Origin of the sequence: Duganella sp. HH101 (genome assembly GCF_001758795.1) — a bacterium.
GTDB classification, from domain to species: domain Bacteria; phylum Pseudomonadota; class Gammaproteobacteria; order Burkholderiales; family Burkholderiaceae_D; genus Rugamonas; species Rugamonas rivuli.
Genome location: NZ_LRON01000031.1, coordinates 1 through 52,766 on the forward strand (window position 1 = coordinate 1; position 52,766 = coordinate 52,766).

The window sequence follows — 52,766 nt, forward strand, 5'->3', positions numbered from 1 at the left end:
GTCGCCAGCGCCATGCTCGAAGGGCTGGGGCTGGAAGTGAGCCGCGCCTGCAACGGCGAGGAAGCGCTGCACTCGGTGCAGGCCGGCGAATTCGACCTGATCCTGATGGATTGCCAGATGCCGGTCATGGACGGCTTCGCCGCGACCACGGAAATCCGCCGCCACGAACAACAGCGCGGGCGCGCGCGCAACCTGCCCATCATCGCCATCACCGCCAACGCGCTGCAGGGCGACCGCGAATCCTGCCTGGCCGCCGGCATGGACGACTACCTGAGCAAGCCCTTCACGCAACAGGCATTGGGACAGACCATCGCCCGCTGGATCAGCCTGCCGCGCGTGCCCGCCGCGCAGGAGGCGGCAGTGCAGCAGGCGCCCGCGCCGGCCGCCACCGCCTTCGGCGGCGAGATCAACCGCCAGGCGCTGGACAACATCCGCGCCCTGAGCGCCAGCAACGGCGACGCGCTGCTGGAGCGCGTGCTGCAAGCCTATCTCGACGACACCCCCAGCCACCTGCGCGCGCTGCAACAGGCCATTGCCACCGGCAATACCGTGCAGCTGCGCAAGGCCGCCCACAGCCTCAAATCGAGCAGCGCCAACGTCGGTGCGACCGCGCTGGCGCAGCACAGCAAGGAGATGGAGCAACTGGGACGCAACGACACCACCGCCGGCGCCGCCCTCCTGCTGGCCGAGATGGAACGATCTTTCCAGGCCGTGCGGCAGGCGTTGGGAGCTATCCTGGAAAAGGAAATCTGACATGGCGACGCCCACCTCCCCCAAGCGCGGCCTGGTCCTGGTCGCCGACGACGACCCCGTGATGCGCCTGCTGATGCTGGAAATGCTGGCCCAGGTCGGCCTGGACGCGGTCGAGGCCGAAGACGGCCTGCAAGCCGTGGCCTGCTACCAGCGCCTGGCGCCGGACCTGCTGCTGCTCGACGTCGACATGCCCGGCATGGACGGCTTCGCCGTGTGCCGCGAAATCCGCCGCCTGGAAACCCAGTCCACCGTGCCCATCATCATGGTGACGGGCGGCGACGAGCTCGAATCCGTGACGCTGGCCTACGAGGCCGGCGCCACCGATTTCGTCTCCAAGCCGATCAACTGGCCCATCCTCGGCCACCGCGTGCTGTACGTGCTGCGCGCCAGCGACGCCATCACCCGCCTGCGCATCGCCGACGCCCACCACCGCGCGGTGCTGGCGGCCATCCCCGACACCTTCTTCCGCATGAACAAGGAAGGCTACTACCTCGACTACGAACAGGGCCACGAAGCAAGCAGCGTGTTCGCCAGCGAGCAGTGCGTCGGCCGCCACCTGAACCAGGTGCTGCCGGACGACATCGCCCAGCACATGCTGGAGCAGGTGCAGACCGTGCTCGACACCCAGCACATCCGCTCGCTCGACTACGAACTGCCCATCCCCGGCGCGGCCGCGCGCGTGCGCCAGGGCGAGCATGCGGTGCCGGCGCCGGTGCGGCATTTCGAGGCGCGGCTGGTGGCCACCGGCCCCGACGAAGTGCTGGGCCTGGTGCGCGACATCAGCGAGCGCAAGCGCACCGAGGAGCAGATACGCCGCCTGGCCTACTGCGACAGCCTGACCGGCATCCCCAACCGCCAAGCCTTCCTGGAAACGCTGGAGGCCGAGCTGGTGCGCTCGCGCAAGGGCAACAAGAAGTTCGCCGTGCTGTTCATGGACCTGGACGCCTTCAAGCGCATCAACGACACGCTGGGCCACGACGTCGGCGACCACCTGCTCAAGGCCGTCTCCGAGCGCCTGCGCGAAACCACGCGGCCCAGCGACCTGGTCTCGCGCACCGAGGTCGGCAACAACAACCTGGCGCGCCTGGGCGGCGACGAATTCACCATCCTGATCCCCGACCTGGAGCGGGTGGAGAACGCCCTCAACGTCGCCCACCGCGTCAAGGAGGCGATGCGCCGCCCCTTCCTGCTGGACACGCACGAAATCTTCGTCACCGCCAGCATCGGCATCTCGCTGTATCCCGAGGACGGCGAGGATTGCAACTCCCTGCTCAAGTACGCGGACACGGCGATGTACCACGCCAAGAACTGCGGCAAGAACAACGCCAAGCTGTACAGCTCGTCGCTGACGATGCAGATCATGAGCCACGTCCAGCTCGAAGTCGGCCTGCGCCGGGCCTTGCAGAACGACGAGCTGTACCTGCTGTACCAGCCGCAGATCGACGTCTCCAGCGCGCAGATCGTCGGCGTCGAGGCGCTGGTGCGCTGGCGCCACCCGGAGCGCGGCATCATCTCGCCGACCGAGTTCATCCCGCTGGCCGAGGAAACCGGCCTGATCGTGCCGATCGGCGAATGGGTGCTGCGCACCGCCTGCCGGCAGGCGATGGCGTGGCAGCAGACAGGCCAGCGTCCGGTGCGGGTGGCGGTCAACCTGTCGGCCAAACAATTCAAGGATGAGAACCTGACGCAGATCGTGCTGTCCACGCTGCACGACACCGGCCTGCCGGCCGAGCTGCTGGAACTGGAGCTGACCGAAGGCACGCTGATGGACGACGCCCGCGCCACCATGGTCACGCTGGAGCAGTTGCGCGGCATCGGCGTCTACCTGTCGATCGACGACTTCGGCACCGGCTACTCGTCGATGAACTACCTCAAGCGCTTCGACGTGCGGGCGCTGAAGATAGACCGCAGCTTCATCAGCGGCCTGCCGCAGGATTCGGAAAACGCCGCCATCACGCGCGCCATCATCGCCATGGCGCATGGCTTGAAGATGGCGGTGGTGGCCGAGGGCGTGGAGACCGGCGCCCAGCTGGTGCTGCTGGAGCAGTTCGGCTGCGACATGGCGCAGGGCTACTACCTGGGCCACCCGTCGCCGCCGGAATCGATCGACCTGATGCTGGGCCAGCAGTTCGCGCTGAACGGCGTCATGGGCGGCGACGGCGGCCGCCCGATCAAGTCCGCGCAGATCTGACGCCGGGCTAGAGCGCGCCGTCCGCCTTCATCGCGGCGATGTCGGCGGCGCTGTAGCCTAGCGACCGCAGGATCTCGTCGTTGTGCTCGCCCAGCGCCGGCCCCATCCACTTGGTGTGGCCGGGCGTGGCCGACAGCTTGGGCGAGATCGCCGGCAGCTTGACCGGCGTGCCGTCGGCGAACTGGTGCTGCTCGAACATGCCGCGCGCCAGGAATTGCGGATCGACCATCATGTCGCGCACCGAGTAGATTTTCCCGGCCGGCACGTCGGCCGCCTTCAGCACGGCCAGCGCGCCGTCGATGTCCTGCGTATCGCACCAGGCCTGGATCGCATCGTCGATCTCCTGCGTGCGCTGCACGCGGCCGTCGTTGCGTTCCAGCTGGGGATCGCCGGCCAGGTCGATGCGGCCCATGGCCAGCATCAGCCGCTTGAAGATGGCGTCGCCGTTGCCGGCGATGACGATGTTCTCGCCGTCCCGCGTGGTGTAGGTGTTGGACGGCACGATGCCGGGCAGCGCGCCGCCGGTGCGTTCGCGCACCACGCCCGCGTGGTCGAACTCCGGCACCAGCGACTCCATCAGGTTGAACACGGATTCGTACAAGGCCACGTCGACCATCTGGCCCTCGCCCTTGAGCTTGCCGCCGGTGGCGTCGCGGTGGCGCAGCGCCATCATCGCGCCGATCACGCCGTGCAGCGCCGCCACCGAATCGCCGATCGACACGCCGACCCGCACCGGCGGCCGGTCCGCGTGGCCGGACACGTAGCGCAGCCCGCCCATCGATTCGCCGATGGCGCCGAAGCCGGGCAAGTCCTTCATCGGTCCGGTTTGGCCGAAGCCCGACAGGCGCACCATGATGGTGGCGGGATTGATGGCCTTCAATTGCTCGTAGCCGAGGTCCCACTTCTCCAGCACGCCGGGGCGGTAGTTCTCGATGACGATGTCCGCCTCCAGCGCCAGCTGGCACGCGATGGCGCGGCCGCGCGCGTGCTTCATGTTCAGCGTCAGCGATTTTTTATTGCGCGACTGGACCGACCACCACAGCGAGGTGCCGTCCTTCAGCACCCGCCATTTGCGGATCGGATCGCCGCCGTCGGGCGACTCGATCTTGATCACCTCGGCGCCGAACTCGCCCAGCATGCGCGCACAAAAAGGGCCCGCGATCAGCGTGCCCAGTTCCAGTACCTTGATGCCGGCCAATGGGCCGGCGGTGTTCGTGGTCGTCATGTCGCCCTTCGATCCAGCATGGCGCGGGCGATGGTGCCCGCGTCCACGTACTCCAGTTCGCCGCCCACCGGCACGCCGCGCGCCAGCCGGCTCACGCGCAGGCCGCGCGCCTTCAGCATCTCGCTGATGTAGTGCGCGGTGGCCTCGCCCTCGTTGGTGAAATTGGTGGCCAGCACCACTTCCGTCACCAGGCCGTCGGTGGCGCGCGCCACCAGTTTTTCCAGATGGATGTCCTTGGGACCGATGCCGTCCAGCGGCGACAGCCGTCCCATCAGCACGAAGTACAGGCCCTTGTAGGTCAGGGTCTGCTCGATCATCAGCTGGTCGGCCGGCGTCTCCACCACGCACAGCAGGCGGCGGTCGCGCTGCTCGTCGTTGCAGGTGTCGCAGACGTCTTCCTCGGTGAAGGTATTGCACAGCGCGCAGTGGTGCACGGCGTTGACCGCCTGGTGCAATGCGCGCGACAGCATGTCCGCGCCTTCGCGGTCATGCTGCAGCAAGTGAAACGCCATCCGTTGCGCCGACTTGGGGCCGACGCCGGGCAGACGGCGTAACGCTTCCGTCAGAAATTCCAGCGATTTGGACATGGAGTGCTAAGCGGCGCCTGCCCTTAGAAAGGCATCTTGAAGCCGGCCGGCAGATTCATGCCGGCGGTCAGGCCGCCCAGCTTCTCGGCGGAGGTGGCTTCGGCCTTGCGCACGGCGTCGTTGAAGGCGGCGGCGACCAGGTCTTCCAGCATGTCCTTGTCGTCGGCCAGCAGCGACGGGTCGATCGACACGCGCTTGACGTCGTTCTTGCAGGTCATCACGACCTTGACCAGGCCGGCGCCGGACTGGCCTTCGACTTCGATCAGGGCCAGCGCGTCCTGCGCCTTCTTCATATTGTCCTGCATTGCTTGCGCTTGTTTCATCAAGCCGGCCAGTTGGTTCTTCATCATGATGGAATTCTCCGTGTATTGAAAGTTAAGGATGTGATCAGTTCGCTGCCGCAGCCGCGACGGCGGGCGGCGGCGTGATGGAGCCCGGCACCACCCAGGCGTCGAACTCCCGTATCAGGCTGTTCACAAAGGGATCGTGGGCGACGGTTTCCTCGGCGGCGCGCTGGCAGGCTTCGCGATGCGCCTGGGCTTCGGCGCTGGCGGTGTACCAGACGGCGCCCAGTTCGGTCTCCACGCGCACCGCGCGGCCGAAGCGTTCGGTCAGCGCGACGGTGAGTTTTTCCACGTTGCCCGGCGTGCGCCAGGTTTCGATCGGCACGCGGACCTTGAACACGACCGCGTTGCCGTCGATGCTGCAGTCGATGAGTTCTGCCTGCATGGCCAGCTGCTGGGCCACGCCGCGCAACGGCAGGGCGGCGGCCACGGCCGGCCAGTTGCCGTCCCAGTTCAGTTCCGGTACCGGCGTGATGACGTAGGCGTGCGGCGCTTTGGCAGGCGCCGGCGCGGCGCGGGCCGGCATGACGACGGCTTGCGCCTCGTCGGCGTAGGCCAGCGGTGGAGGCGCCTGGTGGTGCGATGCCTGGCTCGACGGCTGTTGCTGCTGTGCGGCCTGTGGCGCGTGCGAACGCGACGGCGCGTAAGCCGGCGCGGGCGCGGATTGCGCTACCGCGCTGTCATCGGAAAACTCAGTGACCCAGGGCGGTAGGTCATCCTCTTCGTCGGCCTGCCGGGGAGCAGGCTTGGAAGCGGGCGCGGCTTGCGGCGCCACCTGCTGCGGCGCGACCTGGCGCACCGGCGCTTCCAGCACGGCAGCTTGCGTATCGCCGCCCATGGCCATCGTTGGCGGCATGTCTTCCCAAGGCGCAGGGCGCGATGGCGCGACGGCTGCCGGCGCGGCAGGCGGCGTGTACGCAGCATTCGGCGCCTGCGCTTGCGAAGGCGCGCCGGACGCAAAGCCGGCCGGCTGCGAAGCCGGGCCCGCCGCGAAGCCGGATGGCGGCGTCGATGCGCCGGACGCCGCTGGCGCTGAGCCTTGCGGCGCGGATGCGGCCGGATACGATGGCGTGGCGGCAGGCGTCGTCGCCGGAGCTGCAGCGGCTGGCGCAGCGCCGGCCGACGACGAACGCGCACCAGGCTTGGATGCCGCGCGCGCAGCTTCCAGCGCCGCATTGATTGCAGCGCGTGCCGGACTCATCGGCGCAGATGATGTCGCCGGTGCGGGCGCAGCTTCAGCCACCGCCGGTGCCGGAGCCACGTGCGCAGGCATCGCCGACGGCGCAGCGACAGGCGCAGGCGCAGCTGGCGCGGTCATGGCGGACGGCATCGCGCTGGCAGACGGGGTAGCCGCAGCCGGAGCCGCGAACGCCGCCGGAGCAGGAGCAGGAGCAGGAGCCGAAGCAGAAGCAGGCACCTCACTGCGCGCCATCGCGGCCGCCGCACCGGCGACCACCGCAGCCGGCGTCACGCTCGCATGGCTGGCCTGCACATGCGCAGCCGCCCGGGCAGGCGGCGCCGCGGCAGCGCGTGCCGCCGCCACCGCGCCCGAGCGCGACATGGCCGGCGCCGCAGCAGGCTGTCCCTCCGCCCCGCCTACGCCGGGCCGAAAGGCCAGCATGCGCAGCAGCGTCATCGAGAAGCCCGCATATTCATCCGGCGCCAAGCCCAACTCATTCCGTCCATGCACAGCGATCTGATAATACAGCTGCACTTCTTCCGCATCGAAAGCGGCGGCCAGACGCACAATATCCGCATGCTCAGGCAAGTCTTCCGGCAACGCCGCCGGCACCGTCTGCGCCAGCGCTATCCTGTGCAGCAAGGTACCCAGATCCTGCAAAGCGCCGTTGTACGACAGACTGCGCGTCGCCATCTCGTCGGCCACGGCCAGCAGATCCGCGCCATCCTGCGCGGCCAGCGCATCGAGCAGGCGGATCAGATAGGACTGGTCCAGCGCACCCAGCATGCCCTGCACCGCATCCAGCGTCACCGCACCGGCGGCGTAGGCGATCGCCTGGTCGGTCAGCGACAGCGCATCGCGCATCGAACCGTGCGCGCCGGCGGCCAGCAGACGCAAGGCAGGCGCCTCGAAGCTGATGCCCTCCTGCCCCAGGATATTGTCCAGATGGCCGATGATGTGACCCGGCGGCATCTGCTTCAGGTTGAACTGCAGGCAGCGCGACAGCACCGTCACCGGAATCTTCTGCGGATCGGTGGTTGCCAGGATGAACTTGACGTGCTCCGGCGGTTCCTCCAGCGTCTTCAGCATCGAGTTGAAGGCGTGGTTGGTCAGCATGTGCACCTCATCGATCATATAGACCTTGAAGCGCGCATTGCTCGGCGCGTACACCGCCTGCTCCAGCAGCTGCGCCATCTCGTCGACGCCGCGGTTCGACGCCGCATCCATCTCGATGTAATCGACAAAGCGGCCCGCATCGATCGCGGTACACGCTTCGCACACGCCGCACGGCGTCGGCGTGATGCCGCCATTGCCGTCCGGGCCCACGCAGTTGAGCGATTTGGCCAGGATGCGCGACAAGGTGGTCTTGCCGACCCCGCGCGTTCCGGTGAACAGATAGGCGTGGTGCAGGCGACCGCTGTGCAAGGCGTGCGTCAGCGCGCGCACGACGTGCTCCTGGCCGACGAGCGTTTCGAAATTCTTGGGGCGGTATTTACGGGCGAGGACTTGATAGGACATGCTGGGATTTTACCGTAGATAGCGGGTGCAAAGGGCCTATCCTGCTCCGCCTAGCTGCTGCGGCGTCAGGGTCGCCAAAACGGCAATTGTAACAAGGCATGAGCAGATTTGGTAATCAGGCATAAGCGCCTTACAATTTGTTTTCCTTTTAACATGGAAACACATGATGAAACTTGTCCTGCTGCCGTTGCTGTTGCTGTCCCTCGCCGCCCATGCGGACGAACGCGAATGGGTGCCTTATAAGAAGCTGGTTGAAGAACTGCGCCTCGACAAGTATTACGCCATTCCGCCCGCCGAACGCGACAAGATCAAGCTGTTCGTCACCGTCAAACCCAAGAACACCAAGTATCAGCCGGCCGACGTGGTGCTGACCGTGGTGCACGGCAGCGAACGCTCGCTGCTGACGCCGCTGTCTCCCGACTATCGCCTGACCCTGGTGCCGAACGCCAAGTGGATGACGGACGACACCAAGATCATGACCAACCTGCCGAAGGGCGAGAAGTCCGCGATGAACTACGAAGTGACGGCGGTGCTGCCCGAGGGCACGCAGTGGCAATATGCACAGGTGATGGGCGCCGTCGGCCAGACCAACAACGCCATCAAGAAAATGGCTGGCGCCTTCAGCATGTTCGCGCCGAGCGTCAAGTCGGTGCTGTTCAAGTTTGCCAAGCCGGCGGAGCTCAAGCTGGGCGCCAACGTCTATCGCACGGACGCGAAGAACCAGATCAAGCTGACGCCTGAATCCGCATGGCTGAAGGAGAATCCATTGCTGGTGGCGTCCGAGCGGCCGCTGGAGGCGCTGCTGGATGACGAGTAAATGATGAGCAAATAAAAAAAAGCTGCCCTGGGCAGCTTTTTTAATATTTCCCGAAGGAGGCGAGCCTGATCTGCGGCACTTATGGTTAATAGCCGTGGCTGCTTCGTTCCCGACCTGACCAGGTTAGCCATGCCACAATGCGCAGGGGCCCGCCGGGATCAATTATAACCTACAGCCCCAACTCCTGCCAAATCTGATCCACCCGTGCTTTCACCTCGGGCGTCATGCTGATCGTGGTGCCCCATTCGCGCGTGGTTTCGCCCGGCCACTTGTTGGTGGCGTCGATGCCCATCTTGCTGCCCAGGCCGCTCACCGGCGAGGCGAAGTCCAGGTAATCGATGGGCGTGTTGTCGACCAGCGTAGTGTCGCGGGTCGGGTCGACGCGGGTGGTGATCGCCCAGATCACCTCGTTCCAGTCGCGGATGTTCACGTCCTCGTCCACCACCACGATGAACTTGGTGTACATGAACTGGCGCAGGAAGCTCCACACGCCGAACATCACGCGCTTGGCGTGGCCCGCGTACTGCTTCTTGATCTGCACCACCGCCATGCGGTAGCTGCAGCCCTCGGCCGGCAGGTGGAAGTCGGTGATCTCCGAGAACTGCTTCTGCAGCAGCGGCACGAACACCTCGTTCAACGCCAGGCCCAGGATCGCCGGTTCGTCGGGCGGCTTGCCGGTGTAGGTGGAATGGTAGATCGGATCGCGGCGCATCGTGATACGGTCGATGGTGAACACCGGGAACGAGTCCTGCTCGTTGTAATAGCCGGTGTGGTCGCCGTACGGGCCTTCCAGCGCATGCTCGTAGCCGCTCGGATGGTTTTCGTCAGGATAGATATGGCCTTCCAGCACAATCTCGGCCGACGCCGGCACGCGCAGCTCGCTGCCGATGGCCTTGACCAGCTCGGTGCGGCTGCCGCGCAGCAGGCCGGCGAACTGGTATTCGGACAGGCTGTCCGGCACCGGCGTCACCGCGCCTAATATAGTAGCGGGATCGGCGCCCAGCGCGACGCAGATCGGATAAGGCTGGCCCTTGCTCTGTATGGCGTGCTCGCGGAAGTCCAGCGCGCCGCCACGGTGCGCCAGCCAGCGCATGATGACCTTGTTCGGGCCCAGCACCTGCTGGCGGTAGATGCCCAGGTTCTGGCGCTTCTTATTAGGGCCCTTGGTAATCACCAGGCCCCAGGTAATCAAAGGCGCGACGTCACCGGGCCAGCAGTGCTGGATCGGCAGCTTCGACAGATCGACGTCGGCGCCCTCCCACACGATTTCCTGGCACGGCGCACCGCGCAGCTCCTTGGGCGCCATGTCCCACACGGCTTTGACCAGCGAGCCCATGCCCATCAAGTCCTTGAAACCCTTCGGCGGTTCCGGCTCCTTCAGGCGGGCCAGCACATGGCCTATCTTGCGCAGTTCGCCGACGCTGTCCGCCCCCATGCCGAGCGCGACGCGGCGCTCGGTGCCGAACAGATTGCCCAGCACAGGCATGCTGTGTCCGGTCGGATTCTGGAACAGCAAAGCCGGTCCGCCGGCCCGCAAAGTGCGGTCGCAAACCTCGGTCATCTCCAAATATGGTGAAACGGGCACCAAAATGGGCTTAAGTTCGCCCATCCGTTGCAGTTGAGAAATAAAATCTCGCAAATCAGAATATTTCATCGTTTTTTAATTTTTTCTTACAACGCAGCATACTGTTTAAAAAGACAGGTCAAGTAGTTGATTTTATTGGTTTTAGGCGCAATACAAGCAAAAAAGTAAGATTTAAAAGTTATAGCTTTCAATTGCGTTAGTATTGACTTGATATAAAACGGCTTCTACAATTTGCCCTACTTGAAGAGAACACGGTCCAGCACGGGTTGAGCCCGGAACGCGGTCCACACAAATGTGTTGCTCATTCATTCACGGAGTCGGGGCTCCACATGACATTTTAAGGAGTGTTTTCAAAAGGCGTCTGCCTTACCCCCGAAAGAAGTTGTATTGCGACTGATCGAATACCACAGGGAAACATCAGCTCTAGCAAGCAATGACGGCGTCCAACGCGCGCTCCCAGCGGCGGCGGACGATGAGAAATTTCTGATGCACGGCATTAGCACCCGGTTAGCTGCGTTCAACGCTGGCGGGGACCCGCTTTTACGGACATTTCAGGGGAACTATATGATCAATCGCATCACCGGCGCAACGCAGTTTGCCCGCACCATGGCTCGCCAGCCAGCAGCGTGGTTTTCCACGACTCGCGTTTCGGCAAAAGGCGTGCTGACCACCGCCCAACACACCCTGACCATCCTGGGTGTGACCGCTTTAGTAGTAATGGCAGTACTGTTTGTCCGTCCCGACCTGGCCAAGGCACTGAGCAACAGCCTGAACCACGAACCGGAAGTTGAAGCCGTTGCCGTCGTGGCGCCGCCGCTGTCGGCCCTGATGGAAACGCCGTCCTCCACCCCGGCCGCCAGCACCGCACCGCTGACCGCCGAAGAAAAAGCCCTGCTGGGCACGCAGAAGCAGCAGCAATGGGTAACATCCTGGCTGTCCAAGCGCTACCGCGTAGCGGGCGACGCCGCCAATATGCTGGTGTCCACCGCCTACCTGACGGCACGCGAGATCAAGCTCGATCCGCTGCTGATCCTGGCGGTGATGGCGATTGAATCGGGCCTGAATCCGTTCGCGGAAAGCCCGGTCGGCGCGCAAGGCCTGATGCAGGTGATGTCGAAGGTGCACCACGATAAATTCCAGGAAATGGGCGGCCTGCAAGCAGCGCTGAACCCGGTGGCCAACATCCGTGTCGGCTCGCTGATCCTGAAGGACTACGTCACCCGTGGCGGCTCCGTCGAAGCCGGCCTGAAGATCTATGTCGGCGCCGCGGCGTTCGAGCATGACGATGGCTACGGTTCGAAAGTGCTGGCCGAATACCAGCGCCTGAAGCAGGTTTCGGCAGGCAAGAAGGTGCCGACGATTACCCCGATGATGGCGGCAGCGCCAGCCAAGCCTACCCCGCCGGTCGCGGCGGTAGACAAATCGGTCAGCGGCACCCAGATCGCCGGTCTTTGATCTGATCGCAGATAAAACAAGCCACCTCGCGAGGTGGCTTTTTTACGTCCGCAGCAATCAGCGCGAGCAGGAGGTGATCTTGGTCTTGACGCCGTCGCGGAAGGGATCGCGGCCGCCGGTCACGCCGTTCGACTCCTTGACCGCGCAGAATGTGCTGCCGTTCGCCATGCGGATCTTGGTCATCACGCGGCCATCGTCGAGCGTGATGCTCTCCTGGGTCGTGCCTTCCCTGCCGACATAGGCGCTTCCCAACTTATCGGCCAGCATGGTGGTGTCGTTGGCGATTTTCTTGTCGCGCGGATTCCAGGCTTCCTTGCGTAACTGCCGGTCGGCGGCGGCGGCGCCCTTGATCGAGCGCTGCAGCAGATCGTCGGACGGCTTGGCTGCCGGCAGCGCGAACGGGTCGGGTGGCGGGGCCTGCGTGATCGCCTGGGGCGTCCGTGGCTCCACGGGAAGCGGCGCAGCTTGCGGCGCAACGGGCGCCAGCGTCATGCGCGGCGCCACCGGCTCGCGAACGGGCCGGGCCAGCCTGGGAGGCGGTTTCGGCCGCTCCGGCGGCGGCACAAACGATGGCAGGATGTAGGCGATGCCCGGCTGCGGCGCCAAAGACACTGGGGAGTGCAGCCGCTCAGGCGAACGCCAGCAGATAAACCCCAGCACATGGGCGCCGCCTATCAGCGCCAGCCAGCCACGGCGGCGCCAGGCCGGCGCCGCGTTCAAGGTATGCAGTTCGATAACAGGCTTTCGCAGTTAATTTAAAAACAATGCATGATGGGGCAAGGCCCTCTTGCCGTCAAATATGCCGTCCTTCTACTTGCCGAAGGGTTTAGGGCAAGTGCCGACAAAGGTCTTGACGCCGTCGCGGAAGGGATCGATCGCCGTGCTGTTGTTCGACTGCTTGGTACCGCAGTAGACGCTGCCACCCAGCGTACGCACCTTGGTCATCATGCGCCCATCCGGCGTGGTCAGGTTTTCCGTGGTAAAGCCCTGGTCGTTGCCGACGTAGGCGCTGGCCACGGCAGCGCTCAGCGGCGTCGAGTCGTTGGCGATCTTCTTCGCGTCAGGATGCCAGGCTTCCTTGCGCAATTGCCGGTCTGCCGCGGCCGCGCTCTTGAGCGCGCGTTGCCGCAGATCCTCGGCCGGCTTGTCGGATGGCAGCGCGAACGGATCTGGGGGCGGCACGGCCTGCGTAATCGCCTGCGCAGCCGCTGGCGCTGGAGGCTGCACCGGCTGCACTGGCTGCGGCGCTTGCGGCGCGGGCAACAGCGTCATGCGCGGTGCGGCGGCCACACGGGCCTCGCGAGGCGCTCCGGGCTCCTGGATAAGCTTGGGCTGCGGCCGCTTCGCCGGCGCCAGGATATAGGTGATGGCCTCGTGGCGCCCCACAGCCGCCGCCAAGGGCCGCTCAGGCGCGCGCCAGCACAGGAAGGCCAACAGATGCAGCCCGCCTATCAGCGCCAGCCAACCGCGGCGACGCCAGGTCCGCGTCGTGCTCAGGGAATGCAGTTCGATGATGCGTCCTCGGCATTGATTTAAAATCAATGGATTCTGCGGCGCAGTCCCCTCCCCGTCAAACCCCAAATAAAAAAAGCCACCACAAGATACCTTGGGTGGCTTGGCACAGTACCGAACGCTGCTTAGCGTTTTTTGTCGGCGGCGACTTCGTCCGGGCGGACACGGGCGGCCAGCTTGTCCAGCACGCCGTTGACGTATTTGTGGCCGTCGATACCGCCGAACGACTTGGTCAGCTCGACCGCTTCGTTGATGACGACGCGGTAAGGGATTTCCAGGTTGTTCTTCAGCTCGAACGCGCCGATCAGCAGCACCGCGTGCTCGATCGGCGACAGCTCGCCGATGCCGCGGTCGACCAGCGGCGCAAAGCTTTCGCGCAGCGCCACGGAATCCTTGATCGCGCCGTACAGCAGCACGGTGAAGTGGTCGCCGTCGGCCTTGTCGAAGCCGTGCGCGGCGCGGATGTTGTTCACCACGGTGGATGCGTCTTCATTGTTCAGCAGCCACTGATACAAACCCTGCAACGCAAACTCGCGCGCACGATGGCGCGGCGTGCGGTTCTTGCTGGGGTTGGCGTGCAAAATTTTATCTGTCATGGTTATACCTGTTCTTAAATACTGTCAAAATCCGGCTCAGTGCGCCGGCGCATACCGGCACACTGCGCCGTTTACTACTGGTTCTTACTCGTCGTCGCCTTGGTCCTGGTTCAGCTCTTCCAGGGCGATGGTCAGATTGGCCATTTCCACCGCCACGCGCGCCGCATCGGCGCCTTTTTCGGCCATGCGGACTTCAGCTTGCTCGTCGTTCTCGGTGGTCAGGATGGCGTTAGCGATAGGAATACCATAATCCAGGCCGATGCGGGTGATGCCGGCGCCGGATTCGTTCGAGACCAGCTCGAAGTGGTAGGTTTCGCCACGGATCACCGCGCCCAGCGCGACCAGCGCGTCGAACTGCTGCGACTCGGCCATCTTCTGCAGCACCAGCGGCACTTCCAGCGCGCCTGGCACGGTCACGTGCAACACGTCCTCATCGGCCACGCCCAGGTGCTTCAGTTCAGCCAGGCAGGCCGACAGCAGGCCGTGGCAGACATCTTCGTTAAAACGGGCTTGAACGATGCCGATACGCAGGCCGTCGCCGGACAAATTGGTTTCGTAGCTTCCTACAGTCATGGAGTGCCTCTTGTGTGTTGGTTGAATTAGTGTGGTTTGGCCATGTAGCCGGTCACTTCCAGATCGAAGCCCGTCATCGACGGCATCTTGCGCGGGCTGGCCAGCAGCTGCATCTTGCAGACGCCGACTTCGCGCAGGATCTGGGCGCCGATACCGTAGCTGCGCAGGTCCATGCTGGCGGCGCGGCCCTTAGGCTTGGTTTCCGGCTTGCCCAGCGCGTCGAACTGGGCGAAGAACTGCTCCGCCGTTTCCTCGCAGTTGAGCAGCACGATCACGCCGCGCTCGGACGCCTTGACCGCCGCCAGCGACGACGACAGGTTCCACGAGTGGGTGGTCGCTTCCGATTCCAGGATGTCGAGGATGGACACCGGCTGATGCACGCGCACCAGGGTTTCCTTGCTCTTCTCGATATCGCCGTGCACCAGCGCCAGGTGGGCCGAGCCGCTCGGCTTGTCGCGGAAGGCGATCATGCGGAAGTCGCCCTGGGCGGTCTTCAGCGGACGCTCGCCGATCTTCTCGACCAGCGACTCGTTGCGGCTGCGATAGTGGATCAGGTCGGCGATGGTGCCGATCTTCAGGCCGTGTTCCTTGGCGAATTCCAGCAAGTCCGGCAGGCGCGCCATGGTGCCGTCGTCCTTCATGATCTCGCAGATCACCGAGGCGGGCGTCAGGCCGGCCATCGCGGTCAGGTCGCAACCGGCTTCGGTATGGCCGGCGCGCATCAGCACGCCGCCCTTTTGCGCCTTCAGCGGGAAGATGTGGCCGGGCTGGACGATGTCCGACGGCTGGGTGTCCTTGGCGACGGCGACCTGGATGGTCTTGGCGCGGTCGGCCGCCGAAATGCCCGTGGTCACGCCCTCGGCCGCTTCGATCGACACGGTGAAATTGGTGCCGAAGGCGGTGCCGTTACGGGCCGACATCATCGACAGGTTCAGCTGGTCGCAGCGCTCTTCGGTCAGGGTCAGGCAGACCAGGCCGCGCGCGTGCTTGACCATGAAATTAATGGCTTCAGGCGTCACAAAGTCCGCCGCGAGCACCAAGTCGCCTTCGTTTTCCCGGTCTTCTTCATCGACCAGGATCACCATGCGGCCAGCGCGCAATTCGGCGACGATTTCTTCGGTGCTGGAAATTGACATTTTTAATCCTTTGTAGCGGAGCTGGAACAGGGCGCTATTTTAAAGGATTTACGCCCGTCCCACCGTAAAAGGCCGCTTTTATCCGTCAAATGGCTGGCTTTAGAAGGCGTCTTCTGGATTAATTGTCAATATTCCAGCGCAAATCCGGCTATCCCCGGCCGGCCATGACGCCGCCGTCCACATCCCACACCGCGCCTGTGACCCACGACGCCTTGTCCGACAGCAGGAACATGATCGCTTCGGCCACGTCGCGCGGCGTGCCGACACGGCCGATCGGGTGGAAACTGTTGAATCCCTGCAGCGCGTCATGCACCTCGGCCTTGGGGATGAAACCCTCGTAGATCGGCGTCGCCACCACCGCCGGCGACACGGCGTTGACGCGTATCCGGCTCGACGCCAGCTCCATCGCCAGGTGCTGGGTCAACGCATGCAGGCCCGCCTTGGCCATCGAATAGGCGGACGATGGCGTCGCGGCGATCGCCTGCTTGCCCCACATCGAGCCGATGTTGACGATGGCGCCCGGGCGGCCTGCCGCCACCAGATTGGCAGCCACCTTCTGCGTGACGAAGAAGAAGGCCTTGTTCAGCGCCTGGTATTGGTCGTAGTCGGCCTCGCCATGCGCCAGGAAAGGTTTAGGGAAGAACACGCCGGCGGCGTTCACCAGCAGGTCGATATCCTGGTGCCCGTCGTCGATGGCGTCCAGCAGATGCTGCAAGCCTTGCGCGCTGCCCAGGTCGGCCGTCAGCGCGGCAACCGTGCCCAGTTCCGACAGTGCGGCGCGCGCCGCTGCCGTTTTCTCCGGGCGCTGGCCGACGATCGCCACGCTGGCGCCCTGTTCCAGCGCCATCCGCGCCGTTTCCAGCCCGATGCCGCTGGTGCCGCCGACAACCAATAACTTCCTGCCGTTCAATGTATGCACGATTTACTCCAAAATATACCAACTAGTTGGTAGGTTTTTACACCTAAAAAAGTGCCAGCCTGCGCCGGCACGGAACGTCGCCGCCCGGTCAGGCCAGCAACGTCGACAAATAGGTTTGCGCCACGCCAGCCGGGCCGCGCGCGCCGCGCACCGAGCGGGCCACGATCATCGCGCCCTCCAGCGTGGCGAGGAACGCCTCCGCCAACGCGCGCGCTTGCGGCTGCGCCCGCAACTGCTGCGCGTGCTGGCCTTCGGCGATCACCATCGCCAGCCACTCGGTGTTGGCCTCGAAGAAGCGGCTCACCTCGTGCACCACACCTTCCGGCAGCGAATTGGCCTCCGCCCCCAGCATGCCGCAGACGCACAGCCGCTGCTCGGCGGCGAAAGTGTTTTCGAACAGCGTCGCATACGCGGTCAGGCGATCCTGCGCCCTGGCGTGCTGCACCTCGATGCGCAGCAGCTGCTCACGGAAACGATGCGTGTAGCGCTGCGCCACCGCAGCCGCCAGATCGCCCTTGGTCGCGAAGTGATGGTGGATGCTGGGCTTCTTGATGCCGACCAGCTTGGCTACGTCGTCGTACGAAAAGCCGTTGTAGCCGCGCTCCTGGATCAGGCCCTCGGCCGCATCCACCACCCGCAGCGCGGACTCGGACATCTCGGAAAAATGCTTCATTTACTGGCTTTCTTTGTGATCGGCAATCGGCAGGTGCCCGACTTTGACCAGGATGATACAGCCTTCGCGGCTGAACGGCTGATGCGCGCTCAGGTGCGGGCTGCGCAGCCAGGCGCCGGCTGGATAGCGGCCGAACTCGTCTTCGAACACGCCTTCCAGCACGTAGATCTCCTCGCCGCCGTAATGCCGGTGCGGATTGAAGCGCGTGCCGGGCGCCCAACGCACCAGCGCGGTATGGGTGGCGCCGAACTCGGACAAGGGCATCACCGACAAGCCCGGCACCAGGCCCGGCAACCATGCCGTCGCGCCGGTATCGATGCGCACGGCTTGTCGGTCCTGCGGGTCCATGTGGCGCAGCTTGACCAGCAGCGTGCAGCCGCCGACCGAGCCCGGCGCATGCGAGGAGCCCGGCGGATTCTTGAGATAGGCCCCAGCGCCATAGCTGCCGGACTCATCGAAGAAATCGCCGTCCAGCACCAGGACTTCCTCGCCCAGCTCGTGCAGATGGCTGGGGAAGCTGCTGCCCGGCGCGTAGCGCACGATGGACGTCGCGCGCGCCACTTCGCCACCGTCGCGCTCCAGCATCTTGCGCTGTATGCCCTGCGCGGGCGAATCGACCCAAGGCAAGTCTTGCGACTGCACCACGGCGCGCTGGCTGTAATCCGAGTTGATGTTCATTTTATCTTTTACCGACTAGTTGGTAGGTATACTAGTCGAGGCCTGAGGCGCTGTCAACGCCCGGATCGCCGGACGTTGCGAGGCCCTTACTTGTCGGCGGCGCCGACCGACACCATGCGCTCGACGTAGCGGGCGATCAGGTCGATCTCCAGATTGACCTGCTTGCCCACGACCAGGTGCTTGAGCGTGGTCATGGCGATGGTGTGCGGGATCAGGTTGATCGAGAACTGGCAGACCAGATCCTTGCCGGTGCCGATGTCGGTCACGCGGTTCACCGTCAGCGACACGCCGTTGACGACGATGGAGCCCTTGAACGCCAGGAACTTGGCCAGCTCGTGCGGCGCTTCGATCACCAGCTCCCACGACTCGCCCACCGCTTCGAACTTGCGCACCACGCCGAGGCCGTCCACATGGCCGGACACCAGATGGCCGCCCAGGCGCTCATTGAGCGTCAGCGCTTTTTCCAGATTCACTTCGGTCAGCGTGTCGAGGCCGACGGTGCAGTTCAGGCTCTCGCGCGAGACATCGACGCGGAAGCTGCTGTCGTCCTTCTCCACCACGGTCATGCAGGCGCCGTTGATGGCGATCGAATCGCCCAGCGCGACGTCGGCCAGCGGCAGGCCGCCGGCGTGGATGTTCAGGCGCACGCCCGCGAACGAACCACCTTCGAGTGGCTTGACGGATTCAATTTTGCCGATAGCGGCGACAATTCCAGTAAACATGTGAGTGCTCTTATTGATGAGTGAATCGTGCAAGGATACGCAAATCTTCGCCGATCTGCTTAACCTCGTGAAATTTCAAAAGCTGCTTGCGCGACAGGTCGGTCAACGCCGGCAAGGCGAACATGCCCTGCGCATCGCCCAGCAAGGTCGGCGCCAGGTAGACCAGCAGCTCGTCCACGCAGCCCTCGCGGATCAGCGAGCCGTTCAGCTTGCCGCCCGCTTCGACGTGCAGCTCGTTGATCTGGCGCCGGCCCAGTTCGCGCATCAGCTCGGGCAGGTCGACCTTGCCGGAGGCATTGGGCAGCAGGATGATCTCGGCGCCCACGGCGCGCAACGCCGCTTCCTTTTCCGGATCGCTCACCGCCGCCGCGATCCACGTTCCGCCCCCCTGCAAGACCTTGGCGGCCGGATCGATATCGAGCTTGCTGTCGACCACGATGCGGCGCGGCTGGCGCGGCGTCGCCACCGCGCGCACGTTGAGCTGCGGATCATCGGCCTTGACGGTGCCGATGCCGGTCAGGATGGCGCAGGCGCGCGCGCGCCAAGCATGGCCGTCGGCGCGGGCCTCCGGTCCGGTGATCCATTGGCTGACGCCGTTGTGCAGCGCCGTCATGCCGTCCAGGCTGGCGGCGGACTTCATGCGCACCCACGGCAGGCCGCGCGTCATGCGCGAGAAGAAGCCGATGTTCAGTTCGTACGCCTGCTCGGCCAGCAGGCCGGTGCTGATCTCGATGCCGGCGGCGGCCAGCTTGGCCATGCCCTGCCCGGCCACCAGCGGATTCGGATCTTCCATCGCCGCCACCACGCGGCCCAGGCCGGCGCGCACCAGCGCGTCCGAGCAGGGCGGCGTGCGGCCGTGGTGGTTGCACGGTTCCAGCGTGACGTAGGCGGTGGCGCCGCGCACGTCGTGGCCGCGCGCCTGCGCATCCTTCAGCGCCTGGATTTCCGCGTGGTCGCTGCCGGCCTGCTGCGTGACGCCGGCGCCGATCACCTGCCCGTCGCGCACGATCACGCAGCCGATGTGCGGATTCGGCGACGTCGTGTACAGCCCTTGCGCGGCCCATTCCAGCGCCAGCGCCATGCCTTCGAGATCGTTGCTGATGTTCACGTTGTCCTTATTCAGTCGCGCTGGCGCAGCTTGCGCCGTCCACTGCCGGATCGCACACGCGCACCCGGCCCAGCATATTGATTTTGATGTTGCGCACGTTCTCGCCCTGCGTCAGCGACAGCGTACCCCAGCGCGCCGCCAGGCTGTTGCTGGCGCTGCAAGCACGCCCTGCAGCATTATAAGCAAGGTAGAGCGGCGCCGCACCGGACGAGAAGACGGACGCGACGACGATACCCTCGGCGATGGCGCCGTGCTGGAACAGCAGCCGCTCGCCGGGATCGGGGCGGCGGTTGCCATTATCGTCGATAAACACGGCCCAGCCCTGGCGCCACGAGGTGCCGGAAGCCTCCAGCGGCGCCAGCAGCACCTTGCCGCCGCGCGCCATTGCATGCGAACGGGTCAGGTTGATGGCGGCGACCAGGTCGTTGACGGCGATCCGCAGTTGCTGGCGCTTGAGCGCGGCCTGATAGCTGGGCACGGCAACGCCGAACAGCAGCGTCGCCAGCGCAAGCACGACCAGCAGCTCGGTCAGCGTGTGGCCGCGGCGGGTGGCTAGTCCAGGCATCGTGCGCGCCTCACGGCCAGCAGCGGACGGCCGGCCCGGTGGCGAGGCGCAAGCCGCTGCTGGTCAGCTTGAGCTGCCGGCAATCCTCGTCGCGGAAACTGGCATCGACCAGCGCGGTGCCCGGCGTGGCGATCAGTTGCACGCACTGGGAGATCAGCTCGCCGTCGCAGGCCTTGCCTTCGATTTCATAAGCGCTGGTCGCTGCACCGTTGCTGCTCCACCATTTGAACTGGTGCGCTTCCGGGTCGCTTGCGCCGGACGAGAAGGCGATGTAGGTATTGGTCTGCGTGTAGTAGCGCTCTTCCTGCTGCATCAGTTGCAGCAGCGCGGCCTGCGCTTCGGAGCGGCGCGAGCGTATCACGTGCTGCCGGAAGCTGGGCAGCAGCTGCGCGGCCAGCACGGACAGTATCGCCAGCACGATCAACAGCTCGATCATGCTGAACGCAGGGTCGTGGGCGCGCCTCATTTGACGGCCTCGTGCAGCTCGCGCCAATTGGCTACCTCGCGCCAACTAAGCCGGCCGGATCGCAAGCGCACCTTGGCGCTGCCGACCACCGCAGTCTCGTGCGCCGACGCGTTGACGACTGCGTAGCCCTTCTCCACCACGACCTGTCCGGTCGGATCGGGCGCACCGGGGCTTGCCGCCTGCTGCACAAGCGACGGCACGGCAGAGTAAGTCGATTGCAGTACGCCGACGATGGGCGCGGCCGGCGCGACACTGGCCGCACTGAGCCCGCCCGGCAAGCCGCTCAACGCTTGCAGCACATAGCTTCGGCTGCGCGACGCATCGCACTTGTCCGCGCCGGGCAGCAAAGTGTTGAAAACTACCGCACCGCCAACCAGCCTGCCGCCGCCAATGCTGCGCTCCCCCGTGCGCGCGGACTGCAAAAAGTCGACATACCAGCCTTTGCTGCCCGCCTCCATCGTGCCGCCGCCGATGCTCAGCAGATCGCCGCCTGACGCCGCCAGCACGCGCTCGGTGAGCTGGCTACGGCCGGTGACGGCATCCATGGGCACGGACAGGCTGTCATGGATGGCATAGAACGATTGGGTGGCGAAGCTGGCCGCCGCCAGATCGCTCCTGTCGAGCAGGCTGCCGGTGCCGAACAGGATCAGGTAGCCGCCGCCCGACGCGTAGGCCACCATCGGTTGCTGCGCGACAGGCTGGCGCTTGCCGTCGCCATCGCGGGCGACGAACAGCGCCTTGGCCGCCGCGCCCGGCCAACTGTTGAAATCGAAGCGCCACAGATTGCCTTGCAGGTCGCCGGCGTAGGCGTAGTTCAGCGCGCCGTCGCGGTCGGCGATCAACGCCGGAGCGCTCAGACCGTTGGCCATGGCTGGCTCGGATATCGGCGTGACCAGACGGAAGTAGTTGACGTTCAAGCGCCACGGCGCATCGTGTTCCTTGTCCAACGCCAGCAGGAATAATGCGCCCTTGCCTGCGCTGCTCAGGTGGCCGTCGCGGACGTAGTTGTTCAGACCGCTGGAGGCGACGGCAAAGTAGCGGTAAGTCGCCACACCCGCGCCACGCCCCGTGCGCACCTTGATGACCTGCGGCAGCGTCGTGATGTTGCCCATCATGGGATCGTCGCGGTCGGTAAACTCCCAGAGTACGGCATGCTCGTCCAACGCTTCGGGATCGGTGATATCCAGCGCGAACAGGCCTTGCGCACCGCCGCCCATCGCCGAGACGAGCACCGTGCGCCAATTCCCCGCGATTAGCGCGTCGCCGCTGCCGGCAGGGCCATCGACATAGGGGCGATGCACATAGTCGACGCCGGGCAGGCGCTGGAGCGTGGACATCAGGGCGTCAGGAACATAGGCGTAGAGTTCGCCACCATTGCCGACATCGAAAGCGTGCAGCATGCCGTCATTGGCGCCGAGGTAGATCACAGGGCGGCGGCTTTTGTGGCGTTCGCGGAAGGCAAGATAGTCGGCGTCCGGCGAGTTGCCCGATGGCGGCCCCACCAGCACGGGCGTGCTGTTGATGGAATCTCCAAGTACGCTGGTGCGGCGACGGAACAGCGCCCCCTCATCGCCGCGCTCGCCGCGCAGATAGGCGACACGACGCTCGCCCAGCCCGTCAGCGGCGGCTGCACGCGGCGGTCGATCAAGCAACGCGCGCTGCGCATCCGACATGGCGCCCCAGGAAAACGGGATGCCGGCCAGTTTGCCATCGGCCTGCACGACGGCCGTGTACACCTTGCGCGCATCCGGCTCCGGTGACGGCGCGCGCCCGGCCCTGCCGGTCAGGAGCGCACCCGCATCCCACAACGCGGCGGCCGAAGGCGGCAGCGCGAGGTCCGGCGCGGGCAAGGCAAAGCGCTCAAAGTGCCCGCCCCAGTCTCCCGCGTCCAGCGTCGCGCCGAACAGGTCGCCGGCCGATGTCGCGGGTGCGGCGGACGCGCCAGCGGGCACCACCGCCAACAGCGATGCGCCTGCAACTCGCGCCCCGCCCGGCGAGGCCGGCCGGCACGCGGCAGCGAGCGGCTCGCTCGCCAGAGCGAGCACCGGCGGCGCGGCGCGCACGCCCGCCGCCAACATCGGCAGCAGCATCAGCAAGGAGCCAAGCAACAGCCACAACAACACGCGCGTCGCCATCCACAACCATCGCCGGCCGTGCCCTGGCGGCGGACCATCGCTCGCAACTCGCATATCGCCTCCTCACTCCACCTTGCTGTACACGGTTTGCAAGACTATCTCCGTGGCCGGCCGCGTGCCGAAGCCGATCACCGTCACGCGATAGCAATGCGCAACCGCCGCGCCTGCCGACGCATCCTCGCCCGGCTGATGGCACGCCATCCGCTCCACCACATAGCGCGGCTTCTTGAACGGCAGCACGCCTTTAGCCGTCAGCATCGCCGCCCCGGTATGCGCGCCGTAGCCGAGCGTGCACGCGCCGCCGTCCTCCACACCGGACAAATCCACCCGCTGCCAGACCGGCGGCGCATCGCAGGCGCTGACCTCGCCCGCGCCATCCTGAATATCGTTCTCCGCATCCGCCAAGGCATCCTCCGCCGCCTGAAACGCCACGTCCCGATCCCGCTCGCCCCGCGCGGCCTTCTCGCCCTGCAAGCTCATCTGCGCCGCCGAGACGCCCAGCAACATCGCCAGTAGCATCATCATCAGGCACATCAACACCACCACACCGCGCTGCCGTTGAACCGCCATGATCTAGCCACCCCGATTGCGCAACGCCACCGTCATGCCCACCACCCTGCGCGCCCGCGCGCGCTGCGCCGACGGCAAGCCCGCCTCCGTGACACGCACGCCCTCGTCATCGCCATGCGCTTCGGAATACGCCGGACCGAACAGATCGAAACGCGTCGCCACCGTGTCGGCGCGCGTGTTGCTGTCCCCGTGCAGCAGCAAGGCCACCTTGACGCTGCAGACGCGCTTCCAGAAAGTCTTGCGGCGCAAATCGCGCAGGCGCTCGCCCGGCGTCGCGCCCGACAGCACCAGCGCGCCATCCATCGCATCGACGCCGCGGGCGTTGACATAGGCATTGGGAATGTTGTCGGCTGGCGTATCGGTGTCCACGCCATACAGCACCTGGAACGAATCGACGCCGCGCACGATGGCGTCCGCGCCCCAGCCGGATGCGCCGCGATATTTGCAGCGCAACTCGGCCTCGCCGTCGCCATTGGCCGCCACGTAGAAAATGCTCCAGCCACGGCCATCCTCGTCGTGCGGAGCGGCGACGCCAAAGCCGGCGCAATTGAGGCTGGAGCCATCGCCATTGCCGCCCTCGCCCGAGCCGGAAAAGCGCAATGCCAACACATCGCTGCCATGCGCCACTGCGGGCAACAGCTCCGAAATATCGGCACTGCCGTGGCCGATGCTGCGGGCATCCAGGCCGGCGACCGGCGCCGGCGCGGCGTCATCCAGCTCGACGGGCGCAGCCTTGCTGTCCCAGTTGATGTAGGCGCCTTGCCGTATCGCCCGCGCCATGATGTCTAGCGCATGACGGCCGCCGTCGTTGAGGCCGACATTGTCGCTGTGGTTGCGATAGCCGCTGCCGGCCGACAGCAGCAAGCCGCAGGCCAGCAAGGCCACGATCAAGCCCAGCACCAGCGCAATGGCGAACTCGATCACGGTCCAACCGCCCGCAGATACAGGCCGCGCGCTCATCGCGTCGCTCCCACGGCGTAGGCCATGGCGGGCGCGAACTCGCCGCCGGCGTCCTTGCGCGGCGTGCCATCGGGATTTTTATCGTGCCATCCCACCTTGACCACCACCGGCGCCCCCGCACTGCCGCCGCAAGCCCAGCGCAAGGTGGCGCCGCTGTCGCGGCACACCCGTATGCGGCCGGCGGGCAGATACATACCGACCTGCATTTTGGCTTCGTACAGATCGAACATCGCCAATTGCATGGCGTCGCACACGGCGCCGTAGCACAGCGACGACGGCGCCGGCGGGAGCGGCTCGGCCAGCGCATCGTAATCCAAGGTCAGATAGGGATTGGCGCCATCGGCCAGGCGCATTTGCACGGCGTTGGCGCGCATGCGTTCGGCCAGGCCTGCGGCAACGTAGGCCGCCTGCGACAACAACGCCGCCTGATGCCGCGCACGCAGCGCGGACAGCTGCATCGCCACGCCGCCGACGATGCCGACCGACAGCAACAGCACGGCGACCAGTATCTCCAGCAGCGTAAAGCCCCGCATGTTAATGCGCGTGCGCATGGCACACCTCCGCAAGTCGACAAGACTGAGCTAGAAGTTAGCAGTGGCTACTGTCGTGGGTATGAGGTGTATCAAAGGTGCGCCAGCCGTAGACCGGCGGGAAACTAGGCCTTGCGCGGCTTGCGTTCCTGCCCGACTTCGGCAATCGCGTCCTGGAACTCGGCCAGGTCTTCGAAGTTTTTATACACCGATGCAAAGCGGATATACGCGATCTTGTCGAGACGCTTCAACTCCTGCATCACCAGCTCGCCGATGTAGCCGGTGTCGACTTCGCGCTGGCCGCTGGTCAGCAGTTTTTCTTCGATCGACAATATCGCCGCGTCGACGGCGGGCGCCGCCACGGGACGTTTGCGCAAGGCCAGCGTCAGGCTGCCGCGCAGTTTGGCGGACGCATACTCGGTGCGGCTGCCGTTCTTCTTGACCACATACGGCATCACCAGTTCGATGCGCTCATACGTGGTAAATCGTTTATCGCATTTACCGCAGCGCCGGCGCCGGCGTATCGAATCCCCTTCCTCGGATACACGCGTATCGAGAACCTGGGTATCTTCATGCTGGCAAAACGGACATTTCATATGGGCGCTATTCGGTGACGCGACACCGGCACACGCCGGCGTCGCGGTACTGCAGATTACTTGGCGTAGACAGGGAACTTGTCAGCCAGAACCTTCACGGCCGCTTTCACGCGGTCGATGGTCGCGGCGTCGTGCGGGTTGTCCAGCACGTCCGCGATCAGGTTGCCGACTTGTTCCGCTTCCGCTTCCTTGAAGCCGCGGGTGGTGAAGGCAGGCGAACCCAGGCGGATGCCCGAAGTCACGAACGGCTTCTGCGGATCGTTGGGGATGCCGTTCTTGTTGCAGGTCATGTGGGCCGCGCCCAGGATCGCTTCCGCTTCCTTGCCGGTCAGGTTCTTAGGACGCAGGTCCACCAGCATCACGTGCGACTCGGTGCCGCCGGAGACGATGCGCAGGCCGCGCTTGATCAGGGTCTTGGCCAGCACGTCGGCGTTGATGACGACTTGTTGCTGGTAAGCCTTGAACTCAGGCGTCAGCGCTTCCTTGAACGCGACAGCCTTGCCGGCGATGACGTGCATCAGCGGGCCGCCTTGGATGCCTGGGAAGATAGCCGAGTTGATGATCTTCTCGTGCTCGGCCTTCATCAGGATGATGCCGCCGCGTGGGCCGCGCAGCGATTTGTGCGTGGTCGAGGTGACGAAGTCGGCGTGCGGCACAGGGTTAGGGTACAGGCCGGCTGCGATCAGGCCGGCGTAGTGCGCCATGTCGACCATGAAGTAAGCGCCAACGGCTTTGGCGACGGCGGCGAAACGCTCGAAGTCGATCTTTTTCGAGAAGGCCGACGCGCCGGCGATGATCAGCTTAGGCTTGTGTTCCTTGGCCAGCGCTTCCATGGCGACGTAGTCGATGTCTTCCTCGGCGGTCAGGCCGTAGGAAACCACGTTGAACCATTTGCCGGACATATTGAGCGGCATGCCGTGGGTCAGGTGGCCGCCTTCGGCCAGCGACATGCCCATGATGGTGTCGCCTGGTTTGAGCACGGCGAAGAACACGCCCTGGTTGGCTTGCGAGCCCGAGTTCGGCTGCACGTTGGCCGCTTCCGCGCCGAACAGCTGCTTGACGCGGTCGATCGCCAGTTGCTCGACGACGTCGACATACTCGCAACCGCCGTAGTAGCGCTTGCCCGGGTAGCCTTCGGCGTATTTATTGGTCAGCTGGGAACCCTGCGCTTCCATCACGGCTGGCGAGGTATAGTTCTCCGACGCGATCAGTTCGATGTGATCGTGCTGACGGGTGTTTTCCTTTTGAATCGCGCCGAACAATTCCGGGTCAACGCTGGCGAGGGTGTGATCTTTTGCGAACATGTAAAAACTCCAATCAAATTGAGTAACTTGTTACTGGCAGGTTGGATCGAATGAGGGAAGCCGATAGCGGACAGGCAGCCTCTTCGTGCATTTCCATCGATGGCTGCCCAGGCGAACGGCTGTTGAAATCTCACGTTTCCCGGTGGATGCCCACCTTTCGCTGACCGATCACCACGCACCAAAATGGTGACTATCGGAGCTTTTCGCCAGTTACGTGAGACGTAATGGAAGCCCGATTGTAATTTATGCGCCAGATTTGAGCAAGGAAATGATTGCTTAAAAGGCAATCTTATGCCGATTTTGATGGGAGAGATAAGCCATACTGCCATTTCGGCTACACTTGGCTATCGTTTCCACTCTGGCTTACATCTCACCGCAAGGATAGAACATGATCGTCTTCATCACCGGCGCCACCGCCGGCTTCGGCGCCGCCATGGCGCGCACTTTCGTCCAGAACGGCCACAAGGTCCTGATCAGCGGCCGCCGCGAAGACCGCCTGCAAGCCCTGGCGGCCGAGCTGGGCGCGGCCGCCCGCCCCATCGTGCTCGATGTCACCGACAAGGCCTCGATCAAGGGCGCGCTGGACAGCCTGCCGGCCGAGTGGTCGCAGATCGACGTGCTGATCAACAATGCCGGCCTGGCGCTGGGCGTCACGCCGGCGCACGAATCGTCGCTGGAAGACTGGGACACCATGATCGCCACCAATTGCAGCGGCCTGGTCGCCATGACCCGCGCCATCCTGCCGGGCATGGTGGCGCGCGGCAGCGGCACCGTTATCAACCTGGGCTCGGTGGCGGGCGACACGCCCTACCCTGGCGGCAACGTCTACGGCGCCACCAAGGCCTTCGTCGAACAGTTCACGCTGAACCTGCGGGCCGACCTGGTCGGCACCGGCGTGCGCGCCACCAACCTGGCGCCCGGCCTGTGCGGCGGCACCGAGTTCTCCAACGTGCGCCTGAAGGGCAACGACGCGGCGGCGGCCAAGGTTTACGAAGGCACGGAGCCGCTGACGGCCGAAGACATCGCCAACACCGCCTACTGGATCGCCACCCTGCCGGCCCACATCAACATCAACCGCATCGAAATGATGCCGACCTGCCAGGGCTACGGCCCGCTGGCGATCAAGCGCAATCTGTAACCCCCGGGAACGGAGGGGTCGAACCCCATGCGGGGTCCGACCCCGGCGCGTTATCGCCGTGCGGGGGTGTTTCATTCCTGAAGCGATTCGTAAGCGGTTGTTACAATCCTTGGCAAGTTGCCGGGAAAACGCTTTACTGTTGTAAGTGCAATCTTTTGCGCGCCAGTTGAAAAATCCGCACAAAGATCGGATTTGACGTGAATTACCCCGTCCAAGCTTCAACCAAAACAATAAAATCGCGTAGAATGTTGCTCAATCTCACTAGTAGTCAAAATAACATGCCAGCAGAGTTTATCTGGAACGTACGGGTCTACTACGAAGACACCGACGCCGGCGGTATCGTCTATTACGCAAACTACCTCAAATTCTTTGAGCGCGCCCGCACCGAATGGCTGCGCGCCATCCATGTCGAACAGCACGCTTTACTGCAAGAACATGACGTCTTGTTCGTCGTCAAAAGCGTCAGCGCGGAGTATCATGCGCCTGCCAAGTTGGACGATGAACTAAAATTAACACTTAGTATCGAAAAGTTAGGCCGCGCCTCGATCCAGTTTGTGCAGCAGGCGTGGTGTGGCGAACGTTTGCTGAACACCGCCCGCGTCAAGGTCGGCTGCGTCGGTTCGGACCTGAGTCCGCGCGCCGTGCCGCCAGCGGTTGCTGAAAAAATGCGTAGTACCATTAAAACAGACTGAACACATACATGAACGTCACCCAAGACCTCTCCTTCCTGTCCCTCATCACCAACGCGCACCTGATCGTGCAGTTGATCATGGCGCTGCTGTTCGTCATTTCGCTCACCAGCTGGACCTACATCTTCAGCAAGATGTTCGCCGTGCGTTCGGCGCGCCGCCTGACCATCGAATTCGAGAAAACCTTCTGGGCCGGCGGCAACCTGCACGCGCTGCACCAGAACGCCGGCAAGGACCGCGCCAACAGCGGCCCGCTGGCACGCATCTTCGAGGCCGGCATGGGCGAGTTCATCAAGAGCAAGGCCGCCTACACCTCGGCCCGCGAAGCCATGGACCACGGCGCCATCCTGGACGGCGCCCGCCGCGCCATGCGCGCCGCCTTCCAGCGCGAGATGGATGTGCTGGAATCGCACCTGGCCTTCCTGGCCTCGGTCGGCTCGGTGTCGCCGTACATCGGCCTGCTGGGCACCGTGTGGGGCATCATGAACGCCTTCCGCGGCCTGGCCAATGTGCAGCAGGCCACGCTGGCAGCAGTCGCCCCCGGCATTGCCGAGGCGCTGATCGCCACCGCCATCGGCCTGTTCGCGGCGATCCCGGCCGTGGTCGCGTACAACCGTTTTTCGCACGATATCGACCGCCTGGCGATCCGCTTCGAAAGCTTTGTCGAAGAGTTCTCCAACATCCTGCAACGTCAGTCGCGTTAAGAAGGCAGAGCAATCATGGCTTCCTCTTTCTCCAGCAGCATGCGCGGCGGCCGCGGCCGCAAGTTCAAGTCCGAGATCAACGTCGTGCCCTACATCGACGTGATGCTGGTGCTGCTGATTATCTTCATGGTGATGCCGTCGGCGAACGACCCGAGCTTGGTCGACCTGCCGAGCGCGGAAAAATCCACCAAGCCGCCAAGCGACTATGTGCAGGTGGTGATCAAGCCCAACGGCGCGCTGTCGATCGGCGTCAAGGGCAAGGGCGAAGAGGCGCCGGAAACCGCGCCCAACCGCGACGCCCTGGTCAAGAAGCTGCGCGCCATCCACGGCGACCACCCGGACTATCCGGTGCTGATCGCCGGCGACAAGGAAAGCAAGTACGACGACGTGATCCAGCTGATCTCGGAAGCGAAGAAGATGGGCATCAACCGGGTCGGCTTGTCGACCAAGTAAATCACAGTGCATACGATGAAACCCGCAACAGCAGGCGGCCCCTACAAAGTACCGCGACAGAATGAAGGCTGGCGCTCGATCGTGCTGGCCGCGGCCATGCACGCCGTGCTGCTGCTGTTCCTGTGGGTGGGCGTGAGCTGGCAGAACAATCAGCCGACCGAAGTACAGGCCGAGATCTGGGACATGAAGGTGCAGGACGCCGCGCCGCCGGCCCCGCCCGTCGTCAAGCCCGAGCCGGAACCCGAGCCGGAGCCCGAGCCGGTGGTCAAGGCCGCCCCGCCGAAACCGGTGGAAGCGCCGCCGACGCCGAAGGAACCGGACATCGCCCTCGAACGCCTGAAGGCGAAGAAGAAGCTCGAACAGGAAAAACTCGAAGCGGCCAAGGAAGCCAAGCTGAAGAAGGAAGCCGACGAGAAGCAGGCCAAGCTGGAAGCGAAGAAACTGGCCGACAAGAAGGCCGCCGAGCAAAAGCTGAAGGATGAAAAGGAACAGGCCGAGAAAGACAAGAAGGAACTGGCCGAGAAGGACAAGAAAAAACTCGCCGCTGAAAAGGCCGCCAAGGAAAAAGCCGAGAAAGCCGACAAGGCCGCCAAGGACAAGGCCTTCGCCGCCGAGCTGAGCCGCATCACCGGCAACGCCGCCAAGGGCAGCACCGGCACCGCCGCCACCTCGACCGGCGGCCGCGTCGATGGCGGCTACCAGGCGGCGATCCGCGCCAAGATCAAGAGCAACCTGGTGTACGGCGCGGTCGACGATACGCTGAGCGCGACCTACCAGATCACCCAGCTGCCGACCGGTGAAATCATCGGCGTGCGCAAGATGAAGAGCAGCGGCTCTGCCGCTTACGATAGCGCGATTGAAAACGCGATTGCCAAATCGTCACCACTGCCGAAGAAAAAAGATGGTACGGTAGAGCGCGAGTTTGTCGCCGATTTCAACATGAAGGATATGCACTGATTATGAAAAACCTGAACTTAGCAATCCTCTCCGCCACGCTGGCGCTGGTCGCCGGTAGCGCCTCCGCGCAGATGCGGATCGAGTCATTCGCGTCGGCAGCAACCAGATCCCGGTCGCCGTGGCCGGCTTTGCCGACGAAAACATCGCCCCGCAACAGATCTCGGCCATCATCAAGGCCGACCTGGAGCGCAGCGGCGCCTTCAAGCTGATCGACGCCGGCGTCATCACCAGCATGAGCAACATCGACTACGGCAACTGGAAAGCCAAGGGCGCCGACGCGCTGGTGGTCGGCACCGTCGCCAAGTCCGCCGCCGGCGACTTCGAAGTGCGCTACAAGCTGTTCGACACCGTCAAGCAGAGCGAGCTGTCGCAGCTGAACGTGGCGCGCGCGCCGCAGTTCACCCGCCTGACCGCCCACAACATCGCCGACGATGTGTACCTGAAGCTGACCGGCATCCGCGGCGCCTTCTCGACCCGCATCGCCTACGTCAAGGAATACGACAAGCGCCACTACGAACTGCTGGTGGCCGACGCCGACGGCGAAGGCGAACAGATGGCGCTGCGCTCCAACGAGCCCATCATCTCGCCATCGTGGTCGCCGGACGGCACCAAGGTCGCCTATGTGTCGTTCGAACAGAAGAAGCCGGTGGTCTACGTGCAGAACCTGATCAACCGCGCGCGCACCGTCGTCGCCAACGAAAAAGGCAGCAACTCGTCGCCGGTGTGGGCGCCGACCGGCAACAAGCTGGCGGTGTCGCTGTCCAAGGACGGCCATACGCAGATCTACACCGTCAACGCCGACGGTGGCAACCTCAAGCGCGTCTCCAACAGCGCCGGCATCGATTCCGAAGCCAACTTCGCGCCGGACGGCAGCATCTACTTCATGAGCGACCGCAGCGGCGGCCCGCAGATCTACCGCATGAACGGCGACGGCGGCGACGCCAAGCGCGTCACCTTCACCGGCAACTACAACATCAGCCCGCGCGTGTCGGCCGACGGCAAGACGCTGGCCTACATCTCGCGCCGCGACGGCAACTACCAGCTGTACGCGATGGACCTGGCCAGCGGCCAGGAGCAGCGCCTGTCCGACAGCACGGACGACCAGTATCCAAGCTTTGCCCCGAACGGCAAATACATCATGTACGCCACTCAAGCCGGCGGCCGCAAATCGCTGGCTGTGGTGTCGGTGGATGGACGTGTGAAGCAACGCCTGACCACACAGGCGGGCAACATCAAGGAGCCCACCTGGGGTCCATTCATGCAGTAATTTTTACCCTTCATTACTAGGAGAATCAAATGCGTAAACTCAGCAGCTTAGCTTTCATCGTCACCACCGCCGCCATCCTGTCCGCCTGCTCGACCCCGGTCAAAATCGCCGAACCGGCGAAAGTGGAAGAGCGTCAAGTCGAACAAAAACCGCAGCCGCAGCCGGACACCCGTACCGTCGCTCCGGTCGAAACCAAATCGCTCGATCCGCTGGACGATCCTAAGGGCGTGCTGGCCAACCGCAGCGTCTACTTCGACTTCGACAGCTATGTCGTGCGCGACGACGGCAAACCAGTGGTGGAAAACCACTCGGCCTACCTGGCCAAGAACAAAGCCCGCTCGATCCTGATCCAAGGTAACACCGATGAACGCGGTGGCGCCGAGTACAATCTGGCCCTGGGCCAGAAGCGCGCCGAAGCCGTGCGCAAAGCGATGACCACGCTGGGCGTGCCGGAATCGCAGATCGAAGCCGTATCGCTGGGCAAAGAGAAGCCTAAAGCATCCGGTTCGAACGAAGAAGCATGGGCACAAAACCGTCGTGCAGACATCGTCTACAAGTAATCGAAAGCACTACCCTTTTGCCGGGTCACAGGCATAATACGGGGCGGCGCGCGGATAACACCGCGCCCCGCCCCGTTTCCTTTTAGATTTGTGTGAAAGCGCCCGACATGATGAAACTCTCCAAATCCGGCCTGAGCGCCGCCCTGCTGGCTGCGCTGACCTGGCTGCCGCTGCAAGCCCATGCCGGGCTGTTCGACGACGATGAAGCCCGCAAGGCCCTGCTCGACCTGCGCGCCAAGGTCGAAGCCATGCGCAGCGAGCTGAACGCCCGCATCGACACCAAATCCGACAAGTCCAGCACGCTGGACCTGATCAATCAAAACGAAGTGACCCTGCAGGAAGTGGCCAAGCTGCGCGGCCAGATCGAAGTGCTGAGCAACGAGCTGGCGAATGCGCAAAAGCGCCAGAAAGATTTCTACGTCGACCTGGACGCCCGCCTGCGCAAGCTGGAGCCGCGCGAAGTGACCATCGACGGCAAGACCGCGCAGGTGGACCCTAACGAACAGAAGACCTATGAAGCGGCGTGGCAAACCTTCCGCTCGGGCGACTACAAGGCGGCCAGCACGGCGTTCACCGAGTTCGTGCAGCGCTATCCGGGTTCGAGCTACGCGGCCAACGCCCAGTACTACCTGGGCAGCGCCTACTTCGCGCAGCGCGACTGCAAGGGGGCGATCTCGGCCCAGTTGCTGGTGTTGAAGAACTACCCGGACAGCCCGCGCGCGCCGGAAGCCATGCTCAACATCGCCAGCTGCCAGATCGAGCTGAAGGACAAGGCCTCCAAGAAGACGCTGCAGGACCTGATCAAGGCCTATCCTGACTCGGCGGCAGCAGCGACGGCAAAAGAACGCCTCAGCGGCAAATAATTACCCGGGGGTATTTGACAGCAAGACTCATTACCCCCTATAATCTCGCTTCTTCGGGGGTCGTTAGCTCAGCTGGTAGAGCAGCGGACTTTTAATCCGTTGGTCGCAGGTTCGAATCCCGCACGGCCTACCATTCGAAGAAAACCAAGGTGTCATACCTTTGGGTCGTTAGCTCAGCTGGTAGAGCAGCGGACTTTTAATCCGTTGGTCGCAGGTTCGAATCCCGCACGGCCTACCAAGATTCATCAAGAAAGCCCACCAACTTCGGTTCGTGGGCTTTTTTGTTGCCCATCGCCCAGCCCGCGATTTGCCATAGCGCGTCGCGAGCGGCAGTGCGCTCGCGACGTTTCCCTCGACGCACAGGAAAATTTACGCTGCTGCGGCAGCGGCCTTCGGCTTGCGCGGAGCGCGCGGCTTTTTCGGTTTCTCTGCAGGGGCAGCGGCAGCGGCCTCACGGCCTTTGACCGCCTCAATCAGGGCATTGGCGTAGGCGTTGCGAGCGGTCTGGGCGAAGGCGGTTTGTTGCTGTAGGCGAGCCAGCTCAGCGTCGACGGCCTGGATGTTGGCGGCCTGAATCCTGGCAGCTTCGTTCAGGTTGGCGGAGGCGTAGGACGTGCCATTGATCGTAACGTATTGCGGTAAAGTCATATTCTTCCTTGATTATCGTATCCGGGTCGGAAATCCCAGTCGGCCATGATTGTATGTCTAACCGGCACGCCTCGCCAAGGGCGCCCGCGCCTTCCTGCGACATCTGGAGCTTGTCAGATTCCGTTCCGCGCATTATCATACTGGCCCCTTGGGTCGTTAGCTCAGCTGGTAGAGCAGCGGACTTTTAATCCGTTGGTCGCAGGTTCGAATCCCGCACGGCCTACCAAGATTCATCAAAAAAGCCAACCGTTCGCGGTTGGCTTTTTTGTTATTGCCTGGCCTATGCTAAAGTTAGCAATTCCACAGCAAAATTTCAACGCATGAAAACCATACCCGCCCGGATGACCTACCTGCGCAATGCCGAAGCAGTATGCAGCTTCGCCTTGCCTGTCATCTTCTGCTACGACTGGCAGAGGTCGGGCGATCCGGTCGCCTGGGCGATGCGGGGAGCGGCGCTTGTGCTGATCAGTTACATCCTGCTGCAGGGCGTGCTGTACTGGCATCTCAAATTGCAGTCGGTCGTGCAGCGCCAGCCATTGCCGGCGTATTTCCAGCCGCTGTACCGCTTCTTCAAGTACTCGAACTTCGTGGTCATCGCCGCCGTGGCCGCTTTCATCGCGGCGATGAGCGACGCCACAGCCTCGACCGAAGACCTGACGTGGTCATATGGTTTGCTGACGCTCGCGGTGCTGGAGCAGATCAACTACTACCACTATCAACTGATGTACGACACGCGCGCCGCCATCGCCTATCTGCGCCGCAACGGCCGCCTGCGCAAAGCCGCGCTGGGACTGGACCTGAAGCGCTAGAAAACACAGCAACGCACCAGCACAGTCGCCGATATCATTTTCGATATCAAGCGATCATATTTCTGCCAGGCAGCGTTTTCGGCCGCTGCGTAACCACCCTGTCATACGGGGCCTCTACCTTGGTGCGTTTTCCACCATCGTACTGTCCTTATATGCAATTGCTTCCATCGCGTCCCCACATCCTGGCCCTGAGTATCGGGTTGGCCCTGAGCGCCTGCCGCGGCTCCTCCACCGAAGAACAGCTGGTGATCCCGGCAGCGCCCGCCGACCAGGGCGCCGCTGAAGTGGCGCCGCTGCCATCGGCCACCGCCTTTGTCGACACCATCGCCACCAACCAGCGCGGCGACGCCCGCTACGCAACGCTGGCCACCAACGCCGGCGTGCGCATCCTGGGCGGCTTCCTGAATGTGTGGAAACCGCTGACCGAAATCGTCGATGCCGGCGTCACCGCAGCCGCAGTCGACGGCTTCCCTGCCGTAGTCGCCTCCACCTGGACCGGCGTGCCCAACGACGGCACCCCGGACGGCAAAGTGGTCAACGCCGCCGTGCATCAGGCTAATATCGACTACGTCATCCAAGCCACCGCCAACCGTACGGCGGAACAAGCCACGCAAGCCTATCTGGACGACCGCCGCGGCAAAGGCTACAGCGTCACCGACGGCATGGGCCCGCTGACCGGCGCCTGGCGCACCGCCGCCCAGCAATCCACCAGCATCAACGCGGTCGCGGCCGACGCCACCAGCGCGCTGTACAACGACAGCGGCAACAACACCGGCGTCGCCGGCAGCGCCAACGCCAGCTTCGGCAGCGTGGTCGATCTGGTCAACCTGGTCGGCGGCAACGCCTCCACCGAGCCTGCCAAGCGCTTCTACAAATACGCCCGTCCTTACCGCTGGAGCAGCAGCGTGCAGGTATTGCCGACGCTGGTACCCGCCAAGAGCGGCACGCCGGCCATCGACGGCGGCTTCACCAGCGGCCACTCGGCCGAAGCCGCGCGCGATGCGGTCGCCATGGCCTATGCGGTGCCGGAGCGCTTCCAGGAAATGCTGAGCCGCGGCCTCGAACTGGGCGAATCGCGCATCCTGGCCGGCATGCACTCGCCGCTGGATGTGTTGAGCGGCCGCATCCTCGGCCAGGCCAGCGCCGCCGCCAATCTGGCGGACCCGGCCAACGCGGCCAGGAAAGCCGCCGCCGTCACCCAGGCGCACGCCACGCTGATGGCGGCCACCGGCACCACCGCCGACAGCTTTGCCGCCTACGCCCAGTCCGGCACTGCGGCCAATGACCGCTTTGCCGACTACGCCACCAACAAGGCCAACTACCTGCGCCGCAGCACCTACGGCTTCGCGCCGGTCGCCGCCACCAATGTCGCCGCCGCCGTGCCGAAAGGCGCCGAAGTGCTGCTGGAAACCCGCCAGCCTTACCTGAGCGACGCCCAGCGCCGCGTGGTGCTGAAGACCACCGCGCTGCCGTCGGGCTATCCGGTCATGGATGATGCCGAAGGCTGGGGCCGCTTGAACCTGTTCGCTGCGGCGGACGGCTACGGCGCGTTCAGCGGCAACGTCACCATCGTCATGGACGCCGGCAAGGGCGGCTTCAACGCGGTGGACCGCTGGCGCAACGACATCGGCGGAACAGGCAAGCTGATCAAGCAAGGCACGGGCACGCTGAAGCTGGCCGGCGCCAACAGCTGGACCGGCGGCACCGAGCTGACCGCCGGCACGCTGCAGGGCGACTCCGCCGCCGCGTTCGGCGCGGGCGACGTCTACGTCAGCGGCGGCACGCTAGTGGCCAACGCCCCTGCCCCGCTGAAGGTCGCCGGTAAATACACCCAGCTGAGCGGCGGCACCACGCTGGAGCTGGACCTGGGCGCCGCCGGCAGCCAGGGCAGCCTGGCCGTGTCCACCACCGCCACCATCGCCGGCGGAACGCTGCGCGTGAAATTCGTCAACGGCTACAAGCCTAAGGCGGGTGACGTGCTGACCGTCATCACGGCGGCCAGCCTGCAGGGCAAGTTCACGACCATCACGGTCGACGGCTTCGCCAGCATCACGCCCAACTACAGCGCCACCACGCTGACGCTGACCGTCGGCAGCTAAGCCGCACGACGCCCGGGCGCGAGCCGCCCGGGCAATTGCTCAATCTTGCCCACCTTCAAATACCCTCAGCCTACATCACTGAATTTATGTTCGACGCCAATATGATATTGCCATACAAATCGAAGACTTCTGGCCAGCCTCGCATTGCCTAAAAATTAATTGACTTTCTTGCACCCATCATTAAGAATGCCCAGACTTCTCAGGTGCTGCGCTAACTTTAAAAGAAAGTGTCAAAGAATGAAAAAAATACTCACGCTGCTCGCACTCCTATCTGCCTGCATGCATGTCTCCGCTACCGAATACATAACAAATGGCACGTTCGACGAGCCTGGCTACTACTACACCGTGAGCCAGAGGGGGTGGGAAACGACTGCCCCACGTTACTATTTTGCATACAATACATACTGGCTTATGGGCGGCGGCGGAACGCTGTCTCAACATATCAGCGGTGCTACCGGCCTGCTTCACCTTTCTTTTGACTGGACCTCCTCAAGGGGTTCTCAGTCTGTCGTCTGGAATGGCGTGACTATCGCGACCTTGTTCGATGGTGACCCATGGACCCCTAATCCAAGATTTGAATTTGACGTGCGGGGCACCGGCAATGATAAGTTTGAATTTCTCGCAGATAATCCAGAGAGTTTCGCCTGGATCAGGGAAGTCAGCCTGACTTCCGCAGTTCCGGAGCCGGAAGCGTATGCAATGCTGCTGGGCGGCCTCGGTTTGTTAGGCTTGATGCGTCGTCGCCGGCCGCGCGCATCAAAGTCATCCACACTCAAGTAAATTGATAGTTGGGGAGTAGCCTGATCTTTACTCTCTGAAAAACGCCCGTTGCACTGCAGCGGGCGTTTTGCATTGGGGCGCCCTCTCCAGAGTTCCCCCGCAAGGTGCCAAAGGCATTGAAGTCTCCGCTGCGACTGATGCACTTTGACAACAGATAATTGTTAAAGTGAAAATCCGCGTGTATTGTGGTGCTCTTGATGTTGTTCAACACCCAACATGAAACAGCCCTTTTCCTCCCGCACGCAACCCGGCCCAGGCTGGCTGTTCGCCCTGGCCCTGGCGGCCTGCCAGCCCCTTGCCGCCTGCGCGACCACGCCGGAAGACGAGGACCTGGCCCTGTACGGCATGGACCGCTCCGCCATCAGCCTGGCGACCGGCTCCACCCAGCTCTTGCGGCGCGCGCCGGCGGTGGCCTCCGTGATCACGGCCGAGGATATCGCCGCCATCGGCGCCACCGACCTCAATCAAGTGCTGGAAACGGTGGCCGGCATCCATGTCACGCGCGTGCCGACGATGTATGCGTCCAACTACATCATTCGCGGCATCGGCAGCGGCAGCCCCAGCAACCCGCAAGTGCTGGTCATGCTCAACGGCCTGCGGATGAGCACCGACTACACCGGCGACAAAGGCAATATGTGGGTCAGCATGCCGGTGACGAATGTGGCGCGGATCGAAATCATCCGCGGCCCCGGCTCCGCCCTGTATGGCGCCGATGCGTTTGCCGGCGTCATCAACATCATCACCAAGACGGCAGACCAGATCCCGGGCCTGCGCGCGGGCGTGCAGGCGGGCTCGTTCAACACCCGCGACGCCTGGCTGGAATACGGCCACAAGCTGGACCAGTTGGCCATCGCGGCCTATCTGCAGCTGGGCCGCACCGACGGCCCCGACAGCATCATCGAAGCCGACGCGCAAACGCTCAACGACAGCCGCTTCGGCACCCATGCCAGCAAGGCGCCCGGCCGGATGAGCGCGGGCTACAGCGCCTACGACGGCGGCCTCGACCTGTCCTACCAGCGCTGGCGCTGGCGCACCAACCTGAAATGGCGCGGCGACGTCGGCACCGGCCCAGGCGTCAACTCGGCGCTGGACCCCGACCACAAGACCCGCACCGGCATGGCGCTCAGCGAGCTGGCCTGGACCGCGCCCGATTTTTCCGACACCTGGAGCGTGGGCGCGACGCTGAGCTATATGTTTTTCACCGAGCAGTCGCCCGAAGGACTGGGCCTGTTTCCGGCCGGCGCGCGCATCGGCCCCAACCTGTTCCCGAACGGCATGATCGGCGGCCCCAGCCGCTGGGAGCGCAACCTGCGCAGCGCGGCCTACGCCACCTACAGCGGCTGGAACCACCACGCGCTGCGCCTGGGCATAGGGCACGACGACCTGTATCTGTACCAGGTCAGCACGATGAAGAACTTCCTGCTCAGCCCGGCGGGCGTGCCGATACCGACCGGCGCGGTGATCGACTACGGCGCCATCCAGCCGCACATCCGGCCCACGCGCCGCAAAATCAACTATGCCTACATCCAGGACGAATGGCAGTTCGCGCGCGACTGGGCGCTGACGGCCGGCGTGCGCCACGACCATTACTCGGACTTCGGCGGCACCACCAATCCGCGCCTGGCGTTGGTGTGGGACGCCGACCTCAACGTCACGGTCAAGCTGCTGCACGGCCGCGCCTTCCGCTCGCCCAGCTTCAACGAACAGACCGGCATCAACCCGGTCAACATGGGCAATCTGCAGATCCAGCCGGAGACCATCGCCACCACGGAAGCGGCGCTGGCCTGGCAGGCGCGGCCTGACCTGGCCGTCAATCTCAGCCTGTTCCGCTACAAGATGAAAGACCTGATCCGCTCGGTGCCGAATCCGGCGCCGGCGCCGGGCGCCACCTACCAGAACAGCGGCAGCCAGGACGGCAACGGCGGCGAGGTCGAATTGACATGGGATGTGGACGCCAACCTGCGCTGGCAAGCGAATTACTCCCGCCAGAACGCGCGCGATCCAGCCACCGGCCGCGACCCGGGCTATGCGCCGCGCCATCACGCCAACACCCGCGTGGAGTGGAGCTTCAGCCCCGGCTGGCGCCTGACGCCGCAGCTGAACTGGGTGGCCGGCCGGAGCCGGGCGCTCGGCGACGCGCGCGCGCCGATCGCCAACTACCGCACCGTCGACGCCACGCTGACACGGCGCCTGCCGCATGGCTGGACCGTGTCCGCCAGCGTGCGCAATATGTTCGACGCCGACGCCCGCGAACCCAGCCTGGCGCCGGGACTGGCGCTGCCGTTCGATATTCCGGTATCGCCGCGCGCGGTGGAGCTGATGCTCAGCGTCAAACTGTGACGTCGTCCGCTCAGCGCATCTGCTTTTTCAGGAAGGCAAAGATGCGCGGGTCATGCGCGTAGGCGACATTGAAGCGCAGGAAGCGGCCGGCGCTGTTGCTGACGCTGAAGACATTCCCCGGCGCGAACAGTATGCCGGACGATAATCCCGCGCCGGCAATCGCCGACGCATCCGTGCCCGCCCCGCCCTGCACCCATAGAAACGGTCCGCCGGCCGGCTCGGCCCACGGCTCCAGCCCGCTGTCCCGCAAGCGCTTGCGCACCGACACCGAAGCCTTGCGCAAGCGCTGGCGGATGGCCTCGGTATGCTTGCGGTAGCTGCCGTCGAGCAGCAGCCTGGAGATCAGCCGCGCAGACAGTTCGTTGTTGCCGAACGTGGTGGCCAGCTTCAAATCCAGGATCGCCTCCACCCACTCCTGTTTCGCGGCCAGATAGCCGCAACGCGTGGCGCCCGACAGCGTCTTGGAAAAACTGCCGATGTAGATGACGTTCTGCCACTGGTCCAGCGCGGCGAGGCGCACCGCCGGGCGCTCCTCCAGGTCGGCAAAGGTGTCGTCCTCGATGATGGCGAAGCCGTGCTGCTGGCTCAGCAGCAGTATCCGGTGCACCACGGCCGCAGGGAAGGAGATGCCGGTGGGATTTTGCAGCACCGTGTTGGTGATGTAGAGCCGGGGCCGATGCCGGGCCAGCTCGGCTTCGAACTGCTGCATGTCCGGCCCGTTCGGCGTGAGCGGAATGCCGACCACGTGAACGCGATGCGCGCGCAGGCTGGCCTGGAAATTGAAGTAGCACGGGTCGTCCACAAACACCGTGTCGCCGGGCTGCACCAGCAGGCGGATGGCCAGGTCCAGCGCCTGGCTGCCGCTGTCGGTCAGCACGATGCCGTCCAGCGGCACCGCGACGCCGCGCCCGTCCAGATGGCGCTGCAATTGTTCACGCAGCGGACGGAAGCCGGCCGGCTCGCCATAAGCGGTAAGACCGTCGCCCGGATCGCGCCGCAAGGAGCCGAGCACGCGGCGTATGCCTTCGTCGTTCAGATAATCCGGCGGCAGCCAGCCGCAGCCTGGCCGCAAGGCATGCGGCGGCAATTGCAAGGCGTTGCGCAGCATCCAGAATTCATCGACCTGGCGCAGCGGCGCGTCGACCGGGCGGCCGATCTCCAGCACCGGCCTCGGCGTGGCGACGAAAAAGCCGGACTTCGCCCGCGACACCGCCAGGCCTTGCGCCACCAGCCTGTCGTAAGCCTCCACCGCCGTGGACTTGGCGATGCCGCCGGCCAGCGCGAAGCTGCGGATCGACGGCAGCTTGGCTCCCGGCGTCAGCTCGCGCGCCTCGATGGCGGCGGCGAAGTAGTCGACCACCTGTTCGATGACGCTGAGTCCGGAAACGGCGCTACGGCTGAATGCTTGCATCTGTCACGTCCCTTGTACCAGTACAGTATCGGGCATTGTACCCAATCTGTACCTTAACGACGCGAGCCGCGCGCGCCTAGAATCTGCGGCATCTGAACTCCTGGGGAATAGCTGTGCGTACGGAATACTTGAAGGGCATGGCGCTTTGCCTGACTGCGGCGGTGGCATGGGGCGTGTCGTTCCCCGTGATGGGGCTGGCGCTGCAGCGCATGGACCCGTTCAATTTCACCGCGTTCCGCTACGGCGCGGCGGCGGCCATCATGCTGGCGATCCTATTCTACCGGGAAGGCGGCGCGGCCCTGCGCCTGCGCGGCGAGCGCTACGTGCTGGCCTGGGCGCTGGGCTCGTGCGGCTTCTGCGGCTATGGCTTCTTCATCTTCCACGGCCAGCAGCTGGCCGGGCAATCCGGCGCCCTGTCCGCCTCGGCGATGATCGCGACCACGCCGATGCTGACGCTGCTCCTGAACTGGGCCATACGCCGCAAGCGCCCTACGGCCGTGGCGTTCGGCTGCATCGGGCTGTCGTTCTTCGGCGTGCTGCTGGTGGTGTCGGGCGGCGCCCCGGACAGCCTGCTGCGCCAGGGCGTCGGCGGCGAGTCGGCGGCCTTCCTGCTGCTCGGCGCGGCGTCGTGGGCGCTGTACACGCTGGGCGCGTCGTTCTTCCCGGCCTGGAGCGGCTATCGCTATTCCGCCATCACCACCGGCCTGGGCCTGACCACGATACTGGTCTCCGACCTGGCGCTGCAAACGCTGGGCTACATCCCCCGCCCCGCCCTGTCGGTGCTGCCTGCGCTGCTGCCCTACCTGGGCTATATGGTGCTGGTGGCCGGCGTGCTGGCGGTGTTGTGCTGGAACCTGGGCAACAAGATCATCACGCCGACCAACGGCGTGCTGTTCCTGGACGTGGTGCCGCTGACGGCGTTCGCGGTGGAAGCGCTGGCCGGCACGCCGATCGCGCCGGGCCAGCTGGCAGGAGCGGCCTGTACCGCTGCGGCGCTGGTGCTCAACAATCTGTACCAGCGCCGCGGCCAGGCGGCCTAGCCTTCCGAATTGGCGCTGATGGTCATGTGGACTTGCAATTCATCCGCCACCGACGTCAGGAACTTGCTGACGCCGAAGTCGGACCGTTTCAGCGTGACCATCGCATCGAAGCCAGCCTCGCTGGCCTTGGCCATCGGGTCCATGTTGATCTTGTTGATCTTCCCGTTCAGGACCACCGGCCTGGTGACGCCATGCAGGGACAGGTCGCCGCTGATCTTGAGGGTGTCCATCGGCCCCTTCTCGATGCGGGTGCTCTTGAAGGTGATCTCGGGGTAGGCGGCCGCATCGAGGAATTCGGCGGTCTTCAGGCGCTGGTCCAGCGCCGGCACGGCGGTGTGCAGTCCGTCCAGCGCCAGCTTGACCACGACCGAGGACTTGGTGACGTCCTTCCCATCCAACATCAGCTTGCCTTCGATCTTCTCAAAGCGGGCCACCGGGTTGGAGATGCCATGGTGATTCCAGCTGAACGCCACGGCGCTGTGGTTGGGGTCTATCTCCAGCGTTTCCGCGTGGATGGCCGGGGTGGCTGCGAACAGGAACAACGGGAACAAAAGATATTTCATGCGGAACTCCTTGTGTGAGGTGAGCCCTCACAATGCGGCGCACGGCGCCGGAAGTCCTGAAAACGGTCTGAAAAAGTTCTGAAACTCTCTGAAAAAGCCCTGATCGGGGCGCGCTATAATCCCGGACGATCAAAAATACAAAACTATCGGAGCGCAATGGAAACCACTGCAAAGCTGCGTATCGGCGCATGGTGTGTCGATACCGTGTCGGGCGACATGGCGCGGGACGGCGCGACGGTGCGGCTCGATCCGCGCAGCTTGCGCCTGCTGCTGTGCATGGCCGGACGCGCGGGCCAGACCGTCAGCGCCGAAGACTTGCTGAGCGAGGGTTGGCCGGGCGTGATCGTCACGCCGGATTCGGTGTACCAGGCGATCGCATCGCTGCGCCGCGTGCTGGGCGACGACTCCAGGCAAGCCAGCTACATCACCACCGTGCCGCGCCAGGGCTACAAATTGGTGGCCGAGGTCGCGCCATGGGACGTCCCTGCCGCGGCGCCGGCCGCAGGGGACGGCGCCGCCACGCAGCGGAGCAACCACGCCTCGCGCAGCCGCCTGGTTTTTCTGGCGACCGCCTGCATCCCCATCGCGATCGGCGTTGTTTTCTGGCTCAACAACACGCAGGCCAACGGCCATCCGGGCGCCACGATGGCCCAGGCAGCGGTCAGCCCGGCATCCATCGCCGTGCTGCCATTCGCGGATTTAACGGAAGGAATGAAGAACGAGATCTTTGCCGACGGCATGACCGAAGAACTGATCGGCCGCTTCAGCAAGATTCCAGGCTTGAAGGTGCCGGCGCCCAGCGCCTCCTTCTACTACAAGCACCGGCAAGCGGAAGTGGCGGAGGTGGCGGCCAAGCTGGGCGTGGCCTACATCCTCGACGGCAGCGTGCGCAAATCCGGCAACACCTTGCGTGTCGCCGCGCGCCTGATGAGGGCCGACAACGGCTTCATCATCTGGTCGGAAACCTACGACAAACCCTTCGACGATCTGCTGGCGGTGCAGGACGATATCGCCACCGCCGTCACCAAAGCGCTGACGGCGACCATCGCCAAAGGCGCCGGCGGCTAGGCCGCCACCGTCCGCGGCGCCAGCCGCCGCGAGGCGAACTGGAACACGCGTCCCAGCGGCGTCTCCACCCAGCGGAAGAAGACGGCGCCGGCGGCCAGGCTGGCGGCCCAGGCCGTCAGCATGCCCAGCCCCTGCCACAGCGGCTCGGCCGGCGCCAGGCGCGTGAACGCGGCGTTGACCAGCAGGCAGACCGGGAAGTGGATCAGGAACACCGAGTACGAAATCTTGCCCAGGCCATTGACCGCCGACCAGGCGCGGCCGGTGGCCACCGTCTCGGCGCGGCCGAACAGGAACAGCAGGCACGCGACCACCAGCGCCAGCGCGACGCGGCTGCGGAAATCCAGGAACAAGGCCACGGCGACCGGCAGCAGCGCCATCGCCAGCAGCAGGGCCACGGCGCCGGGTTTGCGGCAGCGGTCGCTGGCCCACCAGGCCATCATGCCCAGGCCATAGCTGCCGAAGAAGTACGGCGCCCAGTTATCCCAGTCGGCGTCGAGGTTGAAGTGCAGCAGCGACAAGGTCAGGCCCAGCGCGGCCAGGCAAGGCATCAGCCACGGCCGCGGGCGACCGCCGGCCACGCGCCCGCCCACCCACAGCGCCAGCGCCGTCAGCGCGTACAGCTGGAAATCGATGGCGACATACCAGGCGCCGGCCGACAGCGATGGATAGCCCAGCACGCCATGCAGCAGCAGCGCGTGGGCGCTCAGCTGGCTCAGCGTGGCGGGGGCGGAAATCGAAGTGTGGTTCATCCAGCCGGCGGCCAGCGACGATGCGGCGGCGGCCAGCAGCGTGGCGGCGATGAATGGCGGCGCCAGCTTGACGTAGCGGCGCCAGACCACGCCCAGCGGATAGTCCATCCCGGGCCGGCCCGACGGCGACAGCGATTTGGCGGCCAGGAAGCCGCCGATGACGAGGAACACCTGGACGGCGATGCGCGCACTGCTCCCCAGCCAGTCTATCAGCGCCGGCAACAACGGCCGCACGTGATCGGACATCGGTCCATAAAATGCCAGGTGATGCAAGACGATCAACTGCGCCGCACCGACCTTCAACAGATTAATCAAGCCAAACTGTGGCTGGACCGCGTCGTCCGCGCCAGCCTCTCCCCTTGCTACACCACTCATTCCCATCCCTAAACATCCAGCTTGCGCTAACCGGCCGCCATGATAGCCGAGCTTGGCTGCTTGATGTCGCCAGTTTGGTGACAAAGCACGTATTTCTTTGGTGCACTAAAGTTGTATGATGCGGTCCGGAAATTATCAAAAAGGAAAAGCAATGTTATTTATTTGGGGCAAACGAAGCTACGGCTCGGTGCAAAGCGTGGGCAATACGTCGGTCAAAACTGTGTTCGGCCATTTCTGGTATTTGCCGTTGTTTCCCATGGCGAGCTACTACGTCGAGAGCAAAAGCAAGGCCTGCTATAAACTCAACGCTTTCAACTGGCGCTCGGTCCTGTTCGGTTATCTGCGGGTATGGCTGCCGCTCATCGCCGCGATCGCGCTGTTCATGACGTATGCGGGCGATGGCAGCCTGCTCGTTGGCGCCGTGGCGGCACTCAGCATCGCCGCCTTTGTCAGCACCTATATTTACGACAAGAAGTCGCGCGAGCAAGATGTCGCCAAGTTGCGCGAAATGATGCAGCGCCATTTTGGCGTGGCCATCGATCCCTTCGCATGCCTGGACAACCTGCAAGCGGAGATCGACCGGAAATCCCAGGCCGACACGACGGAATCGCTGGAAGCCAACTGGTACAAGAGCGCCATCAAGGACGCCTTCGCCAGCAAGCAGACGCAGGAACTGGCGCTGCTGCGGGCGCGCTGCGACCAGCAAGACCAGTCGCTGCAACAGCAAGTGCTGGAGAAAGTCGCACGCGCAGCCTGAGCCGCCAACTCAGGACGTACGCCGCATCGGCTGCATGGTTCCGTACATCAGCGTCCGCCACAGCCACTCCAGCGGGCCGAAGCGATAGCGCCTCAACCACCAGGCGCTGATCGCCATCTGCGCGGCGTACACGGCGATGCCGAGCACCAGCACGGGGGCCGCGCCCAGGCGTCCGAACTGGCCCAGGCCGTAGCCGAAGAAGATCCATCCAAAGATCAAGGACTGGGCGATGTAGTTGGTGAAGGCCATCCGTCCGATGGCCGCGCAGCCTTGCAGCAGCCGGCGCGCGGACGAAAACTCCACCAGCGCCACAATCGCCGCGCCGTAACCGGCGGCCAGCAGCGTCTGGCCGACGCCGCCCATCGCATCGAGCGCGCACAGCGTCCCGCCCACCGCCACGCCCAGCACGGCCACCGTGACGAACAGGCGCTTGTGCCGCTGCGGCTGCCGCATCACGCCGCTGCGCCAGGCAAGCGCGCCCAGCAGGAACAAGGCCAGCGTGCGCGGGAAGATGAAAAGGTGCAAGGGCAGCAGCGCAGGCAATTCGTCCTGGCTGAACCGTACGATCTCGGCCATGCTGCCGGTCGCGTAGACCTTGCCGGCCAAAGCCACATGCTGCTGCAGCCACGCGGCCTGCGGCCACGGTATGCCGACCGGCACCACGCCGATGAACAGATACAGCGCGTACATCGCGGCCGCGCCCAAGGCCAGCGCCCAGGCCGGCGCGGCCAGCATCGGCAACACCAGCAGGCCGGCCAGCGCGTATTCGGTGAGGATGTCGCCGTTCCAGATCAACAGCAGATGCGCCAGCCCGAACACCAGCAGCACCAGCAGCCGCCGCGTGAGCCAGTAGAACGGCCGTCCCGTCCTGCCGAGGCGCTCGAACTGCACCGCCAGCCCGACGCCGAACAGGAAGGAAAACAGCGCGAAGGCCTTCATCTCGAAGCCGACATGGACGATGGCCTCGACCAGCCTGTCCCACATGTCCGCGCCAGGCGCGGGCGGCAGGAACTGCTGGAATATCGACACCCGGAACTCGGTCACGAGATTCACCGCCAGCACGCCAAACAGCGCGACGCCGCGCAGGATATCGATCGCGCCGATGCGCTCGTCCGAACTTTGCCGCTCACTCATACCGCGCCTTGTCTAATCAGATGGCGCAGATAGTATCGATGGGTTTCCTAAAAAGCAATCCCCTACTCCAGCACGGCGCCGCGCGCGCCGATGTGCAGGCGTTCGGGGTCGGCGCCCAGCACCAGCTTGAGGTTCTCGCGGGCGGCCGCGCGCAGATTGGCTTGCTGGGTCGGCTGCGGCGTCTGCTGCAGCGACTTCTGCGCCAGCGCCATGAAGGTCCCGACCATCGCGCTTTGCTCGTACAGATTGCGCAGCGATGCGGCGCTCTGCTGCCTGAAGCTGCCGGCCAGTCGCGGATGGTTGCGCATCTGCCGGGCGACCGCGGCGAAATCCTCGTCCGCCACCTCGGTGTCGCGCATGGCCATGTAGTTGCCGACCACGAATGCGGCCAGCGCGCCGCCGACGTCGTTGCGGGACCAGCCCATCTTGGCTTCGATCTTCTGGTAGACCTCCATGCTGTCCTGGTAGGCCTGCGCCATCGGTGCGCGCTGCGCCGCAGGGAAGCGCTGCGCCAACTCCTGGGCGTTACGCTGCACGGCGGGCGGCGCCTCGGCGCGCAGCGGGGCCGGGGCCGCCGCCGATTTCTTATCGCCGGGCGTGGCGGCGTCTATCATGTTCAGGTTGTGTATCGTCGCCAGCTGGATGAAGTTGGACATCGGCACGCCGTAGCTCGCGTAATCCTGTCCCAGCCACTGGGCTTGCGCCGGCCAGGCCGCCATCAGCAATGCCGCCGACGCCACACCGGCCAGCAGGCGGCGCGCAGCGATGAAATCGTGTGTAGTCATGCAGTCCTCCTCGCGGATCGAGGCATGAATATTATCAAATGAACACCGGCCGCAGCGCCCGGTACACGCTTAGCGGCGGAACTTTTTCGGCTGCCGTTTGCGGGCGGCCGAGTTTTGATCCTGCAGCATCGCATCCACGCGCTCGGACGCCAGGCGCGACAGCTGCTGCGCCAGCGCCGTGTCGGGGAAGTAGTCGGGCTGGCGGTAGGCCAGCCAGGCGTAGGCCGAATACAGGCGGCACGCATCCTCCACCTCCTGCAGCGACAGGTAGTGCAGCGGCGCCTGTTCCAGCTTCAGGTGCGTGATCTTCTTGGCGGCCAGCGAGGTGGCCCAATGCTCCCACGCGCGCTGCAAGGACGGCACCTTGGACGAGATCGGCACCAGCGACAGCGCGAACTTCTCGGCCACCGTCAGCGCCAGCGTATCGAGCCAGGCGGCGCGTTCGAACTGGTCCTCGGTGATGCGCGGGTAGAAGAAGCCGTCCGGCACGTCGATATTGTGGACGAAGCGCTTGAGCAGCTTGGCCAGCGCATGCTCGTTGGTCACGGACGAGATCCGGTGCAGATGCTCCAGCGTCGGCGCCACGGCGAAGCCGGTGGTCTTCAGCGGCACCGGCTTTTCCGCCAACAGCGAGCGCATCACATTGTGCGTCTCGTTGTCGTAGCCGGCCACCAGGCCTTCCTCGTGCACGCCGAAGCGCCCAGCCCGGCCGGCGATCTGGCGGGCCAGCGCGGCCGGGATCTCTTCCTCTTCGTAGCCGTTGTACTTGACCGAGGTGGTCATGACGATGCGCGCGATCGGCATGTTGAGCCCCATCGCAATCGCATCCGTGCCCACCACCACGTCGGCGGCGCCGTCGCGGAAACGCTGCGCCTGCGCACGCCGCACTTCCGGCGACAGATTGCCGTAGACGGTGGCCACCGACAAGCCCAGCTCCGTCACCATGTCGCGCCACATCAGCACCGCGCGGCGCGAGAAGCAGATCACCGCGTCGCCACGGCGCAGATTGCTCAGCTTGCGCACGGCGGTCGGCTCCATAGCCAGCGGGCCTTTGCGCTTGAGTACATGCACTTCCAGCTCGCACTCCAGCCGCGCGGCCAGCACTTCGATGGCGCGGCGCGCTTCCGGTGCGCCCACCAGGTAGACGACGTGGGCCGGCGCGCCGCACACGGCGGCGGTCCAGGCGGCGCCGCGGTCGCGGTCGGCCAGCATCTGGATTTCATCGATCACGGCCACATCGACCGGCGTGCGCGTGTCCAGCATTTCCACCGTGCTGGCAACGTGGGTGGCGCCCGCCACCAGGCGGCGTTCCTCGCCCGTCACCAGGCTGACGGCCAGCGGCTTGCCGTGCGCCTCCATGCCCTGCAGGCGCTCGTAGTTTTCCAGCGCCAGCAGGCGCAAGGGCGCAAGGTAGACGCCGCTTGGCGCCTTGGCCAGCGCTTCAATCGCCTGGTGGGTCTTGCCGGAATTGGTCGGCCCCAGCAGCGCGATGAACTTGCGTTTGATGCGCCGCGCCACCTCGAACGAGGCCGGATATTCGGCCAGGTTGATGCTCTGGCGGGTGCGTTCGGCGTGCTGCTCCTCCATGTCGCGCTCGACCGCGTGCTCCAGGCGCTGGCGGATGCGGTCGAAAACGATGCCGGCCGGCTCGGAAATGAGCATCTCCGCCAGCGCGCCCAGGAAAGGTTGGGCATCGAGGCCGCAATCGTCGCAGGCGTCGGCCATTTCCTGCACGAAGGCCTGGACGTAGCCGCGCAGCTCGGCGGCGACGGCGTCGCTGGCGCGCTCCATCAGCAGCTGGGAGCGCACGCCCGTATCCATCTTGCGCCACTTGGACGATTTGGCCAGCACGCCCTGCGCCGGCACCAGGTCGTAGGGCACCTTCAGCCCCGCATATTCGACCATGCCGCGCAGCCGCAGGAAGACGCGGCCTTCCTGTCGCGCCAGCACCACACCCTTGTCGGCCAGCCCGAGACGACGCATCAAGTCGTCATCTTCGCCCTGATCGCTGTCGGGGGCGGTAGAGTGCGGCGCGGGGGAGGAAGTCATGGATGGGTACTCGGATGGATGGGCTGGAATTTTAGCAGATCGTTACAGTTGGTGAGAAAGCAGGCCGGGGCTCCCACCTATAATGTTCCGCCTAGGCAAGCTAGCCTACAACAACAATACACAACAAAAGGAAAACATGGGCATGGTATTCTGCCGCGGCTGCGGCAAAGAAATTCACGAAACGGCGCCGAGCTGCCCGCACTGCGGCGCTCCGCAACATGCCTCGGGCGCTTCCGGTCCGCGCTCGGACAAGGATTATGTCGTCACCGTGCTGCTGTGCTTCTTCCTTGGTTTCCTCGGCGTGCACCGTTTCTACGTCGGTAAAATCGGCACCGGCATTCTGATGCTGCTGACTTTCGGCGGTTTCGGCATCTGGGCACTGATCGACTTTATCATGGTCGTCCTGGGCAGCTTTACCGATAGCGACGGCCTGAAAATCACCAATCGCTGATATTCCCCTCCCCGGCAGGATTTTGTCTTTCCTGCCGATTTCTGGCACCATAGCCCGGTTTACACCGCCGCCGTGCCAGAAATCTCCCCGCCATGCCCTATTCCATCGCCGCAGCCGTTCACAGCGAATTGCTGATTAAAAAGAGCCGCTTTATAGCCTGCGTTCAGCCGATGACCGACCGCGGCGCCGCGCAAAAAGTGGTGGCGGAATTATGGGCGCAACATCCGGGCGCCGCCCACGTTTGCTGGGCATTATTAGCCGGTGGCCAATCTGCGGCCGTGGATGATGGCGAACCCAGCGGCACCGCCGGCCGTCCCATGCTCGATGTATTACGCCACCAGGATCTGGAGGGCGTATTGGCGACCGTGGTCCGTTATTTCGGCGGCGTTAAATTGGGCGCGGGCGGACTGGTGCGCGCTTATACCGATGGCGTGGCCCAGGCATTATTAAAGTCCGAGAAAATCCCGATTATCAAGCTGCATTACCTGACCTGCACCGCGCCTTATGCGATGGAGGGCATGGTGCGGCGTGAAATTGAAATGGCGGGCGCTCATCTCGATAACGTCACCCATTCCGACGAGGTGCGGTTCGAATTCAGCCTTGCCGACAGCGCCGCCGCGCAATTAATCAGCCGATTGAATGAGGCCGGCCACGGCCGCATTCAATGGATCGCTCCCGACGAATAAGCCGCCCGCCCCTCACAAGCTGCTTTTTGGTATATTCGCGCCAATATTTGGCACGGCTTCGCTATGGGCACCGATCCAGGTGGCTTTGTGCCACAGCGTTTCAAGCGGTCCCTGCTTGTGACGGCCCAGCCACCAGGCGCTGAACTGCCTTTGCAGCAGCGCCAGCACCAGCCCTATCGCCAGCGCGAAACTGGCGCCGGTATATTGGTACATGCCGAGGCCGAAACCATAATATATCGACGTGCCGATAATGGATTGCACCACATAACTGGTCAAGCTCATGCGGCCAAGCGGCGAGAATATTCCCAGCCAATTGCCGGAATAAGACAGCAGCGTGAAACTGGATACCAGCACCGCCATGAAGGCCAGGTTGGACCACGAGGTGACAATGATTAATAATGGCCGGCGCAATGCCGCGCCGATATGCCAGGCTTCCGGCCAGGTCTTTAGCAGATATAGCGGAATAAACGCCAGCACCGCCATCGTCAATGTTTTACGCCAGAATAGACGATGGGCGTCGGAGGGAATAAACAGCGATTTTCTGCCGGCCAGCATGCCCAGCATGAATAATGCGGGGATCTGGAATATCCGGCCATTTTCCCAGCTCCAGCGGATCACGCCGATTTTCCCGTTGGTTAAATTCCCATACCAGACTTCCCACGCCGAACCATGCGCCATGTATTTTTCGGCGCGGCCGAAATACGCCCAGGAGGCGGGATCGGCGAGTTTCTCGTCCGGCGCCGGCAGCGCCTGGAAAAACTCTATCCACGCATGCGGTTGCAGCAATAAGAATACGGCGATGGCGACTACCGCCCCGCTGCGCAGCCGGGCCACCGGTATCAGCGCCAGTCCCAATACCGCGTAAATGCTGAGGATATCGCCGTGATAAAACATCGAATTAAACAGGCCGAATCCCAGCAATAACACCATGCGCCAGGCATAGCGGGCGCGGAAATCTTCGCCGCGCTGTTCCCGCCTGTGGTCCTGCAAATAGAAGGTCAAACCAAACAGCAGCGCGAAGATCGCGTAGGACTTGCCGCCGAACAGGAAAAACAGGCTGTCCCAGATCGTCTTGTCGACCGTCTTCAGCCAGACCGGCAATCCAGCCGGGACAAAGTAGAAATCGAAGTGTTCGATATTGTGCAAAAGCATGATCGAGACGATGGCGAAGCCACGCAGTGCATCGATCGCATCCAGACGGGAAGAGTTGGTGCCCATGATGTTCCATCAACCTTGGCAAAGTGAATAGAATGCCAAGTATAAATGGAAACGTTACCAAAGCTATGGATTTTTAGCGGCGGCGCAGTATCGGGCCACCGTCGCGACCATGTCTTCGAACTCGATGGGCTTGGAAATGAAATCGTCGACGCCGGCGGCGCGGCATTCGTCGCGCTCGGCCTCCAGCACATTGGCCGTCAGCGCCAGGATCGGCAGGCTGGTGTGGCCCTGCGCGCGCAGCAGGCGGGTAGCCTCGTTGCCGTCCATGACGGGCATCTGCATGTCCATCAGCACCGCGTCGTAGCGCGGGCCGCTGGCCACCCGGTCCACGCCTTCGCGGCCGTTGCCGGCCACGTCCACCTGGGCGCCCTCCAGTTCCAGCAGCGCCGATGCCACTTGCTGGTTGAGCGGATTGTCCTCCACCAGCAGCAGCCGCAAGCCCGCCAGCCGCCGCGCCGGCGCCACGGCCTGCGCC

General features: G+C 64.3%; 51 protein-coding genes, 3 tRNA genes, 1 other RNA gene, 2 pseudogenes and 1 riboswitch. Of the genes and pseudogenes, 24 read left to right on the forward strand and 33 right to left on the reverse strand.

Annotation, left to right across the window (positions count from 1 at the left end; all coding sequences use genetic code 11):
• The coding region (locus tag DUGA2_RS29560; protein WP_141753420.1) for a response regulator at window positions 1-753 on the forward strand (753 nt) is incomplete at its 5' end.
• A gap of 1 nt (window position 754) precedes the next feature.
• A complete protein-coding gene (locus DUGA2_RS29565) occupies window positions 755-2,944 on the forward strand; it encodes a bifunctional diguanylate cyclase/phosphodiesterase (RefSeq protein ID WP_070272930.1) in 2,190 nt (729 codons plus the stop codon).
• 7 nt (window positions 2,945-2,951) lie between these two features.
• Here DUGA2_RS29565 and DUGA2_RS29570 read toward each other — a convergent pair whose 3' ends face one another.
• From DUGA2_RS29570 to dnaX, 4 genes are read right to left on the reverse strand one after another with little or no spacing between them, the layout of a single operon-like run.
• A complete protein-coding gene (locus DUGA2_RS29570) occupies window positions 2,952-4,169 on the reverse strand; it encodes a CaiB/BaiF CoA-transferase family protein (RefSeq protein WP_070272931.1) in 1,218 nt (405 codons plus the stop codon).
• Window positions 4,166-4,756 (reverse strand): recombination mediator RecR, encoded by a 591-nt coding sequence (gene recR, locus DUGA2_RS29575; protein ID WP_008446752.1) that lies wholly within the window; start codon window positions 4,754-4,756, stop codon window positions 4,166-4,168. The genes DUGA2_RS29570 and recR overlap by 4 nt, the downstream gene beginning before the upstream one ends.
• A 23-nt stretch (window positions 4,757-4,779) precedes the next feature.
• A complete protein-coding gene (locus DUGA2_RS29580) occupies window positions 4,780-5,106 on the reverse strand; it encodes a YbaB/EbfC family nucleoid-associated protein (protein ID WP_070272932.1) in 327 nt (108 codons plus the stop codon).
• 37 nt (window positions 5,107-5,143) lie between these two features.
• Entirely contained in the window at window positions 5,144-7,798 is a 2,655-nt protein-coding gene (dnaX, locus tag DUGA2_RS29585; RefSeq protein ID WP_070272933.1) for a DNA polymerase III subunit gamma/tau, read from the reverse strand.
• A 163-nt stretch (window positions 7,799-7,961) separates the two neighbouring features.
• Between dnaX and DUGA2_RS29590 the strand changes: the two genes are divergently transcribed.
• Complete coding sequence (locus tag DUGA2_RS29590) at window positions 7,962-8,615, forward strand: DUF2987 domain-containing protein (protein WP_070272934.1); 654 nt, start codon at window positions 7,962-7,964, stop codon at window positions 8,613-8,615.
• Window positions 8,616-8,670: 55 nt separating this feature from the next.
• Here DUGA2_RS29590 and ffs read toward each other — a convergent pair.
• Window positions 8,671-8,769: signal recognition particle sRNA small type (gene ffs / locus DUGA2_RS29595), an RNA gene on the reverse strand.
• Between the two features lie 15 nt (window positions 8,770-8,784).
• A complete protein-coding gene (ubiD, locus tag DUGA2_RS29600; protein WP_071658999.1) occupies window positions 8,785-10,269 on the reverse strand; it encodes a 4-hydroxy-3-polyprenylbenzoate decarboxylase in 1,485 nt (494 codons plus the stop codon).
• Window positions 10,270-10,764: 495 nt separating this feature from the next.
• On the opposite strand from ubiD, the gene DUGA2_RS29605 reads away from it, so the two are divergent.
• The gene (locus DUGA2_RS29605) at window positions 10,765-11,655 is read left to right on the forward strand and encodes a lytic transglycosylase domain-containing protein (RefSeq protein ID WP_141753421.1); all 891 of its coding nucleotides are present in this window, start codon (window positions 10,765-10,767) and stop codon (window positions 11,653-11,655) included.
• Between the two features lie 57 nt (window positions 11,656-11,712).
• On the opposite strand, the gene DUGA2_RS29610 is transcribed toward DUGA2_RS29605, so the two are convergent.
• The 18 genes from DUGA2_RS29610 to glyA form a co-directional block, all read right to left on the reverse strand.
• Window positions 11,713-12,375 carry a hypothetical protein gene (locus DUGA2_RS29610; protein ID WP_070272936.1) on the reverse strand — a complete coding sequence of 221 codons (663 nt, stop codon included), beginning with the start codon at window positions 12,373-12,375 and terminating at the stop codon, window positions 11,713-11,715.
• Between the two features lie 90 nt (window positions 12,376-12,465).
• Window positions 12,466-13,197 (reverse strand): hypothetical protein, encoded by a 732-nt coding sequence (locus tag DUGA2_RS29615; protein ID WP_229214798.1) that lies wholly within the window; start codon window positions 13,195-13,197, stop codon window positions 12,466-12,468.
• A 95-nt stretch (window positions 13,198-13,292) separates the two neighbouring features.
• Window positions 13,293-13,763: a transcription antitermination factor NusB gene (gene nusB, locus DUGA2_RS29620; RefSeq protein ID WP_070272937.1), complete on the reverse strand. Its 471-nt coding sequence runs from the start codon at window positions 13,761-13,763 to the stop codon at window positions 13,293-13,295.
• Between the two features lie 84 nt (window positions 13,764-13,847).
• On the reverse strand, window positions 13,848-14,336 hold the full coding sequence (ribH, locus tag DUGA2_RS29625; protein ID WP_008446743.1) for a 6,7-dimethyl-8-ribityllumazine synthase: 489 nt from the start codon (window positions 14,334-14,336) through the stop codon (window positions 13,848-13,850).
• Between the two features lie 26 nt (window positions 14,337-14,362).
• A complete protein-coding gene (ribBA, locus tag DUGA2_RS29630) occupies window positions 14,363-15,472 on the reverse strand; it encodes a bifunctional 3,4-dihydroxy-2-butanone-4-phosphate synthase/GTP cyclohydrolase II (protein WP_070272938.1) in 1,110 nt (369 codons plus the stop codon).
• Between the two features lie 148 nt (window positions 15,473-15,620).
• Window positions 15,621-16,391 (reverse strand): SDR family NAD(P)-dependent oxidoreductase, encoded by a 771-nt coding sequence (locus tag DUGA2_RS29635; protein ID WP_083296533.1) that lies wholly within the window; start codon window positions 16,389-16,391, stop codon window positions 15,621-15,623.
• Window positions 16,392-16,479: 88 nt separating this feature from the next.
• Window positions 16,480-17,064, reverse strand: a complete 585-nt coding sequence (locus DUGA2_RS29640) for a TetR/AcrR family transcriptional regulator (RefSeq protein ID WP_070272940.1) — start codon at window positions 17,062-17,064, stop codon at window positions 16,480-16,482.
• Complete coding sequence (locus tag DUGA2_RS29645; protein WP_070272941.1) at window positions 17,065-17,742, reverse strand: cupin domain-containing protein; 678 nt, start codon at window positions 17,740-17,742, stop codon at window positions 17,065-17,067.
• Window positions 17,743-17,828: 86 nt separating this feature from the next.
• Complete coding sequence (locus DUGA2_RS29650; RefSeq protein ID WP_070272942.1) at window positions 17,829-18,464, reverse strand: riboflavin synthase; 636 nt, start codon at window positions 18,462-18,464, stop codon at window positions 17,829-17,831.
• Window positions 18,465-18,474: 10 nt separating this feature from the next.
• Entirely contained in the window at window positions 18,475-19,572 is a 1,098-nt protein-coding gene (gene ribD / locus DUGA2_RS29655; protein WP_070272943.1) for a bifunctional diaminohydroxyphosphoribosylaminopyrimidine deaminase/5-amino-6-(5-phosphoribosylamino)uracil reductase RibD, read from the reverse strand.
• Between the two features lie 7 nt (window positions 19,573-19,579).
• Complete coding sequence (locus DUGA2_RS29660; RefSeq protein ID WP_070272944.1) at window positions 19,580-20,137, reverse strand: GspH/FimT family pseudopilin; 558 nt, start codon at window positions 20,135-20,137, stop codon at window positions 19,580-19,582.
• 10 nt (window positions 20,138-20,147) lie between these two features.
• Complete coding sequence (locus DUGA2_RS29665; RefSeq protein WP_070272945.1) at window positions 20,148-20,603, reverse strand: type IV pilin protein; 456 nt, start codon at window positions 20,601-20,603, stop codon at window positions 20,148-20,150.
• Complete coding sequence (locus DUGA2_RS29670) at window positions 20,600-22,738, reverse strand: pilus assembly protein (protein WP_229214799.1); 2,139 nt, start codon at window positions 22,736-22,738, stop codon at window positions 20,600-20,602. Before DUGA2_RS29670 ends, DUGA2_RS29665 begins: the two co-directional genes overlap by 4 nt.
• 63 nt (window positions 22,739-22,801) lie before the next feature.
• Window positions 22,802-23,308, reverse strand: coding sequence for a PilX N-terminal domain-containing pilus assembly protein (locus tag DUGA2_RS29675; RefSeq protein ID WP_070272947.1), 507 nt, complete (start codon window positions 23,306-23,308; stop codon window positions 22,802-22,804).
• Between the two features lie 3 nt (window positions 23,309-23,311).
• On the reverse strand, window positions 23,312-24,268 hold the full coding sequence (locus DUGA2_RS29680; RefSeq protein WP_070272948.1) for a PilW family protein: 957 nt from the start codon (window positions 24,266-24,268) through the stop codon (window positions 23,312-23,314).
• Window positions 24,265-24,819 carry a type IV pilus modification protein PilV gene (gene pilV, locus DUGA2_RS29685; protein WP_070272949.1) on the reverse strand — a complete coding sequence of 185 codons (555 nt, stop codon included), beginning with the start codon at window positions 24,817-24,819 and terminating at the stop codon, window positions 24,265-24,267. Before pilV ends, DUGA2_RS29680 begins: the two co-directional genes overlap by 4 nt.
• A 104-nt stretch (window positions 24,820-24,923) precedes the next feature.
• Complete coding sequence (gene nrdR, locus DUGA2_RS29690; RefSeq protein WP_070272950.1) at window positions 24,924-25,394, reverse strand: transcriptional regulator NrdR; 471 nt, start codon at window positions 25,392-25,394, stop codon at window positions 24,924-24,926.
• 56 nt (window positions 25,395-25,450) lie between these two features.
• Window positions 25,451-26,698, reverse strand: coding sequence for a serine hydroxymethyltransferase (gene glyA / locus DUGA2_RS29695; RefSeq protein WP_070272951.1), 1,248 nt, complete (start codon window positions 26,696-26,698; stop codon window positions 25,451-25,453).
• Window positions 26,699-26,796: 98 nt separating this feature from the next.
• Window positions 26,797-26,922, reverse strand: a riboswitch (ZMP/ZTP riboswitch).
• A 164-nt stretch (window positions 26,923-27,086) separates the two neighbouring features.
• On the opposite strand from glyA, the gene DUGA2_RS29700 reads away from it, so the two are divergent.
• The 10 genes and pseudogenes from DUGA2_RS29700 (at window position 27,087) to DUGA2_RS29745 (ending at window position 33,567) form a co-directional block, all read left to right on the forward strand.
• Entirely contained in the window at window positions 27,087-27,836 is a 750-nt protein-coding gene (locus DUGA2_RS29700; protein WP_070272952.1) for an SDR family NAD(P)-dependent oxidoreductase, read from the forward strand.
• A gap of 278 nt (window positions 27,837-28,114) precedes the next feature.
• Window positions 28,115-28,528: a tol-pal system-associated acyl-CoA thioesterase gene (gene ybgC / locus DUGA2_RS29705; protein WP_008446717.1), complete on the forward strand. Its 414-nt coding sequence runs from the start codon at window positions 28,115-28,117 to the stop codon at window positions 28,526-28,528.
• Between the two features lie 8 nt (window positions 28,529-28,536).
• Window positions 28,537-29,229 carry a protein TolQ gene (gene tolQ, locus DUGA2_RS29710; protein ID WP_070272953.1) on the forward strand — a complete coding sequence of 231 codons (693 nt, stop codon included), beginning with the start codon at window positions 28,537-28,539 and terminating at the stop codon, window positions 29,227-29,229.
• Window positions 29,230-29,244: 15 nt separating this feature from the next.
• Window positions 29,245-29,682 (forward strand): ExbD/TolR family protein, encoded by a 438-nt coding sequence (locus tag DUGA2_RS29715; protein ID WP_070272954.1) that lies wholly within the window; start codon window positions 29,245-29,247, stop codon window positions 29,680-29,682.
• Window positions 29,683-29,697: 15 nt separating this feature from the next.
• Window positions 29,698-30,639 (forward strand): cell envelope integrity protein TolA, encoded by a 942-nt coding sequence (gene tolA, locus DUGA2_RS29720; protein ID WP_070272955.1) that lies wholly within the window; start codon window positions 29,698-29,700, stop codon window positions 30,637-30,639.
• Window positions 30,640-30,641: 2 nt separating this feature from the next.
• A pseudogene (gene tolB / locus DUGA2_RS29725) lies at window positions 30,642-31,906 on the forward strand (Tol-Pal system beta propeller repeat protein TolB).
• Window positions 31,907-31,935: 29 nt separating this feature from the next.
• On the forward strand, window positions 31,936-32,466 hold the full coding sequence (gene pal, locus DUGA2_RS29730; protein ID WP_008446706.1) for a peptidoglycan-associated lipoprotein Pal: 531 nt from the start codon (window positions 31,936-31,938) through the stop codon (window positions 32,464-32,466).
• Between the two features lie 107 nt (window positions 32,467-32,573).
• Entirely contained in the window at window positions 32,574-33,329 is a 756-nt protein-coding gene (gene ybgF / locus DUGA2_RS29735; RefSeq protein WP_070272956.1) for a tol-pal system protein YbgF, read from the forward strand.
• Between the two features lie 57 nt (window positions 33,330-33,386).
• Window positions 33,387-33,462, forward strand: a tRNA-Lys gene (locus DUGA2_RS29740).
• Window positions 33,463-33,491: 29 nt separating this feature from the next.
• A tRNA-Lys gene (locus DUGA2_RS29745) sits at window positions 33,492-33,567 on the forward strand.
• A 131-nt stretch (window positions 33,568-33,698) separates the two neighbouring features.
• On the opposite strand, the gene DUGA2_RS29750 is transcribed toward DUGA2_RS29745, so the two are convergent.
• Window positions 33,699-33,977, reverse strand: a complete 279-nt coding sequence (locus DUGA2_RS29750) for a DUF6447 family protein (protein WP_070272957.1) — start codon at window positions 33,975-33,977, stop codon at window positions 33,699-33,701.
• 150 nt (window positions 33,978-34,127) lie between these two features.
• On the opposite strand from DUGA2_RS29750, the gene DUGA2_RS29755 reads away from it, so the two are divergent.
• The 5 genes and pseudogenes from DUGA2_RS29755 (at window position 34,128) to DUGA2_RS29770 (ending at window position 40,005) form a co-directional block, all read left to right on the forward strand.
• Window positions 34,128-34,203 (forward strand) — tRNA-Lys (locus DUGA2_RS29755).
• Between the two features lie 94 nt (window positions 34,204-34,297).
• Entirely contained in the window at window positions 34,298-34,786 is a 489-nt protein-coding gene (locus DUGA2_RS29760) for a hypothetical protein (RefSeq protein ID WP_141753423.1), read from the forward strand.
• A gap of 152 nt (window positions 34,787-34,938) precedes the next feature.
• Window positions 34,939-36,885 carry a phosphatase PAP2 family protein gene (locus DUGA2_RS29765; protein ID WP_070272959.1) on the forward strand — a complete coding sequence of 649 codons (1,947 nt, stop codon included), beginning with the start codon at window positions 34,939-34,941 and terminating at the stop codon, window positions 36,883-36,885.
• A gap of 657 nt (window positions 36,886-37,542) precedes the next feature.
• Window positions 37,543-37,665, forward strand: a pseudogene (locus tag DUGA2_RS35045) (PEP-CTERM sorting domain-containing protein); the annotation flags it as partial.
• A 216-nt stretch (window positions 37,666-37,881) separates the two neighbouring features.
• Window positions 37,882-40,005 carry a TonB-dependent siderophore receptor gene (locus tag DUGA2_RS29770; RefSeq protein ID WP_070272960.1) on the forward strand — a complete coding sequence of 708 codons (2,124 nt, stop codon included), beginning with the start codon at window positions 37,882-37,884 and terminating at the stop codon, window positions 40,003-40,005.
• A 10-nt stretch (window positions 40,006-40,015) separates the two neighbouring features.
• On the opposite strand, the gene DUGA2_RS29775 is transcribed toward DUGA2_RS29770, so the two are convergent.
• Window positions 40,016-41,416 (reverse strand): PLP-dependent aminotransferase family protein, encoded by a 1,401-nt coding sequence (locus DUGA2_RS29775; protein ID WP_083296534.1) that lies wholly within the window; start codon window positions 41,414-41,416, stop codon window positions 40,016-40,018.
• 113 nt (window positions 41,417-41,529) lie between these two features.
• Here DUGA2_RS29775 and DUGA2_RS29780 point away from each other — a divergent pair, with 113 nt between their 5' ends.
• Complete coding sequence (locus DUGA2_RS29780) at window positions 41,530-42,456, forward strand: DMT family transporter (RefSeq protein ID WP_229214800.1); 927 nt, start codon at window positions 41,530-41,532, stop codon at window positions 42,454-42,456.
• On the opposite strand, the gene DUGA2_RS29785 is transcribed toward DUGA2_RS29780, so the two are convergent.
• Complete coding sequence (locus DUGA2_RS29785) at window positions 42,453-43,019, reverse strand: YceI family protein (protein WP_070272962.1); 567 nt, start codon at window positions 43,017-43,019, stop codon at window positions 42,453-42,455. The two genes, DUGA2_RS29780 and DUGA2_RS29785, sit on opposite strands and share 4 nt — an antisense overlap.
• 156 nt (window positions 43,020-43,175) lie before the next feature.
• Here DUGA2_RS29785 and DUGA2_RS29790 point away from each other — a divergent pair, with 156 nt between their 5' ends.
• Complete coding sequence (locus tag DUGA2_RS29790; RefSeq protein ID WP_070272963.1) at window positions 43,176-44,087, forward strand: winged helix-turn-helix domain-containing protein; 912 nt, start codon at window positions 43,176-43,178, stop codon at window positions 44,085-44,087.
• Here DUGA2_RS29790 and DUGA2_RS29795 read toward each other — a convergent pair.
• Entirely contained in the window at window positions 44,084-45,211 is a 1,128-nt protein-coding gene (locus tag DUGA2_RS29795) for an acyltransferase (RefSeq protein WP_070272964.1), read from the reverse strand. The genes DUGA2_RS29790 and DUGA2_RS29795 overlap by 4 nt on opposite strands.
• A 151-nt stretch (window positions 45,212-45,362) precedes the next feature.
• On the opposite strand from DUGA2_RS29795, the gene DUGA2_RS29800 reads away from it, so the two are divergent.
• Window positions 45,363-45,968, forward strand: a complete 606-nt coding sequence (locus tag DUGA2_RS29800) for a hypothetical protein (protein WP_070272965.1) — start codon at window positions 45,363-45,365, stop codon at window positions 45,966-45,968.
• A gap of 9 nt (window positions 45,969-45,977) precedes the next feature.
• On the opposite strand, the gene DUGA2_RS29805 is transcribed toward DUGA2_RS29800, so the two are convergent.
• The 3 genes from DUGA2_RS29805 to DUGA2_RS29815 form a co-directional block, all read right to left on the reverse strand.
• A complete protein-coding gene (locus tag DUGA2_RS29805; protein WP_070272966.1) occupies window positions 45,978-47,102 on the reverse strand; it encodes a DUF418 domain-containing protein in 1,125 nt (374 codons plus the stop codon).
• Window positions 47,103-47,164: 62 nt separating this feature from the next.
• Window positions 47,165-47,887: a DUF6683 family protein gene (locus DUGA2_RS29810; protein ID WP_070272967.1), complete on the reverse strand. Its 723-nt coding sequence runs from the start codon at window positions 47,885-47,887 to the stop codon at window positions 47,165-47,167.
• Between the two features lie 69 nt (window positions 47,888-47,956).
• Window positions 47,957-49,936, reverse strand: a complete 1,980-nt coding sequence (locus tag DUGA2_RS29815) for a helicase-related protein (protein ID WP_070272968.1) — start codon at window positions 49,934-49,936, stop codon at window positions 47,957-47,959.
• A gap of 142 nt (window positions 49,937-50,078) precedes the next feature.
• On the opposite strand from DUGA2_RS29815, the gene DUGA2_RS29820 reads away from it, so the two are divergent.
• Together DUGA2_RS29820 and DUGA2_RS29825 are read left to right on the forward strand one after the other, a co-directional pair.
• A complete protein-coding gene (locus DUGA2_RS29820) occupies window positions 50,079-50,387 on the forward strand; it encodes a TM2 domain-containing protein (RefSeq protein ID WP_229214801.1) in 309 nt (102 codons plus the stop codon).
• Window positions 50,388-50,479: 92 nt separating this feature from the next.
• A complete protein-coding gene (locus tag DUGA2_RS29825) occupies window positions 50,480-51,073 on the forward strand; it encodes a YigZ family protein (RefSeq protein WP_070272970.1) in 594 nt (197 codons plus the stop codon).
• A 12-nt stretch (window positions 51,074-51,085) separates the two neighbouring features.
• Here the strand turns inward: DUGA2_RS29825 and DUGA2_RS29830 are convergent, their stop codons facing one another.
• Together DUGA2_RS29830 and DUGA2_RS29835 are read right to left on the reverse strand one after the other, a co-directional pair.
• The gene (locus DUGA2_RS29830; protein ID WP_070272971.1) at window positions 51,086-52,291 is read right to left on the reverse strand and encodes a DUF418 domain-containing protein; all 1,206 of its coding nucleotides are present in this window, start codon (window positions 52,289-52,291) and stop codon (window positions 51,086-51,088) included.
• Between the two features lie 63 nt (window positions 52,292-52,354).
• Window positions 52,355-52,766: response regulator (locus DUGA2_RS29835; protein ID WP_141753425.1), on the reverse strand; the 412-nt coding region annotated here is incomplete at its 5' end.

What these genes read in the sequence shown, in the direction of transcription:
- DUGA2_RS29565 (WP_070272930.1), top strand. Translation starts at nt 755, where the DNA reads ATGGCGACGCCCACCTCCCCCAAGCGCGGCCTGGTCCTGGTCGCCGAC.
- DUGA2_RS29570 (WP_070272931.1), bottom strand. Translation starts at nt 4,169, where the DNA reads ATGACGACCACGAACACCGCCGGCCCATTGGCCGGCATCAAGGTACTG.
- recR (WP_008446752.1), bottom strand. Translation starts at nt 4,756, where the DNA reads ATGTCCAAATCGCTGGAATTTCTGACGGAAGCGTTACGCCGTCTGCCC.
- DUGA2_RS29580 (WP_070272932.1), bottom strand. Translation starts at nt 5,106, where the DNA reads ATGATGAAGAACCAACTGGCCGGCTTGATGAAACAAGCGCAAGCAATG.
- dnaX (WP_070272933.1), bottom strand. Translation starts at nt 7,798, where the DNA reads ATGTCCTATCAAGTCCTCGCCCGTAAATACCGCCCCAAGAATTTCGAA.
- DUGA2_RS29590 (WP_070272934.1), top strand. Translation starts at nt 7,962, where the DNA reads ATGATGAAACTTGTCCTGCTGCCGTTGCTGTTGCTGTCCCTCGCCGCC.
- ubiD (WP_071658999.1), bottom strand. Translation starts at nt 10,269, where the DNA reads ATGAAATATTCTGATTTGCGAGATTTTATTTCTCAACTGCAACGGATG.
- DUGA2_RS29605 (WP_141753421.1), top strand. Translation starts at nt 10,765, where the DNA reads ATGATCAATCGCATCACCGGCGCAACGCAGTTTGCCCGCACCATGGCT.
- nusB (WP_070272937.1), bottom strand. Translation starts at nt 13,763, where the DNA reads ATGACAGATAAAATTTTGCACGCCAACCCCAGCAAGAACCGCACGCCG.
- ribH (WP_008446743.1), bottom strand. Translation starts at nt 14,336, where the DNA reads ATGACTGTAGGAAGCTACGAAACCAATTTGTCCGGCGACGGCCTGCGT.
- ribBA (WP_070272938.1), bottom strand. Translation starts at nt 15,472, where the DNA reads ATGTCAATTTCCAGCACCGAAGAAATCGTCGCCGAATTGCGCGCTGGC.
- DUGA2_RS29640 (WP_070272940.1), bottom strand. Translation starts at nt 17,064, where the DNA reads ATGAAGCATTTTTCCGAGATGTCCGAGTCCGCGCTGCGGGTGGTGGAT.
- DUGA2_RS29645 (WP_070272941.1), bottom strand. Translation starts at nt 17,742, where the DNA reads ATGAACATCAACTCGGATTACAGCCAGCGCGCCGTGGTGCAGTCGCAA.
- DUGA2_RS29650 (WP_070272942.1), bottom strand. Translation starts at nt 18,464, where the DNA reads ATGTTTACTGGAATTGTCGCCGCTATCGGCAAAATTGAATCCGTCAAG.
- DUGA2_RS29660 (WP_070272944.1), bottom strand. Translation starts at nt 20,137, where the DNA reads ATGCCTGGACTAGCCACCCGCCGCGGCCACACGCTGACCGAGCTGCTG.
- DUGA2_RS29665 (WP_070272945.1), bottom strand. Translation starts at nt 20,603, where the DNA reads ATGAGGCGCGCCCACGACCCTGCGTTCAGCATGATCGAGCTGTTGATC.
- DUGA2_RS29670 (WP_229214799.1), bottom strand. Translation starts at nt 22,738, where the DNA reads ATGGCGACGCGCGTGTTGTTGTGGCTGTTGCTTGGCTCCTTGCTGATG.
- DUGA2_RS29675 (WP_070272947.1), bottom strand. Translation starts at nt 23,308, where the DNA reads ATGGCGGTTCAACGGCAGCGCGGTGTGGTGGTGTTGATGTGCCTGATG.
- DUGA2_RS29680 (WP_070272948.1), bottom strand. Translation starts at nt 24,268, where the DNA reads ATGAGCGCGCGGCCTGTATCTGCGGGCGGTTGGACCGTGATCGAGTTC.
- pilV (WP_070272949.1), bottom strand. Translation starts at nt 24,819, where the DNA reads ATGCGCACGCGCATTAACATGCGGGGCTTTACGCTGCTGGAGATACTG.
- nrdR (WP_070272950.1), bottom strand. Translation starts at nt 25,394, where the DNA reads ATGAAATGTCCGTTTTGCCAGCATGAAGATACCCAGGTTCTCGATACG.
- glyA (WP_070272951.1), bottom strand. Translation starts at nt 26,698, where the DNA reads ATGTTCGCAAAAGATCACACCCTCGCCAGCGTTGACCCGGAATTGTTC.
- DUGA2_RS29700 (WP_070272952.1), top strand. Translation starts at nt 27,087, where the DNA reads ATGATCGTCTTCATCACCGGCGCCACCGCCGGCTTCGGCGCCGCCATG.
- ybgC (WP_008446717.1), top strand. Translation starts at nt 28,115, where the DNA reads ATGCCAGCAGAGTTTATCTGGAACGTACGGGTCTACTACGAAGACACC.
- tolQ (WP_070272953.1), top strand. Translation starts at nt 28,537, where the DNA reads ATGAACGTCACCCAAGACCTCTCCTTCCTGTCCCTCATCACCAACGCG.
- DUGA2_RS29715 (WP_070272954.1), top strand. Translation starts at nt 29,245, where the DNA reads ATGGCTTCCTCTTTCTCCAGCAGCATGCGCGGCGGCCGCGGCCGCAAG.
- tolA (WP_070272955.1), top strand. Translation starts at nt 29,698, where the DNA reads ATGAAACCCGCAACAGCAGGCGGCCCCTACAAAGTACCGCGACAGAAT.
- pal (WP_008446706.1), top strand. Translation starts at nt 31,936, where the DNA reads ATGCGTAAACTCAGCAGCTTAGCTTTCATCGTCACCACCGCCGCCATC.
- ybgF (WP_070272956.1), top strand. Translation starts at nt 32,574, where the DNA reads ATGATGAAACTCTCCAAATCCGGCCTGAGCGCCGCCCTGCTGGCTGCG.
- DUGA2_RS29750 (WP_070272957.1), bottom strand. Translation starts at nt 33,977, where the DNA reads ATGACTTTACCGCAATACGTTACGATCAATGGCACGTCCTACGCCTCC.
- DUGA2_RS29760 (WP_141753423.1), top strand. Translation starts at nt 34,298, where the DNA reads ATGAAAACCATACCCGCCCGGATGACCTACCTGCGCAATGCCGAAGCA.
- DUGA2_RS29765 (WP_070272959.1), top strand. Translation starts at nt 34,939, where the DNA reads ATGCAATTGCTTCCATCGCGTCCCCACATCCTGGCCCTGAGTATCGGG.
- DUGA2_RS29770 (WP_070272960.1), top strand. Translation starts at nt 37,882, where the DNA reads ATGAAACAGCCCTTTTCCTCCCGCACGCAACCCGGCCCAGGCTGGCTG.
- DUGA2_RS29775 (WP_083296534.1), bottom strand. Translation starts at nt 41,416, where the DNA reads ATGCAAGCATTCAGCCGTAGCGCCGTTTCCGGACTCAGCGTCATCGAA.
- DUGA2_RS29785 (WP_070272962.1), bottom strand. Translation starts at nt 43,019, where the DNA reads ATGAAATATCTTTTGTTCCCGTTGTTCCTGTTCGCAGCCACCCCGGCC.
- DUGA2_RS29790 (WP_070272963.1), top strand. Translation starts at nt 43,176, where the DNA reads ATGGAAACCACTGCAAAGCTGCGTATCGGCGCATGGTGTGTCGATACC.
- DUGA2_RS29795 (WP_070272964.1), bottom strand. Translation starts at nt 45,211, where the DNA reads ATGAGTGGTGTAGCAAGGGGAGAGGCTGGCGCGGACGACGCGGTCCAG.
- DUGA2_RS29800 (WP_070272965.1), top strand. Translation starts at nt 45,363, where the DNA reads ATGTTATTTATTTGGGGCAAACGAAGCTACGGCTCGGTGCAAAGCGTG.
- DUGA2_RS29805 (WP_070272966.1), bottom strand. Translation starts at nt 47,102, where the DNA reads ATGAGTGAGCGGCAAAGTTCGGACGAGCGCATCGGCGCGATCGATATC.
- DUGA2_RS29810 (WP_070272967.1), bottom strand. Translation starts at nt 47,887, where the DNA reads ATGACTACACACGATTTCATCGCTGCGCGCCGCCTGCTGGCCGGTGTG.
- DUGA2_RS29815 (WP_070272968.1), bottom strand. Translation starts at nt 49,936, where the DNA reads ATGACTTCCTCCCCCGCGCCGCACTCTACCGCCCCCGACAGCGATCAG.
- DUGA2_RS29820 (WP_229214801.1), top strand. Translation starts at nt 50,079, where the DNA reads ATGGTATTCTGCCGCGGCTGCGGCAAAGAAATTCACGAAACGGCGCCG.
- DUGA2_RS29825 (WP_070272970.1), top strand. Translation starts at nt 50,480, where the DNA reads ATGCCCTATTCCATCGCCGCAGCCGTTCACAGCGAATTGCTGATTAAA.
- DUGA2_RS29830 (WP_070272971.1), bottom strand. Translation starts at nt 52,291, where the DNA reads ATGGGCACCAACTCTTCCCGTCTGGATGCGATCGATGCACTGCGTGGC.